The following is a 56,759-nucleotide window of genomic DNA, read 5'->3' as shown; positions in this document are numbered from 1 at the left end:
GGCGTCAGCCTGACGGCGCTCCGCGAGGCGCTGAAGGTCCTCTCCGCGAAGGGCATCGTCGACGCCCGGCAGAAGCGCGGCACCTTCGTGCGGCCCCGCGCGGACTGGAACCTGCTCGACGGTGACGTGATCCGCTGGCAGTTCGCCGAGGGCCCCGACGAGCGCCTGCTCGAAAAGCTGCACGAGGTACGCGCCATCATCGAGCCCGCCGCCGCACGGCTGGCCGCCACCCGTGCGACCGAAGACGACCTGGCCGCCCTCGATCAGGCACTCGCCGAGATGACGGACGCCATCGGTGATCCCGCCGCCGCCATCGCCGCCGACCTCGCCTTCCACCGCGCGCTGCTCGCCGCCACCCACAACGAGCTGCTGGAGCGGATGGAGGTGGTGATGGAGACCGGGCTCGCCGAACGGGACCGGCTGGTGCACGGCGGTGACGCGCACGACGACCCGGTGCCCAGCCACCGTGCGGTCGTCGACGGGCTGCGCGAACGGGACGAGACGGCGGCCGAGACCGCCATGCGTGAGTTGCTGGACAAGGCCGTCCGCGACGTCGAGAAGGCACGGGGACGAAGGGGCAGTCAGTGAAGATCGAGCGGATCGAGACCTTCCTGGTCGCGCCACGGTGGTTGTTCTGCCGGGTGGAGACCGACGACGGGCTGGTCGGGTGGGGTGAGCCGGTGGTCGAGGGCCGCGCCGAGGTGGTGCGCAGCGCGGTCGAGGTGCTCTCCGAATATCTGATCGGTGCGGACCCCCTGCGCATCGAGCAGCACTGGCAGGTGCTCACCAAGGGCGGCTTCTACCGGGGCGGCCCGATCCTCTCCAGCGCGGTCGCCGGCCTCGACCAGGCGCTCTGGGACATCGCCGGGCAGGCGTACGGCGCGCCGGTGCACGCGCTGCTAGGCGGGCACGTACGCGACCGGGTACGGATCTACTCGTGGATCGGCGGGGACGAACCCGGCGAGGTGGCCGAAGCCGCCGCCGCGCAGGTCGCCGCCGGCCTGACCGGGGTCAAGATGAACGCCTGCGGGCGGCTCTCGCCGATTCCCACAACGGCCGAAGTGGACGCGGTCATCGGCCGGGTGGCCGCCGCCCGCGAGGTGCTCGGCCCCGACCGGGACATCGCTGTGGACTTCCACGGTCGCGCCGGAATGGCCGCCGTACGCCGGATCCTGCCCGAACTGGCCGCCCTGCGCCCGTTCTTCGTGGAGGAGCCGGTCCTGCCCGATCAGGCTCACCACCTGCGCGACATCGTCGCCAGTACGCCGATCCCGGTGGCCACCGGCGAACGGCTCTACGGTCGGTCCGAGTTCCTCGGCCCGTTGCAGGCCGGGGTCGCCGTGGTTCAACCGGACCTGTCGCACGCCGGTGGGATCTCCGAGGTCCGCCGGATCGCCGCGCTGGCCGAGACGTACGGCGCGCTGCTCGCCCCGCACTGCCCGCTCGGCCCGATCTCCCTGGCGGCCAGCCTCCAGGTGGCCTTCGCGACGCCGAACTTCCTGATCCAGGAGCAGAGCATCGGCATCCACTACAACGCCGGCTCGGAGTTGCTGGACTACCTGGTCGACCCGGAGCCGTTCCGGTTCGTGGACGGGCACATTGCCCGCCTCGACCGGCCCGGTCTGGGCATCACTGTCGACGAGGTGGCGGTCCGCAAGGCCGCCCAGACCCCACACGCCTGGCGCAACCCGGTCTGGCAGCACGCCGACGGGTCCTTCGCCGAGTGGTGACCGGTGCGCGGCCGGTGGCCCTGCGGGTGGCGTACGACGCGGCGCACGGCGGTCGGTGGACGAGTCTGCGCGGTGGCGGCCGGGAGTGGCTGTGGCGTGGCCCGGAACCCGGCCGGCACGAGGTACGCCCCGACGACGCGTTCGTCGACGCCGGTGGCCTGGAGGAGTGCCTGCCCACCGTGCGCGGCGAGCCCGACCACGGCGAGGTGTGGTCGCGGCCGTGGCACAGCGCCGGCCCGGGCACGCTGGTGATCGAGCGGCCGACGTTCACCCTGAGCCGCCGGATCACCGACGAAGGCGGCGTGGTGGTGGCCGACTACCGGTTGGCCGCCGACCCCGGGTACCGGTTCGTCTGGGCCGCGCACGCCCTGCTCGACCTCTCCCCCGCCGCCCGCCTCGACGCGCCCGCCGGCACCCCGACCCGGCTGCACCCGGAAGCCGCCGCGCTCCTGCCACCGGGCAGCTGGCCCACCGGCGACCCGTGGTTGACCGGGCCGTGGCCGGCCCCGGCCGGGCTGACAGTGGACATGTTCGGGCCGGACGACGGGACCGCGCTCGGCGCGGTGCTGCTCGACTGCGCCCGGGTCCAGGTGATCGACGGAGCCGACCGGCTGACTCTGGAGCTGGAGTGCGCCGACCAGCCCCGCAGCACCGCGCTCTGGCGCAACCTGGGCGGCTGGCCGGCGAACGGCCCCTACCGCAGCGTCGGCATCGAACCGATGCTCGGCGCGGCCTTCGACCTGGCCGACGCCGGCCCCTCCGACGCGGCGGTCGTCCCGCCCACCGGCCAGGTCACCTGGCGACTCACCATCTCCGCCCACCGCAACCACTGAGGACACCGTGATGAACCTGCTCGACGAGCTGCGTACCCACCGGCTGTTGGCCATTGTGCGCGGCCCGGACCCGGACGCCGCGCTGACCGCCGTACTCACAGTGGCCGAGAGCGGCGTCGCAGTGGTCGAGGTTTCGATGACCAGCGCCGACGCGCTCGGCGTCATCCGCCGCGCCCGAGCTGCCCTCGGGCCCGACTTCGCCTTGGGTGCCGGCACCGTGCTCAGCGTCGAGGACGCCCGCGCGGCGGCCGACGCGGGCGCCGGTTTCCTGGTCACCCCGGCCATCGCGGCGAGCCTCGCCGAGGGCGGCCGGCTCGGGCTGCCGGTGCTCGCCGGCGCCCTCACCCCCACCGAAGTGGTGCAGGCCAACGACGGCGGGGCCACCGCGATCAAGCTCTTCCCGGCCTCGCTCGGCGGGCCCGACTACCTCGGCGCTCTACGGGACCCGTTCCCCGGTACCGCGTTCGTGCCGGTCGGTGGTGTCGACGCGGACGGTGCTCGGCGCTACCTCGAACGGGGTGCGACAGCTGTCGGCGTCGGTTCCCCGCTGCTCGGCGACGCCGTCCGAGGCGGCGACACGGCGGCGCTGCGCGAGCGCGCCGCGGCCTTCCTCGCGGCGGTCCGGCCATGACCGACCTGCTCACGCTCGGCGAGACGATGGCGGCGTTCCGCACCACCGGCCCACTGCGACTGGGCGGTACCGCCGGCATCTCCGTCGCCGGGTCCGAGTCGAACGTGGCGATCGGCGTGGCCCGGCTCGGCCACCGGGCGGCCTGGGTCGGCGTCACCGGCGCCGACGAGCCCGGCGAGCTGGTCCGCCGCACGCTGCGCGCCGAGGGTGTCGACCTGACCTGGTCCCGGGTCGACACGGCCGCCCCCACCGGCCTGATCCTCTTCGAGAATCGTGTCGCGGACATCAACCGGGTCACCTACCACCGCTCCTTCTCGGCCGGCTCCCGGCTGGGCCCGGCCGACGTGACCCGGGCCTTCGACGCGCCCGGGCCGCCACCCCGGCTGCTGCACGTCACCGGCATCACCTGCGCGCTCGGCGTCGAGCCGTACCAGGCGGTGGTGGAAGCCGTACGGCGCGCCCGCGTCGCCGGCAGCACGATCTGCCTGGACGTCAACCACCGCAACCGGCTCTGGTCCCTCACCGAGGCCGCCGCCGCGTTGCGCCCGCTGCTGCCCTCGATCGACCTGGTGATCGCCTCCGACGACGAGTTGGCGGTGCTCACCGACGCGACCGACCCGGCCCCGGCGCTACTCTCGGCCGGCGTCACCGAGGTCGTGGTCAAGCACGGCGCCGACGGAGCAACCAGCCACAGCGCGACCGGCACCATCCACCGTCCAGCCCGGACGGTGCCGGTGGTGGACACCGTCGGCGCGGGCGACGCCTTCGTCGCCGGGCTGCTCTCCGGCTGGCTCGACGGCGTCGACGCGTCGGCCCGACTGGACCGGGCCGTCACCACCGGCGCGTTCGCGGTCGCCAGCCGGGGCGACTGGGAGGGCCTGCCCGACCGGGCCGAGCTGGCGCTGCTCGACCACGGCCCCGGCGGTACGGTCCGCTGACGATCTTTTGGAGGAGCACCATGGAGCTGACCGAGCCGACCGTCTGGAGCACCGACCGGCTGGAGTTGGGTGAGGGCCTGCGCTGGGTCGACGACCGGCTGGTCCTCGTCGACCTGCTGGCCGGGCGACTGTTGGAAACCGACGGCGACGCCCCCACCCCGCTGCGGGAGCTACGCCGCCTGGACGTGCCGCTCGGCGCTGTCGCCCCGGTGGCCGACCGACCCGGCGACTGGCTGGCCGCCGCCGGGACCGGCGTCACGGTGCTGCCCGCCACCGGCGACCCCCGCCCGGTCGCCGAGCTGGTCGCCGAGGCCCCCGAGCCGACCCGGATGAACGACGCGGTCGCCGACCCGCACGGCCGCTTCTGGGCCGGCAGCATGACGTACGCGATGGTGCCCGGCGGAGGCACGCTGTTCCGCCTCACCCCGGGCGCCGAGCCGGTCCCCGCGGTGACCGGGCTGACCATCCCGAACGGGCCGGCGTTCGACGCGACCGGCACCACCATGTACCTGGCCGACACCCCGCGCGGCGAGATCGACCGGTTCACCGTCGACCCCGCCACCGGTGACCTGCGCGGGCGGGAGCCGTTCCTGCGGTTGTCCCCCGCCGACGGCGGCCCGGACGGCATGACGCTGGACGCGGCCGACCACCTCTGGATCGCGTTGTGGGGCGGTTCGGCGGTACGCCGCTACCGGCCCGACGGCACCCTCGACCGGGAGATCCGGCTGCCGGCCAAGCAGCCGGCCGGCATCTGCCTGGGCGGCCCCGACCTGCGGCGACTCTTCATCGGCACCGCCCGGGTGGGGCTTGACTCGGCGGGCCCGCAGGACGGCGCGCTGCTCGCGGTGGACGTCCCGGTGCCCGGCCTGCCCGCCGCGCGGGCCGGCGCACCAGCGAGCTGATCGGAGGCATATCGGACGCCAGGGCGGGAACAACCGCACCAAAGCGCCGTAACAGCCGACCGGTAGGGAGCGAGCCGATGAGCACCGTGGGGCGGACGTCATGAACGGGCCGGTCGGCGACGAGCCGATGGGCGAGCTGGAGCTGGTGCACACCTTCACCGGCCCGATGCCGACCGGTGTGAGCGTCTCGCACCGGGGCCGGATCTTTGTCAACTTCCCGAAGTGGGGCGACGAGGTGCCGGCCACCGTCGTCGAGCTGCGCGACGGCCGGGAGATGCCCTACCCCGACCAGGCCTGGAACGACCCGTCCGGCGACGACGACGCGGGCGCGTTCGTCTCGGTGCAGAGCATCGTGGTGGACCCCGCCGACCGACTCTGGGTGCTGGACACCGGCAGCCCGATGTTCCAGCCCACCAAGCCGGGCGGCCCCAAGCTGGTCCGGATCGACCTGGACACCGACACGGTCGCCCAGGTGATCACCTTCCCGGTGGACGTGGCGCTGCCGACGACGTACCTCAACGACGTCCGCTTCGACCTGCGGCGGGGCGAGGCGGGGGTCGCGTACATCACCGACTCCGCCGACTCCGGGCCGAACGGGATCATCGTGGTGGACCTGGCCAGCGGGGCCTCCTGGCGGCGGCTGCACGACCACCCGTCCACCAAGGCGGAGCCGCTGACGTCGTTCCGGCCGGTGGTCGAGGGCCGACCGTTCCTCGAACGGCCGGCCGACGGCCCGCCGAAGCCGGTGAGCATGGGCTCCGACGGCATCGCCATCTCCGCCGACGGCGATCGGCTCTACTACTGCCCGCTGGCCTCCCGGCGCCTGCACAGCGTGTCCACCGAGGCGCTGGCCGACCCGGGCGTCACCCAGGAGGCGGTCGCCGCCACAGTGGTCGACGAGGGCGACCGGGGCACCGCCTCGGACGGGTTGGAGAGCGACGACGCCGGACGGCTCTACCTCACCTCGTACGAGCACAACGCGGTGCTGCGTCGACTGCCCGACGGCGAGTACGAGACGCTGGTGCACGACCCACGACTGCTCTGGCCGGACACCATGTCGGTGGCCACCGACGGGTACCTCTACGTCACCGCCAACCAACTGCACCGGCAGCCGCAGTACCAGCGGGGAAAGGACCTGCGGCGCAAGCCGTACGCGCTGTTCCGCACCCGCATCGACGCCGGCCCGGTGCTGCTGCGCCGCTGAGCGGCCGACGCGCCCGTCAGCTGACGGGCAGGGTGCGGTCCAGGAGGTCGAACAGGGCGGCCCAGTGACGCTCGGTGGCCTCCTCGTCGTACGCCGGGGTGTCCGCCATGGTGTAGCCGTGGTGCGCCCCGGTGTACACCTCGGAGCGGTAGCGCACGCCCGCTGCGTCGAGCGCCTTCTCCAGCGTGGCGATCTGCTCGGGCGTCATCGACTGGTCGGCGTCGGCGTGCCCGAAGTACACCTCGCCGGTGATCGAGGCGACGCCCCGGTGTGGGCTGTCCGGCGCCTCGGTGACGATCCGCCCGCCGTGGAAGCTCGCCACCGCGGCGATGCGGTCCGGGTGCGCCTCGATGGCCCGCAGCGCGTTCGTGCCGCCCATGCAGTAACCGGTGATCGCAACCGGCCCCGGCCGCACGTCGTCGCGGGTGGCCAGGAAGTCGAGGAACGCGGCGGTGTCCCGGTTGATCACGTCGGGAGTCAACACGCCGACCAGCGGCATGATCTTCTCGAAGAGGGCGGCGCGCTGGTCGGCCTCGCCGAGGCGGGACAGGTCGAAGAGCGGTGCCCGGCCGGCCCGGTAGAACAGGTGGGGCGTCAGCACCAGGTAGCCCCGTTCGGCGATCCGCTCGGCCATCTCGACCAGGCGGGGGCGCGGCCCGAAGGCGTCCATGAAGAGCAGCACCGCCGGGAACGGACCCTCGCCATCCGGTCGGGTCAGACTCGCGTCCGCCACTCCGTCACTGGTCGGGATGTCCACCGTCGTCGTCAGCACCGTGCCTCCTCGTACGCCGATCTTGGTCCGTTCGGAACGTTACTCGCCGTATCGGCACCCCCGGCGGGCAGCCGCGTGAACGCGGCGTCCAGAAGTCGATCGGGCCCAGATCCGACGCTGATCAGACGCGGACGAAGCGGACCGCGTCCGCGACCACGTGGCCGTCGGTGTCCTCGGTGCGGATCAGCACGCTTCCGTCGCTGCCCGCAGTGAACTGATAGGTGCCCAACGGCACCCACTGGCCGCCGGACTGTCGCTGGTTGACAGTCCGGGTGACCAACCCCCCGGAGTACGCGATGTCCACCGGCACGTTCGTCGCGCGGTTCGGGTCCGCGGTCCAGCGCAACTGCACTGTCCACGACCCGGAGGCGGGCAGTGAAGGGCGGAACCGCAGCCGGTTGACGCCCTTGGCGGTGTTGCCGTCGTGCTCGTAGTCCGGGCCGTAGTAGCCGCCGATGCTGGTGCTGCGCAGCCACGTCCCGGCCCGGGTGATCCCGCTGGACGCGGCGTTGTCCAGGATCACCTCGCTGGTGGAGCCCCACTCCAGCACCGCGCCGTCCTGGCGCAGCCGGGTCTGGAGGGCGGGCACGGAGACGGCCTGCACGGCGAGGTTCCCGGCGAGCGCCAGGGACGCCGCAGTGGCCGCCGCCTGCCCGAGGATCATGAACACGGGTTCCATCCGGATCGAGCCGTACGCGATGTGGCTCGACGAGAGGCAGACCGGCACCAGCAGGTTCGCGCACTGCGCCTGGTGCGGCACTATCGCGCGGTAGCTCACCGGGTACGGCGCCGGCACGCCGATCTGCACGTCCCCCTCGTTGCGCACCCTGCCGTCGACGACCACCCGCTGACAGTTGTGCGAGTCCATCGTGTAGCTGGCCAGGCCCACCGAGTCGGTGGCGCGTACCCGGCCCCGGCAGTCGGCCTCGGTCATCACGTACGCGGAGATCATCCGGCGTGCCTCGCGGATGTAGAGCATCGGCGGCCAGCCGCCCGTGCCGGTGAACTCGTCCACCGGTAGCCCCCACCGGGCCGTCGAGTCGCGGACCGACGCCGGCAGCCGGGGGTCGTTGGCCAGGAACCACATCAGCCCCTGCTGGTAGGTGCGGTGCTCGGCGATGATGCTCTCCCGCGTCGCCCAGCTCGCCGTCGGGTACGCGTAGTTGAAGCCGATGTTGTCCGTCGACACGGCGCCGTTGTTGTTGGAGTCGGTCTTCCCGCCGCCGACGGAGTGGGTGGTGAAGTACGGCCCGGTGTAGCCGGCCTGGATGTGCCGCAGCAGCAACTCGTACCGGATCGGGTCGTAACCGGACGGCTTGCCGAACGGGATCCGGTTGGCCGCCTGGGTCAGGCACATCCGGAAGCAGTACGCCTGGATCTTGTCGTCGCCGCTGCCCTGCGGGGGGAGCGGGGTGGCGGAGATGCCCGGCAGCAGCCCGCTGGCGGGCGAGCCGGCAGTCACGTACGGGTCGACGGGGTAGGCGAACTGGTGGGTGTTGCGTGACTGCACCCCGTTGATCGTCTCACCGTAGGTGTCGTTGGACTCCCGCCCGACGGTGAACCCCACCCCGGCCATGGCCAGCAGATCGCCCTCGTAGGTGGCGTCGACGAACACCCCGCCCCGGTAGATCGACCCGTCCTCGGTGCGCAGCTCGGTGATCCGGTTCCCGGTTCGGCCGAGGCCGGACAGCCGGGCGTCGACGACCACCGGGACGCCCGCCTCGGCCAGCATCTCGGCGAAGACGGCGGTGGCGACGCGCGGTTCGAAGGTCATCCGCAGCGGCGAGGTCGGCGTGAGGGTTCCGCCGTGGTACTTCACGTACACCCGGCGGTAGAACTCGGCGGCCAGCCCGCCGATGGACGCCTGGACGCCGGTGTCGGTGGCGCCCAGCCCGGCGGTGCTCAACCCGCCGACGTGGCCGGTGGGCTCCACCACCACGGCGGTGCGGCCGAGTCGGCGCATGGTGATCGCGGCGGCCAGCCCGCCGGAGGTGGCGCCGTAGACGACCAGGTCGGCGGTGGTGACGGCGGCTCGGGCGGGGGCGGCCCGGAACGGGTCGGTGAGACCGGCCAGGACGAGGCCGGCACCGCCGGCGACCAGCAGCCGACGACGGGACAGGGGCAGGGGCACTGACACGGCGAGCTCCCGAGGGGTAACCGGTGAAGGGGACGGTTACAGAAGCACGCCGCTGCCGCTGCGAAAGAAATTCTTCAATCTCTGCCGGCGGGTGTCAACGGTTCACGGCCGGTAGCGGTAACCCATTCCCGGCTCGGTGATGAGGTGGCGGGGGCGGGCCGGGTCGTCTTCAAGCTTGCGCCGCAGCTGGGCCAGGTACTGCCGCAGGTAGTTCGTCTCGTTCTGGTATTCCGGCCCCCACACGTCCTGGAGGAGCTGACGTTGGCTGACCAGCTTGCCGGGGTGACGCAGCAGCTTCTCCAGCACGCTCCACTGGGTGGGGGTCAGCTTTACCTCGGTGCCGTCGTCCCGCAGCACGCTGTGGTCGGCCAGGTCGACTGTGTGCTGGCCGATCCGCAGGGCCGGCACCGCGTCGCTGGGCGCGCCGAGGCGGCGGGTCACCGCGCGGATGCGGGCCAGCAACTCCTCCACCCCGAACGGCTTGGTGACGTAGTCGTCAGCGCCCGCGTCCAGCGCCGCGACCTTGTCCTCGCTGCCGGCCCGGCCGGAGAGCACGATGATCGGCACTGTGGTCCACCCGCGCAGACCCCGGATCACCTCCACGCCGTCGATGTCGGGCAGGCCGAGGTCCAGCACCACCAGGTCGGGCGGGTGGCTGGCGGCGGCCTTCAACGCGGCGGCCCCGGTGCCGGCGACGTCCACGTCGTACCGGCGGGCCCGCAGGTTGATCCGCAGGGCACGCAGGATCTGCGGTTCGTCGTCGACGACCAGGATGCGCGTCATTCCTGCGGCCTCTCCGAGCTGGTCGGCGCGGCCGGCAACCGCAGCACCATGGTGAGCCCACCGCCGGGGGTGGTCTCCGGGGTGATGCTGCCACCCATCGCCTCGGCCAACCCCCGGGACAGGGCAAGACCGAGACCGACACCGGTCTGGTTGTCCCGGTCCCCGAGGCGTTGGAACGGCAGGAAGACGTGCTCCCACTGGTCCTCCGGGATGCCCGGACCCCGGTCGATCACCCGCAGCTCGACCTGGCCGGCGTGGGCGCTCGCGGTGATCGTGGGCGGCTGACCGGGCGGGCTGTACCGCAGCGCGTTGGCGACGATGTTGACCAGCACCCGTTCCAGCAGGCCGGGGTCGGCGGTGGCGGCCGGCAGGTCGGCCGGGATGTCCGTGCCGACCGTCGCGGCCGCCGGGCCCAGTTCGTCCAACGCCAGGGGTACGGCGTCCTCCAGGCCGATCGCGGTCGCCGAGATGCCCAGCACTCCCGCCTGGAGCCGGCTCATGTCCAGCAGGTTGCCGACCAGCCGGGCGAGGCGGTCCAGCGACTCCTCGGCGGTCTCCAACAACTCCTCGCGGTCGGACTCGTCGAACTCGATGTCGTGGCTGCGCAGGCTGGTCACTGCCGCCTTCGCGGACGCCAGTGGGGTACGCAGGTCGTGGCTGACCGCCGCGAGCAGCGCGGTGCGCATCCGGTCGGCGGCGGCGAGGGGCCGGGCGGTGGCGGCCTCCTCGGCTAGCCGTTCCTGACGCAGCGCGACGGCGGCCTGGGCGGCGAACGCCTCGACGATCCGCCGGTCGGCGGCCTCCAACCGCCGGCCGCTGAGCACGACTGTGATCCGGTCGTCGACCGGCACCGCCGTCTCGCCGCCGTCGGGCGTGCAGGCCGGCTGCTCGCCGACGCTGGCCACCACGCACCAGGCGTGTTCCTCGCGGGCTCGCTCCGGTCGCCCGCTGGCCTCCTCGGCCAACTCCAGCACGCTCACCGCGCGCAGCCCGAAGGTTTCCCGGAGCTGATCCAGCAGGGCGGGCAGCGGACGTTCGCCGCGCAGCACCCCACCGGCGACGGCGGCGAGGGTCTGCGCGTCGGCGGCGGCCCGCGCGGCTTCCCGGGTACGCCGGGCGGCCACGTCGACGATCCAGCTCACTGCGAGGGCCACGCCGACGAAGACGGCCAGGGCGAGCAGGTTGTCCGCCTCGGCGATGGTCAGCGTGCGGTAGGGCGGCGTGAAGAACCAGTTGAGCAGCAGCGAGCCGCCGAGCGCGGCCACCAGTGCCGGCCACACCCCGCCGACCAGCGCGACCCCGACCACCCCGGCGAGGAACAACAGGATGTCGTTTGTCAACGTCAGGTCGGGCAGGGTCTTCAGCAGCACTGTGAGCAGCGGCATGCCCAGCACCGCCAGGCCGAAGCCGAGCAGCCGGCGGCGTCGGGACAGCGCCGCCGGAACCGCCGCCGCCCGGCGGCCCTTGCCGGCCTGCTTGTGGGTGACCAGGTGCACGTCGATCGAGCCGGACAGCGCGGTGGTGGTCACCCCGACGCCCCGGGCGAAGATCTGCGCGAGGCGACCCCGCCGGCTGGCTCCCAGCACCAACTGGGTGGCGTTCACGCCCTGGGCGAAGTCCAGCAGCGCGGCCGGCACGTCGGTGCCGAGCACCTGGTGGTACGTGCCGCCGAGGCTCTCCACCAGCACTCGTTGCCGGGCCAGCTGGGCCGGGTCGGCACCGGCCAGGCCGTCGCTGCGGGCCACGTGCACGGCGAGCAGGTCGGCGCCCTTGCTGCGGGCCGCGACCCGGGCCGCCCGACGGATCAGCGTCTCACCCTCCGGGCCGCCGGTCAGCGCGACCACCACCCGTTCCCGGGCCTCCCAGGTGGCGGCGATGCCCTGCTGGCTGCGGTAGCGGTCGAGCTGCTCGTCGACCTTGTCGGCCAGCCAGAGCAGCGCCAGCTCGCGCAGCGCGGTGAGGTTGCCGACCCGGAAGTAGTTGCCCAACGCGGCGTCGATCTTGTCGGGTCGGTAGATGTTGCCGTGCGCCATCCGCCGACGCAGCGCCTCCGGGGTCATGTCGACCAGCTCGACCTGCTCGGCGGCGCGGACGATCTCGTCCGGCACGGTCTCCCGCTGGGTGGTGCCGGTGATCTGCGCGACGACGTCGTTCACCGACTCCAGGTGCTGCACGTTGACGGTGGACAGCACGTCGATCCCCGCGTCGAGCAGCTCCTGGACGTCCTGCCAGCGCTTGTCGTGCCGGGAACCGGGCACGTTGCTGTGCGCCAACTCGTCGACCACCGCGATCTGTGGCCGGCGGGCCAGCACCGCGTCCAGGTCCATCTCGGTGAACGTCGCGCCCCGGTAGTTCATGGTCCGGCGGGGCACCTGCTCCAGGTCGCCGAGCATCGCTGCGGTGTGCTGGCGGCCGTGGGTCTCCACGAAACCGATCACCACGTCGGTGCCGCGCGCGGCCCGCCGCTGGGCCTCCTCCAACATGGCGTACGTCTTGCCGACGCCGGGGGCGGCCCCCAGATAGATGCGCAGTTCTCCGCGTGGCACGGGGACCATCCTCCCTGCTCAGATCGGCGGGCGGGGCCGTGCCGGTCGGCACGGCCCCGCCCGCGAGGGTGCTCAGCGTGCGGCGAACTGCTTGTCGAGGGCGAGGTTGAGCTCCAGCACGTTGACACCGGGCGCACCCAGGAAGCCCAGCCCGCGCCCGTCGGTGTGCTCCTCGACCAGCTTGCGGACCGCCGCCGGGTCCGCGCCGCGCTCCCGCGCGACCCGGTTCACCTGCAGTTCGGCGTACGCGGGGCTGATCTGCGGGTCGAGACCGCTGGCGCTGGCGGTGACCGCGTCGGCGGGCACCGCCGGGTCGGCGGGCGCGTCGCCCCGGATCGGGGTGACCACCCCGCCGGCGGCCACGTAGTCCTCGCCGGGCTGGGCCGGTTCCACCGGCACCCCCTGGTACTCGGTGACGAACGGCGTGGCCGGGGCGGCCTGGTTGACGCTGACCACCCGGGTGACAGTGCCGGTCAGACCGTCGGCGCGGAAGACCGCGAGCACGGCGCCCACCCCGTCGTCGGTGCAGTACGGGCGCCGGCCGTCGACGCCGTTGAGCTCGCCGACCGACTTGCTGCGCCCGCACACCTGGGTGAGCAGGCTCTCGCTGGATTCCTCCGGGTCGGTGGCGATGGTGTCGACAACGCTTTCCGGGCCCAGGTTGCTGGCGGACGTGGAGGTCGGGTCGTAGCCGTCGCCAGCGGCGGAGGGGCGGGACTGGAAGTACCGGGCGACGGGGTTGCCGTCCGCGTCGGTGAAGGACTGGCCGATCAGCGCGCTGCCGACGGTCGTCCCGCCCGAGGAGATCAGCGAGCCGTCGGTCTTGTGGTTGAGGCCGGGTAGCTGACCGACCGCTACCAGGGCCAGCGGGTAGACCAGGCCGAGCAGCACAGTGAAGACGAGTACGGCGCGCAGCGCGGCGAGGTGTTGGGCGATCCAGGTGGGTAGGCGCATCACGAAATCCCCGGGATGAACTGGATGAGCAGGTCGATGAGCTTGATCCCGATGAACGGCACGATGATGCCGCCCAGCCCGTAGACCAGCAGGTTGCGGCTGAGCAGCTTCGACGCGGCCGCCGGCCGGTACCGCACGCCCCGCAGGGCGAGCGGGATCAGCGCGATGATCACCAGGGCGTTGAAGATGACAGCGGACAGGATCGCCGACTCCGGGCTGGACAACCGCATGACGTTCAGCGCGTCCAGGCTCGGGTAGAGGCCGGCGAACATGGCCGGGATGATCGCGAAGTACTTCGCGATGTCGTTGGCGATGCTGAAGGTGGTCAGCGCGCCACGGGTGATCAGCAACTGCTTGCCGATCTCCACGATCTCGATCAGCTTGGTCGGGTCGGAGTCGAGGTCGACCATGTTGCCGGCCTCCTTGGCGGCCGACGTGCCGGTGTTCATCGCCACCCCGACGTCGGCCTGCGCGAGCGCCGGCGCGTCGTTGGTGCCGTCACCGGTCATCGCGACCAGCCGACCACCCTCCTGCTCCCGCTTGATCAGCGCGAGCTTGTCCTCCGGTGTCGCCTCGGCCAGGAAGTCGTCCACCCCGGCCTCGTCGGCGATCGCCTTCGCGGTCCGCGGGTTGTCGCCGGTGATCATCACGGTTCGGATGCCCATCCGGCGCATCTCGTCGAACCGCTCCCGCATGCCGGACTTGACCACGTCCTTGAGGTGGATGACGCCCAGGGCGCGGGCGGGCGCACCGTCGACGTGCTCGGCGACGACCAGCGGCGTGCCGCCGGTGCCGCTGATCCCGTCCACGATCTCGCCGACCTGCTCGGTCGGGTGGCCGCCGTTCTCCCGTACCCACTTCATCACCGCGGCGGCGGCGCCCTTGCGGACCCGGCGGGCCGTGCCCACCGCGCCGGCGTCCACGCTGGCGCCCGGGGTGAGGTCGACGCCGCTCATCCGGGTCTGCGCGGTGAACGGTACGAAGGTGGCGTGCGGCATCACGCCGGGCTCGCGCTCGCGCAGCCCGAACTCGTTCTTGGCCAGGACGACCACCGAGCGCCCCTCCGGGGTCTCGTCGGCCAGGCTGGACAGCTGCGCGGCGTCCGCCAGCGCCGCGGGGTCGACCCCCTCGACCGGTACGAACTCGGCGGCCTGCCGGTTGCCCAGCGTGATGGTGCCGGTCTTGTCCAGCAGCAGGGTGTTGACGTCGCCGGCCGCCTCGACGGCCCGGCCGCTCATGGCCAGGACGTTGCGCTGTACCAGCCGGTCCATGCCGGCGATGCCGATGGCGGAGAGCAGCGCGCCGATGGTGGTGGGGATCAGGCAGACCAGCAGCGAGATCAGCACCACGCCGGTGACGCCGGAGTCGGTGATCGCCCCACTGTTCGGTGCGGCCGCCTGGTACGCCTTGGAGAAGATGGCCAGCGGCTGGAGGGTGACAACGGCCAGCAGGAAGATGACAGTGAGCGCGGCGAGCAGGATGTTCAGCGCGATCTCGTTCGGCGTCTTCTGCCGGTTGGCCCCCTCGACCAGGGCGATCATCCGGTCGATGAAGCTCTCCCCCGGCTTCTGGGTGATCTTCACGATGATCTGGTCGGAGAGCACCCTGGTGCCGCCGGTGACCGCGCTGCGGTCGCCGCCGGACTCCCGGATCACCGGGGCCGACTCGCCGGTGATGGCCGACTCGTCGACGCTGGCGATGCCCTCGACGATGTCGCCGTCGCCGGGGATGATGCCGCCCGCCTCGACGAGCACGACGTCGCCCTGGCGCAGGTCCGGCGCCGGCACCGCCTCGTCGCGGTAGGTGTTGGCCCGCGCGCCCGGCTTCCAGTCGATCAGCCGGGTGGCGATGGTGTCCTTCTTCGCCTGCCGCAGGGTCGCGGCCTGGGCCTTGCCCCGACCCTCGGCGACCGCCTCGGCCAGGTTGGCGAACACCACTGTCAGCCAGAGCCAGATGGTGATCGCCCAGGCGAACACCGACGGGTCGATCATCGCCAGGACGGTGGTGAAGGCCGCACCGACCTCCACGATCAGCATCACCGGGTTGCGCCACAGCGTGCTGGGGTTGAGCTTGCGTACCGCGTCCGGCAGGGACCGGATCAACTGCTTGGGGTCGAGCAGGCCCCCGCCGATCCGGTTGCCCTGGGTGGCGGGCGTGCCGGGGAGTTGCTCGGTTGGGGCGGACGTGACGGACATGTCCTCGTTCCTCATGATGGTCAGAGCCCCTCTGCCAGCGGACCGAGCGCGAGCGCGGGCAGGAAGGTCAGCGCGACGAGGACCACAGTGACGCCGACGACCATGCCGATGAACAGCGGTCGGTGGGTCGGCAGGGTGCCCTCGGACGCGGGGGTGGGTGCCTGGCGGGCCAGCGAGCCGGCCAACGCGAGCACGAAGATCAGCGGCAGGAACCGGCCCAGCAGCATGCACAACCCCAGCGCGGTGTCCCACCAGGTCGTGTTGACGGTGATGCCGCCGAAGGCCGAGCCGTTGTTGTTGCTGGCCGAGGTGAACGCGTACAGCACCTCGGAGAGGCCGTGCGGGCCGACGTTGAGCGCCGTGGAGTTGTTGCCGGTGGCGAACGCCGTCGCCGTGCCGACGAGCACCAGGATCGGCGTGATCAGGAAGTAGAGCGAGGCGAACTTGATCTCGCGCGACCCGATCTTCTTGCCCAGGTACTCGGGAGTGCGGCCCACCATCAGCCCGGCCACGAAGACCGTGATCACCGCGAGGATGAGCAGGCCGTACAGCCCCGAGCCGGTGCCGCCCGGCGCGACCTCGCCGAGCATCATGTTGACCATCGTCATCATGCCGCCGAGCGAGGTGAACGAATCGTGGAACGAGTTCACCGCACCTGTCGAGGTGAGCGTGGTGGCGGCGGCGAAGGTGGCCGAGTTCGACACGTCGAACCGCACCTCCTTGCCCTCCATCGCCGCGCCGACCGCCTGCGGCACCGTGCCGTGGCCGGCCAGCTCGAAGATGTTGGTGATGGCGACGCTGAGGAACGCGAGGATGCCCATCACCGCGGCGATGGCGTAGCCCTGCCGGTTCTGCCCGACCATCCGGCCGAAGACCCGGGGCAGACTGAACGGGATCAGGAAGATCAGGAAGATCTCCAGCCAGTTCGTCCAGGTGGTGGGGTTCTCGAACGGGTGCGCGCTGTTGACGTTGTAGAAGCCGCCACCGTTGGTGCCCAGCTCCTTGATCACTTCCTGGCTGGCGACCGGACCACCGGTGATGGTCTGGGTGCCGCCGGTCAGCGTGCTCACGTCGGTGCCGGCGGACAGGTTCTGCACCGCCCCGCCGATCATCAGGGCGATGGCGCCGAGCACCGCGATCGGCAGCAGGATCCGCAGCGTGATCCGGGTCAGGTCGACCCAGAAGTTGCCGAGCTGCCCGGTGCGGCTGCGGGCGAAGCCGCGTACCAGCGCGACCGCCACCGCGATGCCGACCGCCGCCGAGACGAAGTTCTGCACCGCCAGGCCGGCCATCTGCACCAGGTGGCCCATCGTCGACTCACCCGAGTACGACTGCCAGTTCGTGTTGGTCACGAACGACACTGCCGTGTTCCACGCGCCGTGCGGCACCACCGGGTCGAAGCCCAGCGACAGCCACAGGTGGTTCTGCACCCGCTGGAACAGGTACAGGAACAGGATCGAGACCGCGGAGAACGCCAGCACGCTGCGGGCGTACACGCCCCAGGTCTGCTCGGCCGCCGGGTTGACCCCGACCAGTCGGAAGATGCCCCGCTCGACCCGCGACTGCTTCGTGCCGGAGACCGCCCGGAACATGTGGTCGCCGAACGGCTTGTAGACGGCGACCAGGGCCGCCACCAGCGTCAACACGAAGATGACGCCCGCTGTTGTCATGGTCATCAGAAGCGCTCCGGGAACAGCAGGGCGAACACCAGGAACGCGCCCAGGACGACCGCGAGCACCAGACCGACGGCGTTGACAGCGCTCACAGCTTCTCCACCGCTCGGACCACCAGGGCGAGCACTGCGAACAGCACCACCGTCAGGACCACGAACACCACGTCAGACACGCTGACTCCTCAGCCGGAAAGGTTCGTCGCGACCGCCTTCCGGTCGCGCCGGGCAATCAAAGCCCCACCACCCGCCGGACGGCATGGGTCATAACGCGACCATGACGGCGGCGAACCTTTTCTTGACGTGGTTTTCACACCGAGCGGCTGATCAGGTGAAACGCGGCACAGGGCCTCGGTGGTCCGCGAGGCCAAGACGAGAGAAACCATGCGCGACCCGGACGGGGTGGCTCATGGTGCGGTGCGGCGGGGCTAGGCCCTTCAGGCCGGGCGGCGGGCCACCAGCACGTCCCGCATGATCGACTGGTCCACCCGGTGCCGCAGCGCACGGTAGGGCTCGGCGTCGACCACTGTCAGGCCGGCGTCGGCCAACGCCGCCGCCGCGTCGTCCCGGCTGGCGACGTGGGTGTTCCAGGAGATCCCGAGCGCACCGCCGGGGCGCAACAACCGGGCCCAGACCGGCGCGGCGTCCGCGAGCAACGCCAGCGGGTCGCGGGTCAACCCCTGCCCAGCGGTACGACTACCGTGCTGCACGCCGTACGGCGCGTCGGCGACGACCAGGTCCACGGTCTCCGGGCGGAAGAACTCCGCCGAGCGGGCGGTGTCGGCGTTGACCACGTCCAGCAACTGCGTCTGGCCGGCCTTGTGCTCCTCACGGGTCGGCGCCAACTCGATCCGCACCCGCCGGCCGACCACCTTGCGCTCCCGCCGCACCGGCCCCGACTCCAGCACCCGGTGCTTGACCCGCTTCTGCTTCAGCCAGGTGGTGATGAACGCCCGGTACGCCTCGACGTCCTTCTGGTCGCGCTCGATCCCGGCGGCGTCGAAGCCGTACATCAGCGCCTGGTTGAGGGTGGTGCCCCGACCGCAGAGCGGGTCGAGCACCCGGAACCGGCGGCTGGTCATCTCGGCGGCCCAGTCCGAGGCGAGCAGTGTGACGTTGAGCAGCAGCTTGGTGAACTGCTCATTGGTCTTGCCCGGGTACTTCTGGATGGTGAGCAGATCGTCGTCGTAGCGGTCCAGACGACTCCACTCGATCGGCCGCAACAGCTCACCGACGATCTCGAACAACGCGTACCCGGCGGAGAGGTTGCCCAGGACGGCAAGGTCACGCTCGGTCAGCCCGTCGCCTGTGAACGTGATGTAGGACGCCCCTCCGACAACCTCGGTGTCCAGCTCGCCGATCCGACCGTCCAGCGCCGAGCGGCCGAAGATCTCCAGCTCGGCTCGGGTGAGGTCGACGGCGGCGCGGGCGTACACCCGGTTGGTGGCGGGCAGGATCAGCAGGCCGTAACGCGTCATGATCCGGCGAGTATTCCACAACCAGTCACGGTCGCCGGGAACCGGAGCGGCTGCCGGAGCGACTACCGATACATGGGGTGTGAGCAGTGGCGGGAGGTCCTGTCCGCGCAGCTGGACGGGGAGGAGACCGCCGCCGAACTGACGGCGGTGCAGGGGCACCTCGACGGGTGTGCCGAGTGTCGGGCCTGGTTCACGGCGGCGGCCGCGGTGACCCGTCGGGTTCGTACCCGACTGGTGGTTGAGGTGCCCGACCGGACGGCGGCCATCCTTGCCGCCGCCAGCGCGGCCCCGGCGCGCCGGTCGCGGTGGCGGCGTTCGGACGGACGTGGCCCGCTGGTCGCCGGCCTGCGGAAGGTGCCCGGACAGGGCCGGCTCGCCGCCGGGTTGCGCGCGGCGTTCGGACGTGGCCCGCTCGTCGCCGGCCTGCGGTCGGCGCTCGGGTTGCTCGGCGCGGTGCAACTGGTGCTCGGCCTGGCCCAGGTGGGCCGGGGCGCGACCGCCGACCACCTGCACCCCACCGGCCAGCACCTGTGGCACGAGTCGGCGGCGTGGAACGTGGCAGTGGGCGCGGGCTTCCTCTTCGTGGCGCTGCGCCGCAGCCCACCCGCCGGGCTGCTGCCGATGCTCAGCGCGTTCGTCGGCACGTTGCTGCTGCTGTCGGTCAACGACCTGGCCACCGGCTCGGTGGGCGGGGAACGGCTGATCAGCCACGGCTTCCTGGTGGTCGGCTATCTGATCACCGTGCTGCTGTCCCGTCCCGGGCTGCGCCCCGGCGGCCCGGCACCACAGCGGCAGCCGACGCCGTCACGCTGGCGGTTCGGGGCCGACGAGGTGGATCGCCCGCTGCGGGTGGTACGCCCCGAGTCCTATCCAGCACAAGCCGCCGACCGGTACGCCGCACCGGCAGCGCAGGGCGGGGATGCCACGCGTACCGACCAGGCCGGCGGGCGCCGCGCCGCCTGATCTCCGGCAGCCTCGACCAGCCGGCGTGCGCTCAGCTCGTGGGCCTGGTCGGGCCCTCGCTGTGGCGCGTTCCGGCGACGCCGACGCCACTGCTGGGTAGCAGCTCGGGATCCGGCGTCTCGTCGGTGTGGCATCGGGGATCATGGGCCGCGTAGAGCAGTGACAACTGTCGGTGCAGCTGGCGCTGGTCGTCCTCGCCGAGGGGAGCGAGGAAGTCGTCCTCGGTCCGGCGCATCGCCGTGAGGGCTTCCGACAAGATGGTGCGGCCGTCGGCGGTGACGGTGATGAGCTGTTTACGGCGGTCGCTGGGGCTGCGCTCGCGCCGGACGTATCCGTTGCGCTCAAGTTCGTCGATTACCGCGACCATCGTGGTGCGGTCGAGCCCGGTTCGCTCACACAGATCGCGCTGGGACAACTCCCCGTCCTCGACGAAGGCCAGCACCCGCAGGTCCCGGCCGCGCAGGCGGAAGGGCAGGAGTGCCTCTTCCATCCGGGCGCTGGCGAGGTTGGCCAACTTCAGCAGCAGGTACCCCGTGGCGGAGGCGATGGTTTCGGATGAGCGCATAGGCCACAGCCTAGTCATCCGCTGAGCTGATTATCAGCTACGCTGACGATCAGCGAGCCGACCTCACTGGGAGAGTCGAATGAAGATGCGCGTCATCCTCACCATCGTCGGCGTGATCACCGCGACGCCCGCACTTGCCCTGTTCTGGCCACAACTGCTGACCAGCAGTTATGGATTGGCCGACCCCGACCGCATGACAGTTGCGCTGCTCCAGCACCGAGGGGTGCTGCAGGCGGCTCTTGGCGCGGCCATCATCTGGGGAGCCTTCCACCTTCCGGCGAGAGTGCCGGCGGCGGCGACCGCCATCATCACCAAGTCGGTGTTCCTCGCCCTGACCGTCGTCGACGTCGGCATGCGAGCCGACATGAACCTCATCTCGTTGGTGTTCGACCCGATCGCCATCGTCATCCTGACCATCGTGATCGTGCTCCACTTCCGCCAATCGGTCCCCACCGCCGCGCCAGCCTGAAAGCTCGGCACTGGTTGGCTCGGTGGCGGAGCGTGGGTTCCGTCAACGGCGGCGCGGCCGTGCGACCAGGGCAGGGCAGGGCAAACTCAAGCGGGAGGCGCTGGCCGTGTCGAAACGTCGCCGTCGATGACCTGCGGGATGACCTGTTCGACGATGGTCAGCAGGGTCGTGGTGAGCAGCAGGTGCACCTGGGCGCGGGTCAGGGCGCCACGCTGGAGCCATTCGCGGGCGGTCGAGGTGGCCAGACCCCCGTACGCCCGGACCATCCCGCGCAACTCCTCGCGGTGCTCCGCCTCGCCGGCCAGCCCGACGGCGACCAGCATGCGGTCCGCGGCGACCTCCTCGGCCTCGGCGAGCACCCGCTCCACGTCGGCGTCGCCGCCCATCCCCCGGGCGGTGACCGCCGCCAGCCACGAGGTGCTGTGCCGGGAAACCACGTCGAGGAACCAGGTGACGCTGGCGTCGACCCGGGTCCGGAGATCACCCTTGGGCAGCCGCTCCAGGGCAACCTCGGGGATGGTCACCATGACCCGGACGACCTCCAGGTAGAGGTCCTTCTTCGCACCGAAGTAGTGGTTGACCAGGCCGCGAGCGACACCTGCCTCGCGGGCGACGTCGGTGGTCGACACGTCCGCGTACGGCCGCTCACCGAACAGCCGGACCGCGCAGGCCAGGATCTGCCCACGCCGGGCGTCCGGCTCCAAACGGCGGCGGCGCGGAGCCGTCTCGACACTCATCTGTCCGACCCTATCGACAGCTCACCGGTCGGCCGCCGTCTCTCGCCTTGATCACTTGATGCTCAGCAGTCGTCAGAGCTGCCACTGAGCTACTCAGCATCAAGTGATCACCGCACGCCACGGCGACCCCGGCGAAGCTCAGCCCGTCTCTTCGCGGACGTTCCGACGGCCTGCGCCCGTCCGCCGATCACGACTTATTGACATGCTGCCAACAGCGCGCGAGGGTGGTGCACATGCCGACCCCCCTGCCCGACGGCTCCCCCTCACACTGGCGCGAGCCGGAGCATGACGACCTGGCCGAGCTGGCCCGCACCTTCTTCACCAAGGAGGTGCTGCCGCACGCCGACCGCCTTCAGGAGCAGGGCCATCCGGACCGCGAGCACTACCGGCGCGCCGGTGAGCTGGGGCTGCTCGGCCTGTCGGTCCCGGAGGAGTACGGCGGTGGGGGCGGCGGATTCACCCACGAGGCGGTGCTGCTGCACGAGCAGGCGTACGCCGGGGAGGGCAGCCTCGGCCTGGCCGTCCACAGTGGCATCGTCACGGGCTACCTGGTGGCGTACGGCAGCGAGGAGCAGAAGCGGCGCTGGCTGCCCGGTCTGTGCAGCGGTGAGCTGGTTGGCGCGATCGCGATGACCGAGCCGGACGGTGGCTCCGATCTTCAGGCGATGCGCACCCGGGCGGTCCGCGACGGCGATGACTACCTGGTGACCGGCGCGAAGACGTTCATCACCAACGGCGGCCTGGCCGACCTGATCATCGTGGCCGTGAAGACCGACCCCGAGCAGCGGGCGGCCGGCGTCTCACTGCTGATCTGCGAGGTGGGCGGCGACCCGGAGGGCTTCCGCCGGGGCCGACTGCTGTCCAAGATCGGGCTGCACGCCAACGACACCGCTGAGTTGTTCTTCGACGAGTTCCGGGTTCCGGCGGCGAACCTGCTCGGCGGCGCCGAAGGGCTGGGCTTCATCCAGCTCATGCAGCAACTCCCGCAGGAACGGCTGGTCATCGGCGTCGGCGCGGTCGCGGCAATGGAACGGGCCGTCGCGCTGACCGTCGCGTACGCCAAGGAGCGCACCGCCTTCGGCAAGACCCTGATGGGTCACCAGAACACCCGGATGGTGCTCGCCGAGTGCGCGACCCGCGCCCGGGTCAGCCGGGTCTTCCTGGACGACTGCATCGTCCGACATACGCGTGGCGACCTGGACGTCTCCACCGCGGCGATGGCGAAGTCGTGGCTCACCGATGGGCAGTGCGAGGTCATCGACCGGTGCCTGCAACTGTTCGGCGGCTACGGCTACACGACGGAGTATCCGATCGCCCGGATGTACGCCGATGCCCGCGTCCAGAAGATCTACGGCGGCACCAACGAGATCATGAAGGAGTTGATCGCCCGTGCCCTCTGAGGCGTACGTCTATGACGCGGTCCGCACCCCGCGCGGACGCGGCCGGGACACCGGCGCGCTGCACGGGGTCAAGCCCATCTCCCTGGTGGTCGGCCTTATCGACGCGTTGCGGGAGCGCAACCCCGGCCTGGACGTCGGTCGGCTGGAGGATCTGCTGCTCGGCATCGTGACCCCGGTCGGCGAGCAGGGCGGCGACCTGGCCCGGGCGGCCGCGCTGTTGGCCGGGCTGCCCGACCAGGTGGGCGGGGTGCAGCTCAACCGGTTCTGCGCTTCCGGGTTGGAGGCGGTCAACTCCGCCGCCGCGCGGATCCGCTCCGGCTGGGAGCATCTGCTGCTCGCCGGCGGGGTCGAGTCGATGTCCCGGGTGCCGATGGGCTCCGACGGCGCGGCCTGGGCCACCGATCCGCAGACCGCGCTGGCCACGTCGTTCGTGCCGCAGGGCGTCAGCGCCGACCTGATCGCCACAGTGGAGGGCTTCACCCGCGACGACGTGGACGGCTACGCGCTGCGGTCGCAGGAGCGGGCCGCCAAGGCGATGGCCGGCGGGTACTTCACCCGCTCCGTGGTGCCGGTCCGCGACGGCAACGGGTTGGACATCCTCACCGTCGACGAGCACCCGCGCCCGGAGACCACCCGGGAGGCGCTGGCGAAGCTCACCCCGTCCTTCGCCACGATGGGCGAGGCGGCCGGCTTCGACGCTGTCGCGTTGCAGAAGTTCCACTGGCTGGAGGCCATTGAGCACGTCCACCACGCGGGCAACTCGTCCGGCATCGTGGACGGCGCGGCGCTGACGCTGATCGGTTCGGAGCAGGTTGGCCGGGATCTCGGCCTCACCCCGCGCGCCCGGATCGTCGGTGCGGCGGTCACCGGCGCGGACCCGACGCTGATGTTGACCGGCCCGATCCCGGCCACCCACAAGGCGCTCGCCGTCGCCGGGCTGACAGTCGACGACATCGACCTGTTCGAGATCAACGAGGCGTTCGCCGCGGTGGTGCTCAAGTACGTCCGTGACCTGGGCCTCGACCCGGACCGGGTGAACGTCAACGGCGGCGCGATCGCGCTCGGCCATCCGCTCGGCGCGACCGGAGCGATGCTGCTCGGTACGGCGTTGGACGAGTTGGAGCGCCGCGACCTGCGCCGCGCCGTGGTGACCCTCTGCATCGGCGGCGGCATGGGCGTCGCCACCGTTCTCGAGCGCTGCTGACCCGGAGGACGACCATGACCAACACCATCCGGTACGACTGCGGCGCCGACGGCATCGTCACGCTCACAGTGGACGACCCCACCCAGTCCGCCAACACCATGAACCGGGCGTACGCCGCCTCGATGAGCGCCGTGCTGGACCGGCTGGAGGCCGAGAGCGATCTCGTCGGCGTCATCGTGACCAGCGCGAAGTCGACCTTCTTCGCCGGCGGCGACCTGCCCGAGATGATCCGGGCCACCCGCGCCGACGCGCCCGACCTGGCCGACCTGCTCGGCACCATCAAGCGGGACCTGCGCCGCCTGGAGAGGCTGGGCCGACCGGTGGTCGCCGCGGTCAACGGCTCCGCGCTCGGCGGTGGCCTGGAGATCGCACTCGCCTGCCACCACCGGATCGCACTGGACGCGCCCGGCAGCCGGCTCGGGCTGCCCGAGGTGACCCTGGGCCTGCTGCCCGGGGCGGGCGGCGTCACCCGGACCGTACGGATGCTCGGCCTGGCCGGCGCGCTGACCACGGTGCTGCTCACCGGCCGGCGGATGCGCCCGACCGAGGCGCTGTCCGTCGGGCTGGTCGACGAGGTGGTCGCCACGCCCACCGAGCTGCTGGAGCGGGCGCGGGCCTGGATCGCGGCGAACCCGCGCCCGGCACAGCCGTGGGACCGGCCGGACTATCGGATGCCCGGCGGCACCCCCGCCAGCCGCTCACTGGCCGCACAGCTGCCCGCCTTCCCAGCGACGCTGCGCAAGCAGCTCAAGGGTGCCCGGCTGCCCGCGCCCGAGGCGATCCTGGCCGCCGCCGTCGAGGGCGCACAGGTCGACCTGGAGACCGCCCTGACCGTGGAGACCCGGCACCTGATCGGCCTGCTCACCGGGCAGGTCGCCAAAAACATGATCGGTGCGTTCTTCTTCGACCTGAAGGCCGTCAACGGTGGCGCGGCCCGACCGGCCGATGTGGACGCCCCACCGGTGCGCCGGGTGGCGGTGCTCGGGGCTGGCATGATGGGCGCGGGCATCGCGTACGCCTGCGCCAAAGCCGGGCTGGACGTCGTGGTCAAGGACGTCACGCCGGAGGCCGCCGGCCGGGCCCGGGAACACGCCGAGCGGCTGCTGGCCCGCGCGGTACGCAAGGGTCGCACGACCGAGGCGGACGCCCGCGCCGTACTGGACCGGATCACCACCACCGACCAGGCCGACGCGCTGGCCGGCTGCGACGCGGTCATCGAGGCGGTCTTCGAGGACCCGGCGCTGAAACAGCAGGTCTTCGCCGAGGTGCTGCCCGTCCTGGCGCCCGACGCGCTGCTCGCCTCCAACACCTCCACCTTGCCGATCACCGGGCTGGCCGCCGGTGTGGACCGGCCAGCGGATTTCATCGGCATGCACTTCTTCTCTCCGGTGGACCGGATGCCGTTGCTGGAGATCGTGGTGGGCGAACGGACCGGGGACGTGGCGCTGGCCCGGGCGTTCGACCTGGGCCGGCGGATCGGCAAGACCCCGATCGTGGTCAACGACGGCCGGGGTTTCTTCACGAGCCGGGTGATCGGCAGGTTCATCGACGAGGCGGTCGGCATGGTCGCCGAGGGTGTCCCCGCCGCATCGGTGGAGCAGGCCGCCCTTCAGGCCGGCTACCCGACCGGGCCGCTGGCGCTGGCCGACGAGGTCAGTCTCACACTGATCCAGCGGATCCGCCGCCAGTTCGAGGCGGCCAGCGAGGAGTTCCGCCCGCTGCCGGCGCACCGCCTGGTGGACGAGCTGGTCGACGCGTACGACCGGCCGGGGCGCGCCGCCGGACGCGGCTTCTACTCCTACGACGACGGCACCCGGGGCCGGCTGTGGTCCGGCCTCGCCGATCTGACCACCGACGCGGGTCGGGCGGTGCCGTTCACCGACCTCCAGGAGCGGATGCTCTTCGCGGAGGCGCTGGACGCGCTGCGCTGCCTCGACGAGGGGGTGCTGCGCACCGAGACCGACGCCAACATCGGCTCGATCTTCGGCATCGGCTTCCCGGCGTGGACGGGCGGGGTGATCCGCTACGTCCGGCAGTACACGGGCGGCCCGGCCGGCTTCGCGGCCCGTGCCACCGAGTTGGCCGGCCGCTACGGCGACCGGTTCGCTCCCCCCGCCGACCTGGCCGACCGGCTCGCCGCCCGTCGGACCGAACCGGCTGACGTCGCGTGACGGCGGCACGCGGCGGGCCGCTGGCCGGGGTGCGCGTGGTCGAGCTGGCCAGCCTCGCGCCGGCGCCGTTCGGCTGCATGGTGCTCGCCGACCTCGGCGCGGACGTGGTGCGGGTGGACCGGCCGGGCGCCCCGGGAGCGGGCCGGCTGGCCGCACCGACCAGCGGGCCGTTGCAACGCGGCCGGCGGGTCATCGCACTGGACCTGAAGTCCCCGGCCGGAGTGGCGGACCTGCTGCGCCTCGCCGAACGCGCGGACGTGCTGGTCGAGGCGTACCGGCCCGGGGTGGCCGAGCGGCTCGGCATCGGGCCGGAGGTGTGCCAGGCCCGCAACCCCCGACTGGTGTACGCGCGGATGACCGGTTGGGGTCAGGACGGCCCGCTGGCAGCCCGAGCCGGGCACGACATCGACTACATCGCGGTGGCCGGGGCGTTGGAACCGCTGGGACGGGCCGGCGAGCGGCCGTACGCGCCGATGAACCTGCTCGGCGACTTCGGCGGCGGGGGGATGCTGCTCGCCGTCGGGGTGCTGGCCGCGCTGCTGGAGCGGGAGCGCTCCGGCTTCGGCCAGGTGGTCGACGCGGCGATGGTGGACGGCTCGGCGCTGCTCACCTCGTTCCTGCACGGGCTGCTCGGCACCGGCCTGTGGGCCGCCCCGCGTGGGCGCAACATGTTCGACGGCGGGGCGCCGTTCTACGACACGTACGCCACCGCCGACGGTGGATTCATGGCGGTCGGCGCGATGGAACCGGCCTTCTACGCCGTACTGCTCACCGGCCTCGGCCTCGCCGGCGACCCGGACCTGCCCGCCCAGTACGACCCGAGCGGCTGGGACGAGCTGCGCCGCCGGTTCGCCGAGCGGTTCGCCGAGCGCACCCGGGACGAGTGGACGGCGGTCTTCGCCGACCTGGACGCCTGCGTCGCGCCGGTGCTCGCCCCCGGCGAGGCGCACGCGCACCCGCACAACGCGGCCCGGGGCACGTTCGTCGAGGTGGGCGGCGAGATCCAGCCGGCCCCCGCACCCCGCTTCGACCGCACCCCGACCGACCAGCCAACCCCGGCACCAGATCCGGAGCAGGACGTCCTCCCGGTGGAGGAGATCCTCACCGGCTGGCCACAAGAGACCTGATCAACCCTGCTCGACGGAACCCCCGCACTGCGTCACGCGATCGGTAGACGCAGTGCGGGGGAGATCCCGTGCCCAGAGCAGCCGGCTCTGAGTCGACGATCAGCCGATGGTCAACACCTGGTCACAGCGGCGTCGATGACCACGTCACCGCACCGTCGCCGCCTCCACGATCGTGACGGTGGCCTGGCCGGTGTTGTCGGAGAGGTCGTCCTCCGGCGAGTTGGTCGTCGCTCGGGCGGTCACGGTCGCCACCTCACCCGGCACCGCGTCGGCAACCTTGGCCGTCAGCCAGAGCCCGGAGGGTGTGTACCCGTTGACCAGGCCGTAGGCCGTGCAGTCCCAGGTCGGCTGGCCGGAGGCGGGGTCGTCGCCGAACTCGCAGTACCAGGGGCTGCTGTACGGCTCCTCGATTCGACTGAAGCCGGTGGGCAGCGGAACGATGACGTGCACCTCGTCCGCCGTCATGTTCCCGGTGTTGTGCACCTGCACGTAGATGTTCACCGTGTCGCCGACGATCGCCTGAGCTGGGTCGGCCTGAACCGTGGTGACCTCCAGGTCGGTCACCCCTCGGATGTAGGTGATCGTGGCCTCGTCCACGTTGTTGGCCGTGGAGAACTCGGTGCTGGTCGTCTGCGCCGTGGCAGTCACCGCCGAAATGGTGCCGACCGGTGCGGGCGGGAAGGCGAAATCGAACCGCAGTCGCGGCGCGCTCGCCCCCGCGGCCAGCGCTCCGTACGTGCACCTGGCGGCTGCGCCGAAGTCACAGGCCCAGCCCTCGGGGGCGGCGTTGCCGTCCGTGAAGAAGGCACCTGCCGGCAGCCCGTACGTCAGAGTGACGTCCGACGCGGACTTCCTGCCTGCGTTGCGGGCCTCCACCTCGACGGTGACTCCACCGCCGACATCCACGACCTGGTCACGGGGTGCGATGGCGGTGGCGGTGACCACCAGATCCGCGGCGGGGGGCGCGGCGGCGGCAGGAGACGCGGGCAGTACCGCGGTCACCAGCGACACCAACACGCCGGTGCTGAGTGCCGCGGCCAGGCGGCGACGATGTGCGGGATTGGGTATGCGATGCATGGATCCTCGCCTGTCAGGGGAGTCGGCCGGAGCGAGTCCGACCGGGACGGGCTTCCGTACCTGTCCCAAGATCAGGCGTCGAAGGCGCCCGTCCCGTCACAGTGGTCGGTGCGTCCCGCCTCGACCCGATCCGGCGGTGGTACCAGGTGGCGAAGAGGGCTACGGCCAGCAGCAGTTCGGCCAGGTCGCCGCCGTAGTACATGAGCTGGGCGGCCGAGCGGAACGCTTCCGGTTCCCGGTCGGTGAGGCCGGGCGGGAGGGTTTCGGCCTGGGCGTACAGGTACTTGGCCAGCACGGCGTGGCCGGCCGACGCGGCCAGTAGCGCGCCGACCCGTACCGCCAGTCCGGGGCGATGCGGCGCCGGGTCCGGCCCGGCCAACGACCAGGCGAAGAGGTACCCGGCGGCCAGGTAGTGCAGGTGCACGGCGTGGTGCAGGACGGGGTGACGTTCGGCCACCGCGTACAGCGGGGTGAGCAGCACCAGCGCCAACCCGCCGGTGGTCAGCAGCGCGGCGGTGAACGGGTGGGCGAGCAGGTGCAGCGGGCGGGCGCGCAGCAGCCGTCCCACCAGCCGGCGCATCGGCGGAGGCGCGACCCGCAGCAGCAGCGTCACCGGGGCGGCGAGCACCAGCCCCAGCGGGGCCAGCATGCCGAGCAGCAGGTGCTGCGCCATGTGCCCGCTCGGGTTGTCGGGGAGTTGGGCCAGCGGCCCGACGGCGACCGCCAGCAGGGCGCAGCCGACCAGCCACGCGGCGGTACGTCGGTGGTCCCAACCCCGCGGGTCTCGGACGGCGGCCAGCACGTAGCAGACCGCCAACAACGCGACCGGGAACAGCGGGAACCAACTCGGCCCGGCCGCACCGTGCCCAGCGTGCGCCAGCGGCCCGGCCACCGTCATCGGGGGCGGGAGTCGGGCCGCCGGGATCGGGCCCACCACACCACCCCGGCACCGGCCAGCAGGAGCACCGCGCCGGACGCGATCCACAGCACGTCGTACGGCAGCAGGTGTACGCCGTAGCGGATCTGGTGCAGCCGGAGCACCTTGTGGTCGACCACCCCGTCGAAGACCTGGAACCCTCCGGCACCGAGCAGGAAGCCACCCCACGCCAGCCGGTTCGACAGGGCACGTCGTCGACGCAGGTCGGCGAACCAGAAGAACCCGCCGACCAGGATGATCAGTTCGGCGGCGTGCAGCAGCCCGTCGGAGAGCAGCGCCACCGATGGGGTGGACCGGTCGTAGAAGTGGTGCCACGCCAGCAACTGGTGGAAGACGATCTCGTCCACCGCAGCCATGATCGCGATGCCGATCAGGACGCCGACGAGGGTGGAGGAGCGTACGTCGGCGGAACGGGGCCTCGGCAGGCTCGAATCGACCACCACACACCTCGCAGTCAGCTGGATCGGGTCGGAAATACCCCGAACCGCATGAAACATGCCGGGCCAGAGCTGCGGGAAGGCCCAATGGGCCGGCGGCACATCCCCGTTTCGTGACTCCCGGGCGACGGGCGGCATGATCATGGAGCCTGGAGGGGCAGCGACAGCCAGATCCCGAGAAGGAGGTGCCCGTGCCGGACGCGGACGAACTCGTCGCCAACGCGCTCGCGGCGGTGCGCGGCACTGACGTACGGCAGGCCGAACGGCAGCTGGACCAACTGATGGTCGGCACCGGCGCCGCGGACGGCACCACGGCGGTGGACGCCGCTCTGCTGCGTCGCCTGGTCCGCGGCCTGGGTCGGCTGTGGCCCCGCGGCTGGCAGCCGGTCGACGTGGACCGGATCACCAGTCGACGGCTCGACGCCCGCGCTGCCCGGCTGGTCCGTGCCGCGATGGCCGCCCAGCGGCGCGATCAGGCCGAGCCGGTCCCGGCCTGGTGGGACGACCAGCTGAGCGAACTGGGGGCCACCGAGGGCGGTGGCAGCGTGTTGGCCGGCTGGGCCAGCCGGGAGGGTCTGGACCGGGCCGACGCGCTCCGCGCGGCCGTGGACACTCTCGCGCTGGTGGAGAGCCTGCCGCCCATCGCGGTGCTGCGCCCACCGCCGGGCACCAGCGGCGCGGCACTGCCCCGCTCGGGCGGCTCGGCTCGCAGCGGGTCGCCGATGCTGGATCGGGTACGGGCGCTGCTGGCGAAGGCCGAGTCGACCACCTTCCCTGCGGAGGCGGAGGCGCTGACCGGGAAGGCCCAGGAGCTGATAGCCCGGCACAGCATCGACGAGGCGCTGCTGGCGGCCGGGTCGGAGCGCGGGGACCTGCCCGGCGGCGTCCGCCTGAGCACCGACACCCCGTACGCGGGCGCGAAGGCATTGCTGGTGCAGGAGGTGGCGGCGGCGAACCGGTGCGAGGCGGTCTGGTCCGACGATCTCGGCTTCGCCACAGTGCTGGGTTGGCCGGCCGATCTGGTGGCGGTGGAGTTGCTCTACACGTCGCTGCTGGTTCAGGCCACGGCGGCGATGCTGCGTGGGCGTGCCGAGCGCCGGCAGGGGTCGGGGCGACGGACGAAGGTCTGGGACGAGTCTTTCCTCAACGCGTTCGCGCTGCGGATCGGCGAGCGGCTGCGGACGGCCACCGAGGCGGCGACCGACGCGGCGGACCAGGCGGCGGCCGAGACGGCCGGGGCGGAACGGCTGTTGCCGGTGCTCGCGGCGCGGGGTGAGGCGGTCCGGGAACGGTTGGACACGCTCTTCCCCGGCGTCACCCGGCACCGGCTCAGCGTGCGCGACGCCGAGGGCTGGTCGTCCGGCACCTCGGCCGCCGACCGGGCGTCGCTGGACGTCGGCGGCGCCCGGAAGCCCCGACAGGTGCCCGGCCGACCCGATCCGCGCTGAACCATCCGGCGTGGGAACGCCCCCGGCGGATGTTTCTGCGATTTTCTTCGGTACGCGGTAGGGATCGGGGGAACGGCTCCGACCCTGCGGTGAGTCGCGCCCCGATCGGGGTGCGACCAGAGCCTGAGGAGCATTGCCGTGAAGTACATGCTGCTGATCTGGAACCGGCCCGGCTTCACCGAGGAGCTGAGCGAGCAGGATCGCACCGCCCTCTTCGGTGAGGTCGACGAGATCATGAAGGAGCTGACCGAGACCGGCGAGCTGATCGGCGGCCAGGCGTTGGCCAATCCGTCGCGGACGTTGACGGTCCGGCTCGTGGACGGCAGCCCCGAGGTCCTCGACGGCCCGTTCATGGAGAGCAAGGAGCAGTTCGCCGGTTACCTGGCCGTTGACTGCGACAGCCCGCAGCGGGCTGCCGAGATCGCCGCCCGCTGGCCGGACGTCCGGTACGGCGGCGCGATGGAGGTCCGCCCGATCATGGACGAGGCCGGGACGGAGATGTGACCGAGGACCGGACGGTCGAGGATCTGCTGCGCACGTCCGCGCCGCAGGTCCTCGGCCTGCTGGTCCGTCGGCACGGACAGTTCGACAGGTGCGAGGACGCGGTCCAGGAGGCGCTGCTCGCCGCCGCGACGCAGTGGCCCGGGCAGGGCGTACCGGACAATCCGCGCGCCTGGTTGCTCACCGTGGCCACCCGCCGCCTCACCGACGAGTGGCGCAGCGAGAGTGCGCGCCGGGACCGCGAGGTGGCGGTGGCGCGACGCGAGCCGGCGTACGCCGGGGTGGCGCCCGCGGCGGACGCGGAGCCCGCCGTTCCGGCCGACGACGACACCCTCACGCTGCTGTTCCTCTGCTGCCACCCGGCGCTGCCCGGATCGGCGCAGGTGGCGCTCACCCTGCGGGCGGTCGGCGGTCTCAGCACCGCCCAGATCGCCAGGGCGCACCTGGTGCCCGAGGCGACGATGAGTCAACGGATCCGGCGGGCCAAGCAGCGGATCGAGGCTGCCGGGGCACGGTTCACCATGCCCGGGCCGGCCGAGCGGGGCGAGCGGCTTACAACGGTGCTGCGGGTGCTCTACCTGATCTTCAACGAGGGCTACACGGCGTCCAGTGGCCCGGATCTGCGCCGGGCCGAACTGACCGGCGAGGCGATCCGGCTGGCCCGCGTCCTGCGCGGGCTGCTGCCGGACGACGGCGAGGTGACCGGGCTGCTGGCGCTCATGCTGCTGACCGACGCGCACCGGGCGGCGAGGGTGGGACCGGACGGGGAGTTGGTGCCGCTGGCCGAGCAGGACCGTTCCCGATGGGACGCCGCCGCCATCGCCGAGGGCGTCGCCCTGATCACCGAGGCGCTGACCTGGTCGCCGCCCGGCCCGTACCAGCTCCAGGCGGCGATCGCCGCTGTGCACGCCGAGGCGTCGACGGCGGCGGAGACGGACTGGCGGCAGATCGTCGCGCTCTACCGACTGCTGGCCCGGATCGCGCCGAATCCGATGGTCACCCTCAACCAGGCGGTGGCGGTGGCCATGGTCGACGGGCCCCGGGCCGGGCTCGCCCTGCTCACGCCGTTGGACGTCGACGAACGCACGGCCGGACACCACCGGCTGGCCGCCGTCCGGGCGCACCTGTTGGAGCTGGCCGGGGAGGTCGGTGCGGCGCGGGAGGCGTACCTGATGGCGGCGCGGGGCACCACGAGCCGGCCCGAGCAGCGCTACCTGGAGGTGCGGGCGGCCCGGCTGACCGGGCAGGGGTGAGGACCACCATCTTGCCGTTTTGGCAACAATCTTTGCGCATCGCCCGTTCGCCGGTCACAGTCGTGGCCGACGCGCGAAGGAGCAGGCACAGATGACCGAGCAGCACGAGTTCGACAAGGACTACTGGGAGCGGCACTGGCACCAGACGCACCACGACCGTCCCGGCGCGATGAGCACGAGTCCCGCGCACCCGTACCTGGCCCGGGAGATCGGCGCTCTGGTGCCGGGCTCGGCGCTGGACGCCGGGTGCGGCGCGGGCGCCGAGGCCATCTCGCTCGCCGCCCACGGCTGGCAGGTCACCGCCGTCGACATCGCACCCGTTGCCCTCGCTCGGGCCGCCGAACGCGCGACGGAGAGCGGCGTCTCCGAACGCGTGCGGTGGGTGGAGGCGGACCTGACGGCCTGGGCCCCGGAGACGCCGTTCGACCTGGTCACGACGCACTACGCGCACCCCGCGATGCCGCAGTTGGCCTTCTACGACCGCATCGCCGGTTGGGTGGCCCCCGGCGGCACCCTCCTGATCGTCGGGCATCTGCACACCTCGGAGGCAGGTGAGCAGGGGCACGGGCACGGACACGGACACGGGCCTGGGCACCACCCGCCCGACGAGGCATCGGTGACCCTCGCGGACATCACCGCCGGCCTGGACAGCAGCACCTGGGAGATCGTCACTGCCGAGGAGCACCGCCGCACGGTGCCCGGCCGGGAGGTCCCGCTGTACGACGTGGTCGTACGCGCCACCCGACGCCACTGAGCACACCGCTGCCGACCGCCGGGCGAACCGACGGCCGGCAGTGGCGGTCACACCTCAGGTTCGACGGCCGGGCAGCTGGCGCCCCGGGCGGGCACCACCTGATCGATCAGGTACGAGTCGACGGCTCGTTGCACACACGGGCTCGTGGTGTAGCTGCCGTGCCCCCAGCCCTGGTAGGTGAGCAGCGCGCCGTGCCGACCCAACTGCCGCGCCACGGTGCGCGCCCAGCCGTAGCCGCTGGCCGGGTCGTGCACTGTGGCGGCGAGCAGCAGCGGCACGTCGGTGTGGACCCGTAGCCGATGCTGCGGATTGGCCACCGGCGTCGGGGTGCCCAGACAGGTGACCAGCGCGAACAGCGCCGGCGGGTAGCGCAGGTCCGGCGCGAGCCGGACCGCCCGGCGCAGATGTCCGACGTACTCGCTGTAGTCGCGGACCGGCAGGCTCCAGTCCTGACAGAAAACCGCGAAGGGGTACGGAGCCACGGCCTGGTCCGCCGACGGACGGACGCTCGGCGTGGTGGCGGTGCCCTCCAGTCGGACGATCCACTGGGCGAGCCCCGGCCACCGCCAGGTGTCGTAGAGCTTCTTGTGGGCGAGGCGGCTCAACTCGAACGGGGCGAGCGCCGCTCCGGCCCGGTCCGGGTCGGTCAGCGAGCCACGCTCGGCCCGGGCTTGCAGCCCGGCCCAGCTGGCCCGGACGTCGCGACCATGCAGAACGCAGTGGGCCGAGCGGGCGCACCAGGCCAGGAACTCGTCGAACGCACCCTCCGCGGTGACGGCCTGACTGTCGAGGAAGGCGCGGGTGTCAACGCTGTGGTCCATCGCTGCCTCCAGCACCATGGCCCGGACCCGGTCGGGGTACAGCTCGGCGTACCGCTGCCCGAGCAGGGTGCCGTACGAGCTGCCGTGGAAGGTCAACTGCCGTTCGCCGAGCGCGGCGCGGACCGCGTCCAGGTCGCGGGCGGCGCTGGTGGTGTCCACGTGGTCGTAGAGCGACCCGGTGCGGGCGCGGCAGTCGGCGCGCAGCAGCGCGTTGTTGGCCAGGACGGCGTCGAACTGGGCCTGATCGGCGATCAGCTGTGGTTGCCGGGCGAGCAGGTCCCGGGCGCAGACCACCGGGTGACTGCCGCCGGTGCCGCGTGGGTCGAAGCTGACGATGTCGAACCGGGCACGCAGGTCGGCGCTGAACCGGGAGCTGCCGTTCACCACCCGGTCGACACCGCTGTCGCCCGGCCCGCCGGGGCCGAAGATCAGCGCGCCTTCCCGGGTGGCTGGCTTGGCGACCCGGCGGGCCAGCGACAGGTCGAAGCGCTCACCCTGGGGTCGGTTCCAGTCCACCGGCAGAGACAGGGTGCCGCACTCGGCGCTGGTGTCCGCGGCGCAGGGCCGCCAGTCGATCGTCGGGGCGGGCTGTGGTCGGGCGGCGGCCGGGCTCGCCGGGGCCAGGCCGGCGGCCGTGAGAGCCAGGGCGACCGCCCAGCCGACTGCGGATTTGCGTACGCGCAGCATGAGGTGCTGTCCTCTCCTCGAGGGAGCGTTGCCGGTGAAACTCGCCCACTGGGCGAGGTGATGCTGCTTCCACCCGGGCCGTCGAGTAGCCGCTCGACGGCCCGGGGCCGCCCTCGTCCGCCGGGTCAGTCGACCTCGCGCAGGACGCGTTCGAGCGTGGTCATCCGGGTCTCCATCCCGCCCAGCCGACCGTCCATCGCCGCGAGCAGTCGGGCGTTCTCCGCCTGGGCCTGAGCTGCCGTCTCGGCGAGCTGGCGGTAGTCGTCCGCCCGGTCCGCCTCGTACCGGGCCCGCCGGGTCTTGGCGAGCTGCACGACTGTCACCGTGACCACGCTGATCAGGAAGGCGAAGATGCCGATCGCGCCGACCACCTCGGTCCAGTCGTGCTCGCTCATCGCTGTGCTCCCGGCTGCTCGCCCGAGTCGGGCACTGTCAGCGTCTCGACCGCGGTCGCGATGACCGCGGGGGTGAGTGTGAGCACGAACGGCTCCACCTCGTAGTAGTTCATGGCCTTCCCGTCCTCCGACAACTCCAGGCGGGCGGTGACCAGCCCGGCCGCCGCCAGCTTCCGTAGGTGGACCTGCAACAGCGCTCGGCTGATGCCCAGTTGCCGGGCCAGCCCGCTGACGTACGCACGCTCGCGGGCCAACGCGGCGACGACCCGCAGCCGGTGCGGATTGGCCAGGGTGGCCAGCACCCGGACCAGGTCGTCGCCGGTCGGCGGTGGAGCGCTGCTCATAACCAGCCCTTGCACATGCCAAGGAAAGTTAGCAGGTGCCGGCGTGCTGCGGTGCGGAACGAAAACGGAATCAGGGGGATCTCAGGGTCGGCGAAAGAGGCGGACACACAGCACGCCGGGCCGGTGATGATCACCGGCCCGGCGTGCGGGTTACGTCGTACGTCAGCTCTTGAAAGCGTCCTTGATCTTCTCGCCCGCCTGCTTGAGCTTGGCGGTGGACTGGTCAGCGCGACCCTCCGCCTCCAGCTGCTCGTTGTCGGTGGCCCGACCGGCGCCTTCCTTCAGCTTGCCGGTCGCGTCCTCGGTGGCGTTGTTGATCTTGTCGTCGATACCCATTGCCAACCTCCATTGCAAGCATTGCAAGCGTCGCTACAACCACAGAGGTACCCCCGTCGTCAACGGCCCAACCATTACCGTCGTCACAGATCGGCAGCGGCCGGACGGAACCGACGCAGCCGCAGACTGTTGGCCACCACGAAGACCGAGGACAGCGCCATCGTGGCGCCGGCGATCATCGGGTTGAGCAGCCCGGCGGCGGCCAACGGCAGGGCCGCCACGTTGTAGCCGAACGCCCAGAACAGGTTGCCCCGGATGATGCCGAGCGTGCGTCGGGACAACCGGATGGCGTCCACCGCCGCGTCCAGGTCGCCCCGGACGAGGGTGAGGTCGGCCGCCTCGATCGCCACGTCGGTGCCGGTGCCCATGGCCAGCCCCAGGTCGGCCTGGGCCAGCGCCGGGGCGTCGTTGACCCCGTCACCGACCATGGCCACCGACCGTCCCTCGGCCTGGAGCCGCTTGATCACGTCGACCTTCCCGGCCGGCAGCACCTCGGCGATCACCTCGTCGACGCCCACCTCGGCGGCGACCGCGCGAGCCACTGTGGTGTTGTCCCCGGTCAGCAGGACCGGAGTCAGCCCCAGCCCACGCAGCCGCGCCACCGCCGCCCGGCTGGTCGGCCGGACCACGTCGGCGACAGTGAGCACGCCCCGGGCCCGTCCGTCCCAGCCGGCGACGATCGCCGTACGGCCGGCGGCCTCCGCGTCGCGCACGGCCCACTCGACCTCCGGCGGTACGTCGATCTCGCGCTCGCGCAGCAGCCGGACCCGGCCGACCAGCACGGCCCGTCCGTCGACAGTGCCGGTCACCCCCAGCCCTTCGAGGTTGCCGAAGGCGGTCACCGGGGGCAGCGCGCCCTCATCGGTGGCAGCGGCCGCGACCGCACGGGCGATCGGGTGCTCGGAAGCGGCCTCCACCGCCCCGGCGAGCCGGAGCAGCTCGGCCCGGTCCACACCGCTCGCCGGCACAACGTCCACCAGTGTCATCCGGCCGGTCGTCACGGTGCCGGTCTTGTCGAGCACCACGGTGTCCACCCGGCGGGTCGACTCCAGCACCTCCGGGCCCTTGATCAGCACGCCGAGCTGGGCGCCCCGACCGGTGCCGACCAGCAGCGCGGTCGGGGTGGCCAGGCCGAGCGCGCACGGACAGGCGATGATCAGCACGGCCACGGCGGCGGTGAACGCGGCGGTCGGGCCGGCCCCGGTGCCGAGCCACCAGCCGAGCGTGCCGACTGCGAGGGTGATGACGATCGGCACGAAGACCCCGGAGATCCGGTCCGCCAGCCGCTGCACGGCCGCCTTGCCGCTCTGCGCCTGCTCCACCAGGTCGGCCATCCGGGAGAGCTGGGTGTCCGCGCCGACCCGGGTGGCGGTGACGATCAACCGCCCACCCGCGTTGATCGTGGCGCCGACCACGCCGTCACCCGGGGCGACCTCGACCGGCACCGACTCACCGGTGAGCATGCTGGCGTCGACAGCGGAGGTGCCCTCGTCGACCACCCCGTCGGTGGCGATCTTCTCCCCGGGGCGGACCACGAACCGGTCACCGACGGCGAGCCGGTCCACGGGGATCAGGGTCTCCACGCCGTCACGCAGCACCGTCACGTCCTTGGCGCCGAGGTCGAGCAGGGCGCGCAGGGCGGCACCGGCCGTCCGCTTGGACCGGGCCTCGAAGTAGCGACCAGCCAGGATGAACACGGTGACCCCGGCGGCCGCCTCCAGGTAGATGTTGCCGGCGCCGTCGGTCCGGGTGATGTCGAAGCGGAACGGGTGCGTCATCCCGGGCATCCCCGCGTCACCGAGGAAGAGCGCCCAGAGCGACCAGCCGAACGCGGCCAGGGTGCCGAGCGACACCAGGGTGTCCATGGTCGCCGCGCCGTGCCGCAGGTTGGTCCAGGCGGCCCGGTGGAACGGCAGCCCACCCCAGACCACCACCGGGGCGGCCAGGGTCAGCGACAACCACTGCCAGTAGTCGAACTGCCAGGCCGGGACCATGGCCAGCAGGACCACCGGCACGCTCAGGACCACCGACACCCAGAGCCGGGTACGCGGTGCCCGCAACGGGTCCACCGGGGGTTCCGCGCTGGGCGGGGCCGGCAGCGCCGCCGTGTAACCGGTCTTCTGCACGGTCCCGATCAGGTCGTCCGGCGTGACGCCGTCGGCGTACCGGACGGTCGCCTTCTCGGTGGCGTAGTTGACGGTGGCGCTCACCCCGTCCATCCGGTTGAGCTTCTTCTCGATCCGGGCGGCGCACGCGGCGCAGGTCATCCCGCCGATCGCCAGTTCGATCCGGTTCGGCGCCTCAGGTAGTGGTCTGCTGGTGGTGGTCATCGTCTGGTCCCGTCAGTTGTGTCCGTGCCCGGGGGTGCCGTGGTCGGTCCCGCCGGTCGGTGCGGGTCCGCTCGGAGTGGGGACGTCTCCGGTCGGGGCGGCGCCGGCGACCACTGTGAACTCGGCGGTGTGCACCCTCCCGCCGTGTTGGAAGTCGAGGTAGAGCCGGTAGCTGCCGGCCGAGGGCACCTCGGCGAGGAAGGTGACGGCCGGACCGGGCCGGGTGCGGCCATCGCCGGGCGTCCCGTCCGGGTGCACGTGCAGGTACGCCAGATCACCCCGACGTAGTGCCACCAGGTGCCCGTACGCGCCCAGGTAGGGCTCCAGGTCGGTGACCGGCTGCCCGTCCCGGCTGACGGTCAGGGTCAGCGACGACGTGCGGCCGGGCTGCGGCGCACCGGTCAGGGTGACCGTGTAGCCGTCGACTGTGGTGCTGGTCGCCGGGGCGGGCAACGGCCGTTCGGTCAACTCGCCGGGGACGGTCACGTCCACGCCGAGGGTCAGCGACTCACCCCCGGTCGGGGTGAAGTCGGCGAACGCCCGCCACTGCCCGGGGCCGGCCAGCGGGGTGTCGACCCGCCAGGTGCCGTCCGGGGCAAGCTCGGGGTGGACGTGACGGAAGCCGGAGAGGTCCCGACGGGCGACGATCAGGTGCATCTGCTTGTCGTGCGCCACGTCGTACCGGGTGACCGGGCGGCCGTCCGGGCCGGCGATCCGGAAGGCGAACTCGCCGGCCGGGGCGGCGACCGGTTGGAGGGTGTAGCCCCGGTCGGAGACGAGCAGGCCGCCGGGGAGCCGATCGGCCACCTCGTCGTGCTCGCCCGTCGCATGGGCGGCGTCGCCGTCGTGCCGGCCCTCGATCACCGGGGCGCTGTCGACCACCCGGCCGACCCCGTACGTCGCGCCGAAGATCGCCGCCAGGCCGACGGCGAACCCGGCCAGTCTCGTCACGGTGCGCACGCCGACCCGCCGATCACGCGTCGACGAGGTCGTAGCCGGCCTCGTCGACTGCGGCTCGGACGACAGCGGTGTCCAGCGGCTGATCGCTGCTGACGGTGACCCGGCCGGCCGCGAGGTCGACCTGGACGTCGCGCACGCCCGGGATGGCGCCGACCTCGGCACTCACCGCGCTGACGCAGTGGCCGCAGGTCATGCCCTGGACCTGGTACGTGGTGTTGACCATTGGACCGTCTCCTTCGAGGTACCGGTACCCGGTGGGGGTATCTCAACAGAACCGACCGTACCATACCCCCTGGGGGTACGCTATCCTGGTGGACATGACCGCACCCACCCCGATCCGCGGATACACCGCCAGCAAGGACCAGCTGCTCGCGCGGCTCCGCCGCGTCGAGGGGCAGGTCAGGGGCATCGAGAAGATGGTCGACGACGACCGCTACTGCATCGACGTGCTCACCCAGATCTCCGCCATCCAGGCCGCCCTCGACAAGGTGGCCCTCGGGCTGCTCGACGGGCACGCCCGGCACTGCATGCACGAGGGCGCCGCCGAGGGTCGGGCCGACGAGATGGCCACCGAGATGATGGCGGCGGTCGGCCGGCTCATGAAGCGCGGCTGACCGCCCGAGGTCCGCCGCGCGGGCGGTTCGGCCGCCCGACACTCCGCCACGACCTGCAGGCCCCGGGAGGGCTGGCTAGCATCTCCCACGATGGCCCTCCGAATGCCGCTGCACAGTCGGGCACCCGCGCCGCCACGTCGTGGCGGCGCCCCCGGCCGACCGGGCCGAGCACTGACCGTCCGTGATCAAGCGGTCGTCAGGCAGCGATCCGCCCCGCCGTCCGCCGCGTTTCCACCGCAACGGTGAACCGCCAGGCCCGCTGACCCGTATCCCGCACCGGATCGTTGGGAGTCTCGCTTTGGGTTCCGACCACACTCACACTGCTCCGTCCGCCCCACCAAGGGTGCGACGGATCCTCGTCGTGACTGTGGTACCCCTCTTCGTCGCCACCGTGCTGGCAGCAGCGCTGCTCTGGCCGCGCGGCGGGTCACCGCAGACCGATGGTGGCGCGGACGTGCCGCGCTACCCCGGCACCGTCACCCGGGTGGTGAGCGAGCCGTGCCCGCCGGTGCCGTCGGTTCCCGAGGGCACACCGAGGGTCGGGGACGGGCGGTGCGGCACCGTCGACGTGCGGGTGGACGATGGGCCGACCGCCGGCCAGCAGGTACGGACACCGGTGCCCGACGGGCCCGGCGCACCCCGGGTCGAGGTCGGCGACGAGGTCATCCTGGTCGAGCTGGCTGACCCGACCGATCCCACCACCAGCAACTGGAACATCGCCGAGCACCAACGCGGCACCCCGATGGTGTGGCTGGCGGTGATCTTCGCGGCCGCGATCGTCGCGTTCGGTCGGTGGCGAGGTCTGGCAGCGCTCGCCGGACTGGCCGCCAGCTTCGCCATCCTGCTCACCTTCGTGCTGCCGGGCATCAGCGCCGGCGGGTCACCGCTGCTGGTGGCGGTGGTCGGCGCGGCCCTGATCATGTTCGTGGTGCTCTATCTGACCCACGGGGTCACCGCACAGACCTCGGTCGCGGTGCTCGGCACCCTGGGCAGCCTGGTGCTGACCGGCGTGCTCGCCACCATCGCCACGGCCGCGACCCACCTCACCGGCTTCGGCAGCGAGGACGCCACCACCCTGTCAATGTTCCAGGGCGACGTGGACCTGCACGGCCTGCTGCTCGCCGGGATCATCATCGGATCGCTCGGGGTGCTCGACGACGTGACGGTCACCCAGGCGGCCACCGTCACCGAACTGGCGAACGCCAACCCCGGGCTGACCCGGTTGCAGCTGTACCGTGCCGCCACCCGGGTCGGCCGCGCGCACATCGCCTCCACTGTCAACACCATCGTGCTGGCGTACGCAGGCGCGTCACTGCCCCTGCTGCTCCTGCTCACCGCCGACTCGCGGCCGATCGGACAGATCCTCACCAGTGAGTTCCTCGCGCAGGAGATCGTCCGCAGCGCGGTCGCCACCCTCGGTCTGATCGCCGCCGTGCCGCTGACCACCGGGCTGGCCGCGGTGGTGACCGCCGCCGGGCGTACCGCTGCCACGGCGTCCACCGACGCTTCCGCGCCCCGGCCCCAGCCGGACCGCAGCGAGGCACTGGCCGCACTCAGCTCACCGCGAACGGCCGGCTCCGACGAGCCGGCCCGGACGCGGACCGCACCCCCATCCGAGGCCACCGACCGGTGGCCGGAGTCGAACAGGAGCACGGATACGGCATGGTGACACTCCTCAGCGTGACCAGATCGGGCATCCACCCTGAGAACCGCGTCACTGGTCACTCAACGCTATGGCGAAATGACGCTTTTGGTCGGCATCCAGGCGTAGCTCACCCGGTCGACTCTCGGGTAACCTCGCTGCCGGTTACCGATGAAGGCGCGAAGCGGCGCCTGCGGTGCCACCGCCCAATCGCCAACCGGCGAGCCGGGGACCCAGGTGCCTGGGGTGAATCCGCGTCAGCGGTAGGGGCCACTTCCGCCCCGAACCCGTCAGCTAACCCGGTCGGCGGTCGACGGAAGGGAACATTGTGACGGCACCCCTACACCGCTGGTTGAGTCCCGTGGTGGCCGTGATCGCCGCACTGACCGTGCTCGCCGGGCCGCTCCCTGCGCACGCCGCCCCGACGAACCCCACACCCTCCGGGCACGAGGAGGACGGCGAGCCCAAGCTGCTCAACGACGTCATCGAGCAGGCCAACCGCGACTACTCCGCCGCAAAGTCCAAGCTGGACAAATCCAAGAAGCGGCAGGGCGAGTTGGCCGCAGAGGTCAACCGGGCCAAGGCCGACCTGGACGCGTTGGCCCCGCAGGTCGGGCAGATCGCCGCCCAGGCGTACCGGACCGGCCGGATCGGTGCGGTCGCGATGCTGCTGGAGAGCGATGCGCCCGACTCGTTCGTCCAGCGCGCCGGGATGCTCGACGAGATAAACATGGTCAACGAGAAGAAGCTCTCCGAGGTCAACGAGGTGAAGGCCCGCGCCGAGCAGGCCAAGCTGGCCCTCGACACCGAGGTCCGCGAGCAGCAGAAGCAGACCGCCCTGATGGCGAAGCGCAAGAGCGAGGCCGACAAGGCGCTCTCCCTCGTCGGCGGCAAGGGTTTCACCGGCGGCCTGGTGGATGCCACCTCCAAGGTCGCGAAGATCGGCCCGGGTCGCACGGCCGACGGTGACTGGAAGCCCCAGTCGTGCAGCGAGAACGACCCCACCACGTCCGGTTGCGTCACGCCGCGCACGCTGCACGCGTACAAGGAGGTCAAGGCGGCCGGCTTCAACCGGTTCGTCGGCTGCTACCGCCCCGGCGGGCCGTGGGAGCACCCGAAGGGCCGCGCCTGCGACTGGTCGCTACAGAAGAGCGGGTTCTCCCCGTGGCACAACAACGACACCCGGACGTACGGCAACAACGTCGCCGCGTTCCTCATCCGTAACGCCGACCGGCTGGGCATCTACTACGTGATCTGGAACCGGCAGATCTGGTTCCCGGCCACCGGCTGGAGTTCGTACAGCGGGCCGTCGAACCACACCGACCACGTCCACATGTCGCTGCTCTGACCCGCACGATCCCGGTCGAGGGCCGTTCCGCGTGACGCGGAGCGGCCCTCGTCGCGTCAGACGGTGGCAGGCGCGGCCGGGTCGGTCGACTCGGGTGATCCGGCCGGGGTCTCCAACGTCGCGAGGCCGGCCGGTACGACGGCCACCGGGCGCACCGCTCCGGCGGCCAGCCGGTAGGACATTCCCACCACCGCGCACCGTCCCCGCGCCACCTCGCCGGCGAGCACGGGCGACTGCCCGAGCAACGTCTCGACGGTCTGGGCGATGTGGATGTCGACGATGCCGTCGATGTCGTCCACGCCCTCGGACGTGGCCCGGCGCAGGCTGGGCAGAACGGCGTCGACCACCGCGCCCAGATGGCCACTCGGCGCGGTACCGGTCGCGGCGGACTCCCGGGCGGCCTGCACCGCACCGCACGAGTCGTGGCCGAGCACCACCACCAGCGGGACGCCGAGGACGGTCACCGCGTACTCGACGCTGCCGAGCACCTCGGGGCCGGCGGTGTGCCCGGCGGTGCGAACCACGAACAGGTCGCCCAGCCCCCGGTCGAAGATGATCTCGGCGGCCAGCCGCGAGTCGGAGCAGCCGACGATCACCGCGAACGGGTGTTGCCCGTCGGCCACGGCGGCCCGGTGCCCGGCATCCTGGTTGGGGTGGCGTGGGGCGCCATCGACGAAGCGCCGGTTGCCGGCAACCAGCTCGGCGTACGCCCGGGTCGGCTCGCTGGGCGCGGTGGCCCGGCCGGTGGTCCGCTGCGGACCCGGCTGACCGCCGGAGCTCCCGGTATGACTCATCCCGCACCTCGTCTCGACGCATCTGACCTGGTCAAACCGGCTTTCCGCCGGCCGGGCGGCAGGCGCTGGCTCGTGCTCCACCGTCACACGCACCGTAAGATGCGTCAAGGTATGCGTGATTTAGATTTCATACGTTGACTCCGGCCACCCCCTGGGCAACCTTCCCGGGGCAGGGCGGACCAGACTCTCGCGAGGGCAGGCGGACATCCGGAAAGGCGGTCACACGATGGCGAGCACGGTGACGGACGACACCGGCGGCGGGCGGAACTGGACGTTCCTCACCAATCACGGGCACGTCCTGCTGGCCATCGCCCGCGACCCGACCGCCCGGTTACGCGACGTCGCCGCCGAGGTCGGAGTGACCGAACGAGCCGCGCAGGCGATCGTCGCCGACCTGGAGGCTGGCGGTTACCTGCACCGCACCCGGGTCGGACGACGCAACGAATACACCCTCAACCCGGCCGGCCGGTTCCGGCACCCCGCCGAGGCCGACCGGCAGGTCGGCGACCTGCTCGCGCTGTTCGCCGACGTTCCCACCGCGAAGGCAGAGCCCCAGGCCTGACCCCGGTCACCGGGGGCCGCTGACCGACGGTCGCGGCGGTAACCTTTGCGGGTGCGCGAATGCCCGCCGTTGAGCGCGACCCCGTCCCGCCGTGCCCTTCACGGTGTCCTCAGTGGAACGCTGGCGGTCCTGCTCGGCGCCGGCCTGGTGGCACCCTCCCCCGCGACCGCCGCGCCGCCCCTCTGCGGTCCCACCGGCACCGACAGCCTGACCCAGATGCCGTGGGCGCTCCGCCGGCTGGAGCCGTCCTCGGCGTGGCCGCTGTCCCGGGGCGCCGGGATCACGGTGGCCGTGATCGATTCCGGAGTCTCCGCCGCCCACCCGCTCCTCAAGGGGCAGGTGCTCGAGGGTCGCGACTTCAACGGGCTGCCGGCCCGGCAGGGCCAGTGCGACGAGGCCGGGCACGGCACGCTGATCGCCGGCATCATCGCGGGCCGGGAGGGCACTGTCGCCCCCTTCAGCGGCATCGCCCCGGCCGCCCGCATCCTGCCGATCCGGGTTCTGCCACAGCTCGGTGCGGTCAACAACCCGCAACTCCCCGCACAGATCGCCGCAGCCATCGACTGGGCGGTCGCGCAGGGCGCCGATGTGATCAACCTGTCCCTGACCACGATTCCCCGCCCCGAACTGACGGAAGCCGTCGACCGCGCGCTGGCCAAAGGGGTGGTGCTGGTCGCCGCCGCTGGCAACCGGTCGGAAGATTCGCAGAACCTGCCGGGTTACCCGGCCGCGTACCCCGGGGTGATCGCGGTCGGCGGGGTGGACGAGCAGGGCGGCCATGTCGGCACCTCGATCAGCGGCGACTACGTCGACATCGCCGCGCCCGGGATGAACATCGTCGGGCCGGCGCCCGGAAACAGCGGCTACCGCACCGTGCCGGAGGGTGGCACCAGCTACGCCGCCGCGTACGTGTCGGGAGTAGCCGCGCTGGTCCGGGCCGCCTACCCCGGTCTCGACCCGCAGCAGGTCGCGGATCGGCTGAAACGCACCGCGGACAACCCACCCGAGGGCCAGAACGCCGACATCGGGCACGGGATGGTCAACCCGTACCGGGCGGTGTCGAGCCTGCTCGGCACCCGGGCGAACCCGCCGGCCGGGGCGCTCCCGGCGCCCGCCGTGCGGGACGACCCGCTGAGCTGGCAGCGCCCCATCGCGATCTGGGCGGCGGTCATCGGCGGGCTACTCGCCGGGCTGCTGCTGGTCGCGCGACCGATCCTGGCCCTTGGCCGCCGACGCGACTGGCGCCCCGGCCGACGCACCGACGCACCAACTGCCGGCTGAGCGGGGCGCACCACGGCCCGACGCCTACGCCCGCCAACGTCAGACACAGAGCGGCTCCGGGCCGGGCGAACCGGACCGGAGCCGCTCGTGCGAATGCCTCAGCTCCACACCTTGGAGTTGCTCATCTCCGTGGTGAGGTAGTTTTCGCGGGCGATGCCCACGGCACCGCCGATCTCGTTCAGGATCCGGTTGATGTCCCGGACCGCCGCGTCCCACTTCGCCTGGTGCTGCTCGTAGGCAACCCGGTCCTCGCCGTCCCAGTGCAGCTTGGTCAGCATCGACCGCAGCGTGTCAAGCTTTTCCTCGAGGGTCTTCGAGATGGCCTGCATCTGCTGGTTGCTGCTCTCGAGGACCGCATAGTCAACTTTGATCGTCACGTTTTCCTCCTCTGCCGGCTACGGATCACGGGTTGAGAGCAGAGTGGAACTTGTCCAGCATCTGCTGCTGCTCTTCGTCGTTGACCTGGTGCGTCGTACCCGACTTGTCGAGCAGGTCAGCGATGCTGTCCATCGCCGTCAGCAGTTTGACGGTGTCCTCGTTCCAGCGCGTCATCAGCGACTGGAAGCCCGTGGACGCCTGACCCTTCCACGCGATGGCCAGGTCGTCGACCACGTTCCACAGCTTCTTCAGCTCGCCGTCGACCTCGCTGCGCGTGGACCGCACGTCACTCGCGGCGGTATGCAGAGTCGCAGCTTCGACCTCGAACGCCATGCTTCACACCCTTCCGTCTGTTGTGGTGGCGGCTTCGCCGCATCCTCCCCCGCGGCAAGGCAGCAACACCCCACCGACGGACACTCCTGTGAAGACCGTACTGGAACGTGTCCAGCCCTCGCAGCCCTGACCGGTCACGTTCGATGGATGGTGGTGAATCGGGCCGGAACGGCCCACCACCCCCTACCGAACGACCGACAGCGCTCAGGTTGGCTCGGACCAGGCGGTCTGAATCAGCTGCTGGCCATCGCGACGGCGAACCAGGGTGCCCCGGCCGGGCGGCTGCGGGCTCGGCCGCAACGTGCCGAAGACCGCGCCCTCCTCCCGGTTTCCGGACATCAGCAGGCCCGGCGAGTCCAACTCGCGAAGCCGTTGCAGCACCGGCTCGTACAGCGCCCTGGACACACCACCGACGCGGCGCGTGACGATCAGGTGCAGACCGATGTCGCGGGCCTGCGGCAACAGCTCGTGCAGGGCGCTCAGCGGGTTGCTGCCGCCCGAGGCCACCAGGTCGTAGTCGTCCACCAGGATGTACAGGTCCGGACCCTTCCACCAGCTCCGATCACGCAGCTGGGCGGTGGTCACGTCCGGGCCGGGCAGACGGTTGGACAGCGCGCTGCGGATCGACGCGAGCCCCTGAGCGAACGCCTGGTTCGACGGGGCGTAGTCGAGCAGGTGGTCACCCTCCACCGCCCCCAGCAGGCCACGCCGGTAGTCAGCGATCACCAGCCGGGCCTGCGCCGGCGTGTACCGCTCGGTGATCCCCCGGGCGATCAGGCGCAGCAGGTTGGTCTTGCCGCACTCCGCGTCGCCGAAGACCGTCAGGTGCGGCTCGTTGGCCAGATCCAGGTAGACCGGCGCGAGTGCCGACTCGTTGACACCGATCGGGAGACCGGGCGCCGAGCGGTCGATGATCCGGGCCAGCTCCGCCACCGGCAGCCGGCGCGGCAGCAACCGCACCTTCGGCGCCGGGCGACCCGGCCAGTTCGCCGCCACGTGCCCGGCCAGGGACAGAGAGGCCTCGCTCAGATCGTCGATGTCGCGACGGCCGTCGATCCGCGAGATGGCGGTGAGGAAGTGCAGCTTGTCCCGGGTCAGGCCACGACCGGGCGACTTCTCCGGCACGTTGTTCGCCGCGCGGCGGTCGATCTCGGACTCCGACGCGTCGCCGAGGCGCAGCTCCAACTTGGTGCCGAGCAGATCCCGCATGTTGATCCGGATCTCCGCCCACCGGACGGCGGTGAGCACCACGTGCACACCGAAGCCGAGGCCCCGGTTGGCCAACGTGGTGATGGTCTGCTCCAGCTCCTCGTACTCCTGGCGCAGGGTGTTCCACCCGTCCACCACCAGGAACACGTCGCCGAACGGGTCGTCGGCGAACTCGCCGGCGGCCCGGCGACGGCGGTAACTCGCCACCGAGTCGATGCCGTGCTGGGCGAAACGAGCCTCCCGCTCGTCCAGGATGGCGACCACCTCGGCCACCGTCCGGCGGACCGCCTCAACGTCGCGCCGACCCGCCACCCCCGCCAGGTGCGGCAACCGCTCCATGCTGCGCAGCGCGCCCCCGCCGAAGTCCAGGCAGAAGAACTGCACCTCCCGTGGCGTGTGCGTCAGCGCCAGCGAGGCCAGCAGCGTACGCAACATCGTGCTCTTGCCACTCATCGACCGACCGACGATGACCACGTTGCCGCCCGCGCCGGCCAGCTCGACCATCATCGGGTCCCGGCGCTGCTCGTAGGGGCGGTCCACCACACCGACCGGCACTGTCAGTCGCCCACGCCCGGGCCAGGAGGCGGTGCACAGCCCGTAGGTCGGGTCGACCGCCAGCGGGCCGAGCAGCTCACCCAGACCCGGCGGATCGGCAAGCGGCGGCAACCACACCTGGTGCGCCGGCCGGCCCCGACCCTTGAGCTGGTCGATCAGCACGTCGAGCATCGCCACGGCCTTGCCGTCGGCCGGCTGCTCCGGCTCCGGGGCGGTGGCCACCGGCGCCTGCGGGACCTGCACCGGAACGAAGTCGAGGCCGTACGGCACGATCCGCCGCTGCACCAGCGCCTGCGAGGCGGAGGCCTGCTGCCCCGGCGCCCGGTACGCCCCCGACACGTACGCGGCCCGGAACCGCAGCATGGTGCTGGTGTCCGTCTTCAGGTAGCCGTGGCCCGGCGCGTTCGGCAGCTCGTACGCGTCCGGAACGCCGAGCACGATCCGGCTCTCCACAGCGGAGAACGTCCGCAGACCGATCCGGTACGACAGGTGCGTGTCGAGGCCCCGCAGCTTGCCCTCTTCGAGGCGTTGGCTGGCCAGCAGCAGGTGCACGCCGAGGGACCGACCCAACCGGCCGATCATCACGAACAGGTCGATGAAGTCCGGTTTGGCGGCGAGCAGTTCGCTGAACTCGTCACAGATGATCAACAAGCTGGGCATCGGCGCCAGCGGCTCACCGGCCGAGCGCGCCTTCTCGTACTCGAACCGGGAGACGTAGTTGCCGGCCGCCCGCAGCAGCTCCTGCCGGCGCACCATCTCGCCGGCGAGCGCGTCGCGCATCCGGTCGACCAACGGCAGCTCGTCGGCCAGGTTGGTGATCACCGCGCTGGTGTGCGGCAGCGCCTCCAGCGAGGCGAAGGTCGCGCCGCCCTTGAAGTCGACAAGGACGAAGTTCAGTTCCTCCGACGAGTGGGTCACCGCCAACGCGGCCACCACCGTACGCAGCAGCTCGCTCTTGCCGGAGCCGGTCGCACCGATCACCAGACCGTGCGGGCCCATGCCCTCGTGCGCCGACTCCTTGAAGTCGAGCTCGACCACGTTGCCGTCCGGGCCGACGCCGAGCGGGATGCGCAGCCGGTCGCGGTGCCCACGCGGGCGCCAGGTGTTCTGCACGTCCACCGCCGCGGCGTCACCGACGCCGAGCAGGTCCGGCAGCTCCGTGCTGCGGGCCAGCGGCTCGTCGCCGCCGGTCTGCTGCTGGGAGAGCCGGAAGGGGGCGATCTGTCGGGCCAGCCCCTCGGCGGCCTCGGCGCTGAGCCGGTCGGGCCGACCCAGCGTCGACGACGAACTGCCCCGGACCAGGTCGAGTGAGCTTCCGTCATTCACGTCGAGGCAGAGCAGCCAGCGGCCGGCGTCGCGCGGCACCGTCCCGGAGAGGTCGATCACTGTGGCACCGAGCAGCCCCGGGCCGATCAGCTGACAGGTCGGCGAGATCTCTCCGCCGTCGATCACCACGACCAGGTGCGGGGCGGTGGTCAGCGGTTTGGCCTCCGGCGCGAACCGGGGCCGCCCGCCCAGCTCGGCGGCGAGCGCGGCCTCGGCCTCGGCCAGGCTGGCGAAGACCAACCGGCGCGCGCCGGCCGCGTCCGTACGACCGCTGTGGTGGGCGTGTGGCAGCCACTTCACCCAGCCCCAGGACGACTGCCGGTCGGGTGCGGCGACCACCGCGATCACCAGGTCGTCCGGTGCGTGGAAGGTGGCCAGCTGCCCCAGCGCCGCCCGGGTCAGGTCGAGCACCGGCTCGCGGTCGCCGCGCAGCACCACCCGGCTGAACGCGCGCACCGACAGCGCCGTGGGCAGGTCGGGCACAGTGGAGTGTGCCCGGACGAACCGGCGAAGCGCGATGGCGCTCATCGGCTCCAGGTCCTCCACCGGCTTCGTCTCCGGTGGGACGATCTCCACGGCGAGCCGCTGCGGGCCGAGGGCGATCCGGGTCTCGCCGAAGTCGTCCTCGGTGATCCGTCGCTCCCAGAGTCGCCGGGAGGCGGCGATCGACCAGAGCGCGTCGGGCTCCGGGTGCCGCCAGGCCATCGCGGCCCGCTGCTGCTCGGCGGCACGCCGGGTGCGCTTGCGCATCTGCGCCAGGTAGCGCATGTAGTCGCGGCGATCGGCGTTCAGCTCGGCCTTGTCCTTGCCGCCGCTGTTCGCCAGCGAGCCGATCGCCATGCCGAGCATCGAGACACCGAACAGACCACCGGCGACGTAGGTCATCATGCCGCCGCCCTTGCCGGCGTAGAGGAACGCCATGGCGCCGACCCCGCAGAACATCGGCAGGATCATGAGCAGCTGCCCCATCCCGCGGGGCGTCGGCTCGGGCAGCTCGGGAGGCGACTCCAGCAGCACCTCGCCGCGCGGTAAGGCCGGCCCCGGCTGACGCGGGAGCCGGCGGAACACCACAGTGCTCACGGCTGTCTCCTCCCCAGAAGCGGCCCTGATGACGTGCGGCCCGCGGAACACCGCCCGCGGGTGGGCATCGTACGTGCCGTCATCGTAGGTAATCTGCCGTGTGCGCGGTGGACCCGGACCGCAGCATTCCAGCCAGCCGATCACAGACGCACACCTGGAGGCCACTGTGGCGACGAAGACGGCGACCGGTGGTCTCAGCCGGATCACCATCGTGGCTCCGCGTACCCGGATGGATCTGGCGCTGCCGTCGGACGTGCCGTTGGCCGACCTGCTCCCCACCCTGCTGCGCTACGCCGGTGAGGACATGGCCGACGAGGGTGCGCGGCACGGCGGCTGGGCACTGTCCCGGTTGGGCGGTGCGCCCCTCGACGGTGGTCGTACCGCCGCGCAGCTCAGCGTCCGGGACGGTGAGGTGCTGTACTTCAACCCCCGGTCCGATGCCGCGCCGGAGATCGTCTTCGACGACGTGGTGGACGCGGTCGCCACCGCGACCAACCAGCGCCCCGGCGCCTGGCAGGTCGGCGCGACCCGCTCCTTCGCTGTGGTCTTCGCGGCGGCGGCACTCGGCGCCGGCGCGCTGGCCGCCCTCTTCGCCGGTCCGCCGCACCTGCCCGGCGCGCTGGCCGCGCTGCTGGTCGCGGTGGCGCTGCTGGTGGGCGCGGCGGTGCTGTCCAGGGCCGCCGGTGACAGCGGCATCGGCTCGGTGCTGGCCCTGGTCGGCCTGGTGCACGCCGCCATCGGCGGCCTGCTGCTGCTCGCCGGCGATCGATCGCTGACCGACCTGGCCAGTCCACATGTCCTGCTCGCGGCGACCGCCGCGGTGGTGGCCGGCGCGGTGGCCGTGCTGGCGGTCGGCGACCGGTACCCCCTGTTCTTCGCCGCGATCGGGGTCGCGGCCGCGACCGGCCTGGGCGCGGTGCTCTGCCTGGTCCTCAGCCTCGACGCGGCGGCCTCCGCCGCGGTGGTCGCGGCGGTCGCGTTCGGCGTGGTGCCGGCGCTGCCGATGATGGCCTACCGGCTGGCCCGGCTGCCGGTGCCGTCGATTCCGACCGGCCCGGAGGACCTGAAGACCGACAGCGAGTCGGTGGACGGCCGGCAGGTGCTCCAGCAGAGTGAGCGCGCCGACCAGTTCCTGACCGGTCTGCTGTGGACGGTCTCGCTGCTGGTGCTGGGCGCGCAACTCGTGCTGGCCCTGGACGGCCGCCTGCCCGCGGTCCTGCTGTGCCTGGTGCTGGCCCTGCTGGCGCTGCTGCGGGCCCGCCCCCTCCTGGGCCGGGCCCAGCGCACCCCGGTGCTGCTGGCCGGCACCGTGGGCCTGGGCCTGGCCGCCGCGACCACCTTCGCCGGTGGATCGCTGCCGGTCCGGCTCGGCCTGATCCTGGGCGGTCTGGTGCTCGCCGCGGTGATCAGCCTGATCTACGGTCTGACCGTCGCCGGTAAGCGCATCTCGCCGGTCTGGGGCCGCCTGCTCGACATCGCCGAGATCCTGCTCATCATCTCGTTGGTGCCGCTCGCCTTCTGGGTCTGCGGCCTCTACGGCTGGATCGTCAACCTCCGACCCTGACCGTGTGCCGTCGCCGCACCGGTCAGCGCGACCGCGGACCGGTGGCGACGCCCAGCGCCGAGGCGACCGGAGCGGTGGCGTAGACGCCCGGAGCATGCTGACCGTCCATCGGCCGGGTCGACGCGCCCACCCGGCCGGCGACCTCACGAACCACCTTGACCAGAGCCTCGACGTGGTTGTCCATCGCCGCGACCCGCAGCAGCGGCGCCGCCACCCGACCGTCCGACGAGACGGTCACGGCCACCGTGTGCGACGGCGCCGAGGTCGCGGTGATCGCGTCCACGAGCGGACCGAGCGGCGCGTCGAAGCGGCCCCGCAGAGCCATGCAGCGGTGCGTCCAGCCGCCGCCGCGCAGCCCACTCCAACTCTCTGCCGGCGCCTCGGGCACCAGGTCCAGACCGGCGGCCGAGACGATGGCCGCACGTAGCTCCTCCCGGCCCAGCGGGCGATGAGCCAGGCCCGCCGACGTCAGCGCCTTGCCGAGCCGGCCGATCCCGGCCGCCACCGTCCGGTGTACGCCGGTCAGCCCGCCGCCGCGGCTCACCGCCTCGACCCGGGCGTCCCGGACGGTGAGCCGCAGCGCCACCCACACGGTCCGGTGGGCCGCCGGCGGCGCACCGGGTGCCGGGTACCAGACCAGCGTGTGCGCGACGACCTGGGCCCGGGAGACCGGGGCGCTGAAGTCCGCGAGCACCTGCAGCGCGCGGTCCACCGCGGCGGCGTCGACGGAGCCGACCGCCGCACCGGTCGCGGACTGCAGGGCGACGGCGGCGAACCAGCCCTGGTCGTCACGCCCGATGCCGAGCCGGGTGCCTCGGTCGGTCAGCTCGATGACGCTCAGCTCAGGGGCGAGCGCAGCCAACCTCGGGTCGGTCGCCGTACCACTGGCCAGCGCGGCCGACGCCCGCTCACCGCGTCGCCGCAACCGTCGGCGCAGCAGCAGGTCCTCGAACCACCAGCGGCCACCCCGACGGGCGAAGGCCGCCAGGACGACCAGCAGCGCCGCGGCGCCCGCCGCAGCGAGCACCCAGGTGGGTCCGGCCGTGGCGGCCCAGACGCCGACCACGCACAACTCCAGTACGACGAGCTGCCCGACCAGCACGGGGCCGACCCGCCCGCGGCCGGGCCGCTCGGCCGGGGGCACCGGCCGGGCCGGAACGTCGACAGGGTCCGTGACCGCTCGGGCGGGTGGCGCCTGAACCTGCGTCATCGCTGACTGTCCCTCCTGCACGGTACGACTCTGCGCCGGGTCTCCTCCGGTGCCGGCCACGAGCGGTGGTCCCAAGGAACCACCGTCGGCCCCTTATCGTAGGGAAGCCCGCGACGGCACCCCGACCCTGATCGTCGCGGATCCACCCCGCCGGAGGTAAGTCATGCGGACCCGCCGCGATCAGGTGCAGGCGTACCGCTTCGTCACCCGCCGCATCGTCTCCGCCTTGCTGTCGGGCGATCCGGAGACCACCAACCTGCCGATGCGGCGGCTCGGCATGGCCGTCTTCGGCAGTGTCCTCACCGCGGCCATCGTGCTCGGCGGGGTGGGTGCCTACGGCCAGTTGACCGGTGGCGCGGCGCCGCTGGACGACCAGACCCTGGTCATCGAACGGGAGACCGGCGCGACGTACGTGTTCATCGAGGGCAAGCTGCACCCGACGCTCAACTACACCTCGGCGCGCCTCATCGTGAACGACGCGAGTGCCCAGGTGCGGACGATGTCCCAGGCGTCGCTGCGGGACCGGCCCCGCGGCGTCACCGTCGGCATCGTCGGGGCACCGGACGCCCTGCCGGACCGCAAGTCGCTGACCGGGCTGCCCTGGTCGGTCTGCGACGTGCCCGACCCGGTCGACCGGCAGCGGTCCAGCACCCGACTGGTGATCGACCGGGCGCTGCCCGGCGGCACGCCGCTGGGTGACCGGGCGGTGCTGGTCTCGGTGAACGACCAGCGGTACCTGGTCACCAACAACACCCGGCTCCAGCTACTCGACCCGTCCCGCACGATCACGGCGCTGCGGATGGCCGGCACCGAGCGACTCCAGGTCGGGCAGCAACTGCTCAACGCCGTGCCGGCCGGGCCACCGCTGCGCCGACCGTCGCTGCCCGGTGAGGGCGAGCCCAGCAGTCGCAAGGTGGCCGGGCAGTCGCACGACGTCGGTTCCGTGTTCAAGGCCGCCGGGCGGCACTACGTGCTGACCCGGGACGCTCTCGTCTCGATCAGTGAGATCACCGCTCTGCTGCTCGTCAGCAACGGCGGTCGGATCACCGACATCACCCCGAACCAGGCCAGCGAGGCGTTCGAGGAACGGCGGATCGAGGAGGAGGGGGTGCCTCCGACGATGCCCGCCCTCTACCCGGCCCAGCCCGGTCAGACCACGCTATGCGCGACGTACCGCAAGGGCAGCGCGGGCGGCCCGCCGACCACCACCCTGGAGGTCTTCGACCGGGTGCCGACCGAGTTGACCGACAGCGATCCGGGCCTGGTGCCGGTGCGCCAGACCAGGCGCGACGCCGTACGCACCGCTGAGGCGGTGCTGCTGCCCGGCGGTAAGGGTGTCATCGCGCAGGCTTCGCCCGGCGCCGGGACCAGCGGGACCGGCGCCGCCGGGTCGACGATCTACCTGATCAGCCCGCAGGGCATCCGGTATCCGCTCGGCTCGGCGGCGACACTGGACGTGCTCGGCTACGGCGGGATCACCCCGCTGGCGGTGCCCGGCTCCCTGCTCGCGCTGATCCCGACCGGGCCGACCCTGGACCGCGAGGACGCCTTCGCCGTCTTCGCTCCCGACGGGCCGGCACCGTCCGCACCACCGTCGGCCGCGCCGAGGTCGGGCTCACCATCCGCGGCGCCGCCCTCGGGCACGCCGTCCGCGGCGCCGCCGTCGGGGTCGTCGTCCGCCGCGCCACCGTCGGGGTCCACACCCTCGGGTCCGGCCGGTGGCACCCCGTCGAGCGGCGGGACCGGCGGGGGGTCCACGGAATCGACCGGCGCCGACGGCTGAGCAGCTTCGGCGGGTCGCCCGGAGTCGCACTGGTGGACTAACCTGGATGTCGCTGACGGTTGTCAACCAGAACGACGGGGATGTTGCCATGGCCGGGCGTACGGAAGTCGACCTGTTGTCCCTTGAGGACTTCCACGAGCACCTGGCGTCGCGGTTGAGCCAGGCCGAGTCGGTGCTGCGCAAGCTCAACACCGAGATGCAGTGCCGTCCTCCGGCGCTGGGCTCGTTCTTCGACGCCACCGACAAGGCGCGTCGCTACAGCGAGGTGCACCAGTCCTATGTCGACCAGGCCGAACGGATCCGGCAGGCGGTGCTGGCGGCGCAGCAGGCGACCAGCACGATCCTGAGCAACTACCGCACAGCCGAGGCGCGTAACGCGGCCAACGCCGACGATGTCACCGCCGCGCTGAACCCGGTCGACCGGGCGTTTCAGCCGAAGGAGGACGGGCGTGTCTGAATACACCCAGCGTTACCAGGGCAACAGCCACCAGCAGCTGTACGACGGCCTGATGGCGGGCAAGCCGGAGCAGATCGAGGGCGTGGCCACCCAGTGGGCCGAACTCAAGGGCGTCCTCGACGGCCTCGGCCGGGATCTGAGCGGCGACCTCGACAAGCTCGCCAACACGTGGACGGGTTCGGCGGGTCGGGAGTTCCATCGGCGACTCAGCCTGATCGTCGCCCACACCGACGCGTTGGGCGAAGGGATGGCCGGCATCAAGCAGGGGTTGACCATGATGGCCGACCATCTGCGCGCCGCCCACAAGCAGGCCGAGAGCCCGGAGGAGACCGACGACAACGACAAGGCGATCGGCGGCGCGATCAAGGGTGGCGCGGCCTTCGGCCTGACCGGTCTGATCGTCGGGGGCATCGCAGGTCACCAGCAGGACAAGGCTGAGCAGGAGAAGGCCCACCAGCGGATGGTGAACCTGGTGGCCGGCCTGGCCAACAGTTACGAGATCTCCGCCTACGACCGGGTGGTCGAACCGCCCCCGCCCGACCCGGATACTCCGAGCACCGCCCGCAAGGATCCGACGACGCCACAGAGTGTCTCGGCAATCGCCAGGGTGTCCGGCGGCCCCAACACCGGCGCTGGCACCGGGCACACCGGCGACGCGACCATCTCGTCGCCCGACCGGGTTGCCCAACTGCCGGGCGACGGTTCGACGCCGGGCGAGGTCGGCTCGGGCACCGGTGGCAGCCCGGCTGTCGGCGCCGCTCCGATCGGCGTTGGCAGCGACCTCGCTGACCGCGGCACCTCCCTCGCCGGAGCCGACCCACTGGTCGGCGGCGCGCTGCTCGGCGGGGGTGCCGCCGGGCTGGTCGGGCTGTCCGGGCCGGCCGGCGCGCCCGCTGCGGCGAGCACCGGTCCCGGCCTGCTCTATGGAGCACAGG

The 56,759-nt window shown here is 72.1% G+C and carries 52 protein-coding genes and 1 riboswitch (1 of these 53 running past the window's edge); of the genes, 26 read left to right on the top strand and 26 right to left on the bottom strand.

Going from position 1 to position 56,759, the window contains the following annotated elements:
* From GUI43_RS21190 to GUI43_RS21160, 7 genes are all read left to right on the top strand, one after another.
* Positions 1–588: the 3' portion of a FadR/GntR family transcriptional regulator gene (locus GUI43_RS21190; protein WP_088951310.1), read on the top strand. 123 nt of this gene lie to the left of the window's left edge; only the last 588 of its 711 coding nucleotides appear in the window; its start codon lies beyond the left edge, outside the window; the stop codon is at positions 586–588.
* Positions 585–1,730 (top strand): galactonate dehydratase, encoded by a 1,146-nt coding sequence (gene dgoD / locus GUI43_RS21185; protein ID WP_112699590.1) that lies wholly within the window; start codon positions 585–587, stop codon positions 1,728–1,730. Before GUI43_RS21190 ends, dgoD begins: the two co-directional genes overlap by 4 nt.
* Positions 1,724–2,563, top strand: a complete 840-nt coding sequence (locus tag GUI43_RS21180) for a hypothetical protein (RefSeq protein WP_112603643.1) — start codon at positions 1,724–1,726, stop codon at positions 2,561–2,563. Before dgoD ends, GUI43_RS21180 begins: the two co-directional genes overlap by 7 nt.
* A 10-nt stretch (positions 2,564–2,573) precedes the next feature.
* A complete protein-coding gene (locus GUI43_RS21175; protein ID WP_112699589.1) occupies positions 2,574–3,194 on the top strand; it encodes a bifunctional 4-hydroxy-2-oxoglutarate aldolase/2-dehydro-3-deoxy-phosphogluconate aldolase in 621 nt (206 codons plus the stop codon).
* A complete protein-coding gene (locus GUI43_RS21170) occupies positions 3,191–4,132 on the top strand; it encodes a sugar kinase (RefSeq protein ID WP_112581758.1) in 942 nt (313 codons plus the stop codon). Before GUI43_RS21175 ends, GUI43_RS21170 begins: the two co-directional genes overlap by 4 nt.
* 20 nt (positions 4,133–4,152) lie before the next feature.
* The gene (locus tag GUI43_RS21165) at positions 4,153–5,034 is read left to right on the top strand and encodes an SMP-30/gluconolactonase/LRE family protein (protein ID WP_112699588.1); all 882 of its coding nucleotides are present in this window, start codon (positions 4,153–4,155) and stop codon (positions 5,032–5,034) included.
* A gap of 100 nt (positions 5,035–5,134) precedes the next feature.
* The gene (locus tag GUI43_RS21160) at positions 5,135–6,238 is read left to right on the top strand and encodes an L-dopachrome tautomerase-related protein (protein ID WP_112603635.1); all 1,104 of its coding nucleotides are present in this window, start codon (positions 5,135–5,137) and stop codon (positions 6,236–6,238) included.
* 16 nt (positions 6,239–6,254) lie between these two features.
* Here the strand turns inward: GUI43_RS21160 and GUI43_RS21155 are convergent, their stop codons facing one another.
* From GUI43_RS21155 to GUI43_RS21110, 9 genes are all read right to left on the bottom strand, one after another.
* A complete protein-coding gene (locus tag GUI43_RS21155; RefSeq protein WP_112699587.1) occupies positions 6,255–7,010 on the bottom strand; it encodes a dienelactone hydrolase family protein in 756 nt (251 codons plus the stop codon).
* A gap of 121 nt (positions 7,011–7,131) precedes the next feature.
* Positions 7,132–9,147: an FAD-dependent oxidoreductase gene (locus tag GUI43_RS21150; RefSeq protein WP_249037806.1), complete on the bottom strand. Its 2,016-nt coding sequence runs from the start codon at positions 9,145–9,147 to the stop codon at positions 7,132–7,134.
* Positions 9,148–9,249: 102 nt separating this feature from the next.
* Complete coding sequence (locus tag GUI43_RS21145) at positions 9,250–9,930, bottom strand: response regulator (RefSeq protein ID WP_091395066.1); 681 nt, start codon at positions 9,928–9,930, stop codon at positions 9,250–9,252.
* On the bottom strand, positions 9,927–12,476 hold the full coding sequence (locus GUI43_RS21140) for a sensor histidine kinase (protein ID WP_112699599.1): 2,550 nt from the start codon (positions 12,474–12,476) through the stop codon (positions 9,927–9,929). The genes GUI43_RS21145 and GUI43_RS21140 overlap by 4 nt, the downstream gene beginning before the upstream one ends.
* Positions 12,477–12,548: 72 nt before the next feature.
* Complete coding sequence (locus GUI43_RS21135; protein WP_112699586.1) at positions 12,549–13,430, bottom strand: potassium-transporting ATPase subunit C; 882 nt, start codon at positions 13,428–13,430, stop codon at positions 12,549–12,551.
* Positions 13,430–15,625, bottom strand: coding sequence for a potassium-transporting ATPase subunit KdpB (gene kdpB, locus GUI43_RS21130; RefSeq protein ID WP_112699585.1), 2,196 nt, complete (start codon positions 15,623–15,625; stop codon positions 13,430–13,432). The genes GUI43_RS21135 and kdpB overlap by 1 nt, the downstream gene beginning before the upstream one ends.
* Before the next feature lie 20 nt (positions 15,626–15,645).
* A complete protein-coding gene (gene kdpA / locus GUI43_RS21125) occupies positions 15,646–17,301 on the bottom strand; it encodes a potassium-transporting ATPase subunit KdpA (protein ID WP_112699584.1) in 1,656 nt (551 codons plus the stop codon).
* Positions 17,301–17,390 (bottom strand): K(+)-transporting ATPase subunit F, encoded by a 90-nt coding sequence (gene kdpF / locus GUI43_RS21120; protein WP_112603625.1) that lies wholly within the window; start codon positions 17,388–17,390, stop codon positions 17,301–17,303. Before kdpF ends, kdpA begins: the two co-directional genes overlap by 1 nt.
* A gap of 341 nt (positions 17,391–17,731) precedes the next feature.
* Positions 17,732–18,772 (bottom strand): TRM11 family SAM-dependent methyltransferase, encoded by a 1,041-nt coding sequence (locus tag GUI43_RS21110; RefSeq protein WP_112603623.1) that lies wholly within the window; start codon positions 18,770–18,772, stop codon positions 17,732–17,734.
* 72 nt (positions 18,773–18,844) lie between these two features.
* Here GUI43_RS21110 and GUI43_RS21105 point away from each other — a divergent pair, with 72 nt between their 5' ends.
* Positions 18,845–19,735: a zf-HC2 domain-containing protein gene (locus GUI43_RS21105; protein WP_112581766.1), complete on the top strand. Its 891-nt coding sequence runs from the start codon at positions 18,845–18,847 to the stop codon at positions 19,733–19,735.
* A 31-nt stretch (positions 19,736–19,766) separates the two neighbouring features.
* Here the strand turns inward: GUI43_RS21105 and GUI43_RS21100 are convergent, their stop codons facing one another.
* Positions 19,767–20,300 (bottom strand): MarR family winged helix-turn-helix transcriptional regulator, encoded by a 534-nt coding sequence (locus tag GUI43_RS21100; RefSeq protein WP_170158765.1) that lies wholly within the window; start codon positions 20,298–20,300, stop codon positions 19,767–19,769.
* Between the two features lie 79 nt (positions 20,301–20,379).
* Here GUI43_RS21100 and GUI43_RS21095 point away from each other — a divergent pair, with 79 nt between their 5' ends.
* Positions 20,380–20,769, top strand: a complete 390-nt coding sequence (locus tag GUI43_RS21095) for a hypothetical protein (RefSeq protein WP_112603617.1) — start codon at positions 20,380–20,382, stop codon at positions 20,767–20,769.
* Positions 20,770–20,855: 86 nt separating this feature from the next.
* On the opposite strand, the gene GUI43_RS21090 is transcribed toward GUI43_RS21095, so the two are convergent.
* A complete protein-coding gene (locus GUI43_RS21090) occupies positions 20,856–21,506 on the bottom strand; it encodes a TetR/AcrR family transcriptional regulator (protein WP_112581769.1) in 651 nt (216 codons plus the stop codon).
* 233 nt (positions 21,507–21,739) lie between these two features.
* Between GUI43_RS21090 and GUI43_RS21085 the strand changes: the two genes are divergently transcribed.
* From GUI43_RS21085 to GUI43_RS21070, 4 genes are read left to right on the top strand one after another with little or no spacing between them, the layout of a single operon-like run.
* A complete protein-coding gene (locus GUI43_RS21085) occupies positions 21,740–22,906 on the top strand; it encodes an acyl-CoA dehydrogenase family protein (RefSeq protein ID WP_112699598.1) in 1,167 nt (388 codons plus the stop codon).
* Positions 22,896–24,110, top strand: coding sequence for an acetyl-CoA C-acetyltransferase (locus GUI43_RS21080; protein ID WP_112699582.1), 1,215 nt, complete (start codon positions 22,896–22,898; stop codon positions 24,108–24,110). Before GUI43_RS21085 ends, GUI43_RS21080 begins: the two co-directional genes overlap by 11 nt.
* A 14-nt stretch (positions 24,111–24,124) precedes the next feature.
* Complete coding sequence (locus GUI43_RS21075; protein WP_112699581.1) at positions 24,125–26,281, top strand: 3-hydroxyacyl-CoA dehydrogenase NAD-binding domain-containing protein; 2,157 nt, start codon at positions 24,125–24,127, stop codon at positions 26,279–26,281.
* Positions 26,278–27,408 (top strand): CaiB/BaiF CoA transferase family protein, encoded by a 1,131-nt coding sequence (locus GUI43_RS21070; protein ID WP_112699580.1) that lies wholly within the window; start codon positions 26,278–26,280, stop codon positions 27,406–27,408. The genes GUI43_RS21075 and GUI43_RS21070 overlap by 4 nt, the downstream gene beginning before the upstream one ends.
* Positions 27,409–27,552: 144 nt before the next feature.
* Here GUI43_RS21070 and GUI43_RS21065 read toward each other — a convergent pair whose 3' ends face one another.
* The 3 genes from GUI43_RS21065 to GUI43_RS21055 form a co-directional block, all read right to left on the bottom strand.
* On the bottom strand, positions 27,553–28,410 hold the full coding sequence (locus tag GUI43_RS21065; protein WP_170158764.1) for a DUF11 domain-containing protein: 858 nt from the start codon (positions 28,408–28,410) through the stop codon (positions 27,553–27,555).
* A gap of 88 nt (positions 28,411–28,498) precedes the next feature.
* Positions 28,499–29,419: a cytochrome c oxidase assembly protein gene (locus tag GUI43_RS21060; RefSeq protein ID WP_249037805.1), complete on the bottom strand. Its 921-nt coding sequence runs from the start codon at positions 29,417–29,419 to the stop codon at positions 28,499–28,501.
* Complete coding sequence (locus GUI43_RS21055) at positions 29,380–29,862, bottom strand: DUF2243 domain-containing protein (RefSeq protein WP_208646612.1); 483 nt, start codon at positions 29,860–29,862, stop codon at positions 29,380–29,382. The genes GUI43_RS21060 and GUI43_RS21055 overlap by 40 nt, the downstream gene beginning before the upstream one ends.
* Positions 29,863–30,050: 188 nt before the next feature.
* Between GUI43_RS21055 and GUI43_RS21050 the strand changes: the two genes are divergently transcribed.
* From GUI43_RS21050 to GUI43_RS21035, 4 genes are all read left to right on the top strand, one after another.
* The gene (locus GUI43_RS21050) at positions 30,051–31,307 is read left to right on the top strand and encodes a DUF2786 domain-containing protein (RefSeq protein WP_112581776.1); all 1,257 of its coding nucleotides are present in this window, start codon (positions 30,051–30,053) and stop codon (positions 31,305–31,307) included.
* A gap of 147 nt (positions 31,308–31,454) precedes the next feature.
* Positions 31,455–31,811: a YciI family protein gene (locus GUI43_RS21045; protein ID WP_244220445.1), complete on the top strand. Its 357-nt coding sequence runs from the start codon at positions 31,455–31,457 to the stop codon at positions 31,809–31,811.
* Positions 31,808–33,061, top strand: a complete 1,254-nt coding sequence (locus GUI43_RS21040) for an RNA polymerase sigma factor (protein WP_112699577.1) — start codon at positions 31,808–31,810, stop codon at positions 33,059–33,061. Before GUI43_RS21045 ends, GUI43_RS21040 begins: the two co-directional genes overlap by 4 nt.
* A 91-nt stretch (positions 33,062–33,152) precedes the next feature.
* A complete protein-coding gene (locus tag GUI43_RS21035; protein WP_112581779.1) occupies positions 33,153–33,815 on the top strand; it encodes a class I SAM-dependent methyltransferase in 663 nt (220 codons plus the stop codon).
* A gap of 47 nt (positions 33,816–33,862) precedes the next feature.
* Here the strand turns inward: GUI43_RS21035 and GUI43_RS21030 are convergent, their stop codons facing one another.
* The 7 genes from GUI43_RS21030 to GUI43_RS21000 all read right to left on the bottom strand — a co-directional run bounded on the left by GUI43_RS21030 (position 33,863) and on the right by GUI43_RS21000 (position 39,911).
* Complete coding sequence (locus GUI43_RS21030) at positions 33,863–35,323, bottom strand: alpha/beta hydrolase (RefSeq protein ID WP_112581780.1); 1,461 nt, start codon at positions 35,321–35,323, stop codon at positions 33,863–33,865.
* 125 nt (positions 35,324–35,448) lie between these two features.
* Entirely contained in the window at positions 35,449–35,718 is a 270-nt protein-coding gene (locus GUI43_RS21025) for a hypothetical protein (RefSeq protein WP_112581781.1), read from the bottom strand.
* Positions 35,715–36,062 (bottom strand): ArsR/SmtB family transcription factor, encoded by a 348-nt coding sequence (locus tag GUI43_RS21020; RefSeq protein ID WP_112581782.1) that lies wholly within the window; start codon positions 36,060–36,062, stop codon positions 35,715–35,717. Before GUI43_RS21020 ends, GUI43_RS21025 begins: the two co-directional genes overlap by 4 nt.
* Before the next feature lie 162 nt (positions 36,063–36,224).
* On the bottom strand, positions 36,225–36,398 hold the full coding sequence (locus tag GUI43_RS21015) for a CsbD family protein (protein WP_036390803.1): 174 nt from the start codon (positions 36,396–36,398) through the stop codon (positions 36,225–36,227).
* 83 nt (positions 36,399–36,481) lie between these two features.
* Positions 36,482–38,728, bottom strand: coding sequence for a heavy metal translocating P-type ATPase (locus GUI43_RS21010; protein ID WP_112581783.1), 2,247 nt, complete (start codon positions 38,726–38,728; stop codon positions 36,482–36,484).
* Positions 38,729–38,740: 12 nt separating this feature from the next.
* Positions 38,741–39,688: a DUF8832 domain-containing protein gene (locus tag GUI43_RS21005; protein WP_112581784.1), complete on the bottom strand. Its 948-nt coding sequence runs from the start codon at positions 39,686–39,688 to the stop codon at positions 38,741–38,743.
* Between the two features lie 13 nt (positions 39,689–39,701).
* Positions 39,702–39,911, bottom strand: a complete 210-nt coding sequence (locus GUI43_RS21000; RefSeq protein ID WP_112581785.1) for a heavy-metal-associated domain-containing protein — start codon at positions 39,909–39,911, stop codon at positions 39,702–39,704.
* A 94-nt stretch (positions 39,912–40,005) separates the two neighbouring features.
* On the opposite strand from GUI43_RS21000, the gene GUI43_RS20995 reads away from it, so the two are divergent.
* The 3 genes from GUI43_RS20995 (at position 40,006) to GUI43_RS20985 (ending at position 43,292) form a co-directional block, all read left to right on the top strand.
* Positions 40,006–40,302 (top strand): metal-sensitive transcriptional regulator, encoded by a 297-nt coding sequence (locus tag GUI43_RS20995; protein WP_030329541.1) that lies wholly within the window; start codon positions 40,006–40,008, stop codon positions 40,300–40,302.
* 298 nt (positions 40,303–40,600) lie between these two features.
* Positions 40,601–41,971, top strand: coding sequence for a YibE/F family protein (locus tag GUI43_RS20990; protein ID WP_112581786.1), 1,371 nt, complete (start codon positions 40,601–40,603; stop codon positions 41,969–41,971).
* Between the two features lie 166 nt (positions 41,972–42,137).
* A riboswitch (cyclic di-AMP (ydaO/yuaA leader) is annotated at positions 42,138–42,268 on the top strand.
* A gap of 4 nt (positions 42,269–42,272) precedes the next feature.
* Positions 42,273–43,292 carry a coiled-coil domain-containing protein gene (locus GUI43_RS20985; protein WP_112603581.1) on the top strand — a complete coding sequence of 340 codons (1,020 nt, stop codon included), beginning with the start codon at positions 42,273–42,275 and terminating at the stop codon, positions 43,290–43,292.
* 56 nt (positions 43,293–43,348) lie between these two features.
* On the opposite strand, the gene GUI43_RS20980 is transcribed toward GUI43_RS20985, so the two are convergent.
* Positions 43,349–44,086 (bottom strand): carbonic anhydrase, encoded by a 738-nt coding sequence (locus GUI43_RS20980; RefSeq protein WP_112699576.1) that lies wholly within the window; start codon positions 44,084–44,086, stop codon positions 43,349–43,351.
* 226 nt (positions 44,087–44,312) lie between these two features.
* Here GUI43_RS20980 and GUI43_RS20975 point away from each other — a divergent pair, with 226 nt between their 5' ends.
* Both GUI43_RS20975 and mycP read left to right on the top strand, forming a co-directional pair.
* A complete protein-coding gene (locus GUI43_RS20975) occupies positions 44,313–44,648 on the top strand; it encodes a helix-turn-helix transcriptional regulator (protein WP_112581789.1) in 336 nt (111 codons plus the stop codon).
* A 51-nt stretch (positions 44,649–44,699) separates the two neighbouring features.
* Entirely contained in the window at positions 44,700–45,929 is a 1,230-nt protein-coding gene (gene mycP / locus GUI43_RS20970; protein ID WP_249037804.1) for a type VII secretion-associated serine protease mycosin, read from the top strand.
* A 98-nt stretch (positions 45,930–46,027) separates the two neighbouring features.
* Here the strand turns inward: mycP and GUI43_RS20965 are convergent, their stop codons facing one another.
* The 3 genes from GUI43_RS20965 to eccCa form a co-directional block, all read right to left on the bottom strand.
* On the bottom strand, positions 46,028–46,306 hold the full coding sequence (locus GUI43_RS20965) for a WXG100 family type VII secretion target (RefSeq protein WP_030329555.1): 279 nt from the start codon (positions 46,304–46,306) through the stop codon (positions 46,028–46,030).
* 25 nt (positions 46,307–46,331) lie between these two features.
* Positions 46,332–46,640: a WXG100 family type VII secretion target gene (locus tag GUI43_RS20960; RefSeq protein WP_030329557.1), complete on the bottom strand. Its 309-nt coding sequence runs from the start codon at positions 46,638–46,640 to the stop codon at positions 46,332–46,334.
* Between the two features lie 204 nt (positions 46,641–46,844).
* Positions 46,845–50,810 (bottom strand): type VII secretion protein EccCa, encoded by a 3,966-nt coding sequence (eccCa, locus tag GUI43_RS20955; RefSeq protein WP_112699575.1) that lies wholly within the window; start codon positions 50,808–50,810, stop codon positions 46,845–46,847.
* A gap of 166 nt (positions 50,811–50,976) precedes the next feature.
* On the opposite strand from eccCa, the gene eccD reads away from it, so the two are divergent.
* Positions 50,977–52,374 carry a type VII secretion integral membrane protein EccD gene (gene eccD, locus GUI43_RS20950; RefSeq protein ID WP_112581791.1) on the top strand — a complete coding sequence of 466 codons (1,398 nt, stop codon included), beginning with the start codon at positions 50,977–50,979 and terminating at the stop codon, positions 52,372–52,374.
* Between the two features lie 22 nt (positions 52,375–52,396).
* Here eccD and GUI43_RS20945 read toward each other — a convergent pair whose 3' ends face one another.
* Complete coding sequence (locus tag GUI43_RS20945; RefSeq protein WP_112699574.1) at positions 52,397–53,584, bottom strand: type VII secretion protein EccE; 1,188 nt, start codon at positions 53,582–53,584, stop codon at positions 52,397–52,399.
* 163 nt (positions 53,585–53,747) lie between these two features.
* On the opposite strand from GUI43_RS20945, the gene eccB reads away from it, so the two are divergent.
* The 3 genes from eccB to GUI43_RS20930 all read left to right on the top strand — a co-directional run.
* A complete protein-coding gene (gene eccB / locus GUI43_RS20940; RefSeq protein ID WP_112699573.1) occupies positions 53,748–55,367 on the top strand; it encodes a type VII secretion protein EccB in 1,620 nt (539 codons plus the stop codon).
* A 46-nt stretch (positions 55,368–55,413) separates the two neighbouring features.
* On the top strand, positions 55,414–55,824 hold the full coding sequence (locus tag GUI43_RS20935) for a hypothetical protein (protein WP_225855044.1): 411 nt from the start codon (positions 55,414–55,416) through the stop codon (positions 55,822–55,824).
* Positions 55,817–56,759, top strand: a 943-nt coding sequence (locus GUI43_RS20930; protein WP_112699572.1) for a WXG100 family type VII secretion target, incomplete at its 3' end; no start/stop codon positions are given. The genes GUI43_RS20935 and GUI43_RS20930, both read left to right, overlap by 8 nt.

It is taken from the genome of Micromonospora noduli, from assembly GCF_003264365.1.
Lineage (GTDB): Bacteria > Actinomycetota > Actinomycetes > Mycobacteriales > Micromonosporaceae > Micromonospora > Micromonospora noduli.
Note: the sequence above shows the minus strand (reverse complement) of the source record. Positions and strands in the feature narration are given on the sequence as shown.

What these genes read in the sequence shown, in the direction of transcription:
- GUI43_RS21175 (WP_112699589.1), top strand. Translation starts at nt 2,574, where the DNA reads ATGAACCTGCTCGACGAGCTGCGTACCCACCGGCTGTTGGCCATTGTG.
- GUI43_RS21170 (WP_112581758.1), top strand. Translation starts at nt 3,191, where the DNA reads ATGACCGACCTGCTCACGCTCGGCGAGACGATGGCGGCGTTCCGCACC.
- GUI43_RS21165 (WP_112699588.1), top strand. Translation starts at nt 4,153, where the DNA reads ATGGAGCTGACCGAGCCGACCGTCTGGAGCACCGACCGGCTGGAGTTG.
- GUI43_RS21160 (WP_112603635.1), top strand. Translation starts at nt 5,135, where the DNA reads ATGAACGGGCCGGTCGGCGACGAGCCGATGGGCGAGCTGGAGCTGGTG.
- GUI43_RS21145 (WP_091395066.1), bottom strand. Translation starts at nt 9,930, where the DNA reads ATGACGCGCATCCTGGTCGTCGACGACGAACCGCAGATCCTGCGTGCC.
- GUI43_RS21135 (WP_112699586.1), bottom strand. Translation starts at nt 13,430, where the DNA reads ATGCGCCTACCCACCTGGATCGCCCAACACCTCGCCGCGCTGCGCGCC.
- kdpB (WP_112699585.1), bottom strand. Translation starts at nt 15,625, where the DNA reads ATGTCCGTCACGTCCGCCCCAACCGAGCAACTCCCCGGCACGCCCGCC.
- kdpA (WP_112699584.1), bottom strand. Translation starts at nt 17,301, where the DNA reads ATGACCATGACAACAGCGGGCGTCATCTTCGTGTTGACGCTGGTGGCG.
- GUI43_RS21110 (WP_112603623.1), bottom strand. Translation starts at nt 18,772, where the DNA reads ATGACGCGTTACGGCCTGCTGATCCTGCCCGCCACCAACCGGGTGTAC.
- GUI43_RS21105 (WP_112581766.1), top strand. Translation starts at nt 18,845, where the DNA reads ATGGGGTGTGAGCAGTGGCGGGAGGTCCTGTCCGCGCAGCTGGACGGG.
- GUI43_RS21100 (WP_170158765.1), bottom strand. Translation starts at nt 20,300, where the DNA reads ATGCGCTCATCCGAAACCATCGCCTCCGCCACGGGGTACCTGCTGCTG.
- GUI43_RS21095 (WP_112603617.1), top strand. Translation starts at nt 20,380, where the DNA reads ATGAAGATGCGCGTCATCCTCACCATCGTCGGCGTGATCACCGCGACG.
- GUI43_RS21090 (WP_112581769.1), bottom strand. Translation starts at nt 21,506, where the DNA reads ATGAGTGTCGAGACGGCTCCGCGCCGCCGCCGTTTGGAGCCGGACGCC.
- GUI43_RS21085 (WP_112699598.1), top strand. Translation starts at nt 21,740, where the DNA reads ATGCCGACCCCCCTGCCCGACGGCTCCCCCTCACACTGGCGCGAGCCG.
- GUI43_RS21075 (WP_112699581.1), top strand. Translation starts at nt 24,125, where the DNA reads ATGACCAACACCATCCGGTACGACTGCGGCGCCGACGGCATCGTCACG.
- GUI43_RS21045 (WP_244220445.1), top strand. Translation starts at nt 31,455, where the DNA reads ATGCTGCTGATCTGGAACCGGCCCGGCTTCACCGAGGAGCTGAGCGAG.
- GUI43_RS21035 (WP_112581779.1), top strand. Translation starts at nt 33,153, where the DNA reads ATGACCGAGCAGCACGAGTTCGACAAGGACTACTGGGAGCGGCACTGG.
- GUI43_RS21030 (WP_112581780.1), bottom strand. Translation starts at nt 35,323, where the DNA reads ATGCTGCGCGTACGCAAATCCGCAGTCGGCTGGGCGGTCGCCCTGGCT.
- GUI43_RS21025 (WP_112581781.1), bottom strand. Translation starts at nt 35,718, where the DNA reads ATGAGCGAGCACGACTGGACCGAGGTGGTCGGCGCGATCGGCATCTTC.
- GUI43_RS21020 (WP_112581782.1), bottom strand. Translation starts at nt 36,062, where the DNA reads ATGAGCAGCGCTCCACCGCCGACCGGCGACGACCTGGTCCGGGTGCTG.
- GUI43_RS21015 (WP_036390803.1), bottom strand. Translation starts at nt 36,398, where the DNA reads ATGGGTATCGACGACAAGATCAACAACGCCACCGAGGACGCGACCGGC.
- GUI43_RS21010 (WP_112581783.1), bottom strand. Translation starts at nt 38,728, where the DNA reads ATGACCACCACCAGCAGACCACTACCTGAGGCGCCGAACCGGATCGAA.
- GUI43_RS21000 (WP_112581785.1), bottom strand. Translation starts at nt 39,911, where the DNA reads ATGGTCAACACCACGTACCAGGTCCAGGGCATGACCTGCGGCCACTGC.
- GUI43_RS20995 (WP_030329541.1), top strand. Translation starts at nt 40,006, where the DNA reads ATGACCGCACCCACCCCGATCCGCGGATACACCGCCAGCAAGGACCAG.
- GUI43_RS20980 (WP_112699576.1), bottom strand. Translation starts at nt 44,086, where the DNA reads ATGAGTCATACCGGGAGCTCCGGCGGTCAGCCGGGTCCGCAGCGGACC.
- GUI43_RS20975 (WP_112581789.1), top strand. Translation starts at nt 44,313, where the DNA reads ATGGCGAGCACGGTGACGGACGACACCGGCGGCGGGCGGAACTGGACG.
- GUI43_RS20960 (WP_030329557.1), bottom strand. Translation starts at nt 46,640, where the DNA reads ATGGCGTTCGAGGTCGAAGCTGCGACTCTGCATACCGCCGCGAGTGAC.
- GUI43_RS20945 (WP_112699574.1), bottom strand. Translation starts at nt 53,584, where the DNA reads ATGACGCAGGTTCAGGCGCCACCCGCCCGAGCGGTCACGGACCCTGTC.
- eccB (WP_112699573.1), top strand. Translation starts at nt 53,748, where the DNA reads ATGCGGACCCGCCGCGATCAGGTGCAGGCGTACCGCTTCGTCACCCGC.
- GUI43_RS20935 (WP_225855044.1), top strand. Translation starts at nt 55,414, where the DNA reads ATGTCGCTGACGGTTGTCAACCAGAACGACGGGGATGTTGCCATGGCC.